This is a genomic window from Klebsiella sp. GB_Kp056 (assembly GCF_040064755.1).
Classification (GTDB): Bacteria; Pseudomonadota; Gammaproteobacteria; order Enterobacterales; family Enterobacteriaceae; genus Klebsiella; species Klebsiella quasipneumoniae.
The window spans coordinates 1-43,278 of record NZ_JBEAJA010000067.1 but is presented as its reverse complement, the minus strand read 5'-3'; the positions used below and the strand labels follow the sequence as shown (position 1 = coordinate 43,278).

At 59.2% G+C, this 43,278-nt stretch carries 42 protein-coding genes; 18 read left to right on the top strand and 24 right to left on the bottom strand.

Annotated features, from left to right (window positions below):
• Positions 1–216: 216 nt before the first annotated feature.
• Entirely contained in the window at positions 217–1,026 is an 810-nt protein-coding gene (iolB, locus tag ABLV52_RS23240) for a 5-deoxy-glucuronate isomerase (RefSeq protein WP_023291777.1), read from the bottom strand.
• Positions 1,027–1,044: 18 nt separating this feature from the next.
• Positions 1,045–2,550, bottom strand: coding sequence for a CoA-acylating methylmalonate-semialdehyde dehydrogenase (locus ABLV52_RS23235; RefSeq protein WP_023291776.1), 1,506 nt, complete (start codon positions 2,548–2,550; stop codon positions 1,045–1,047).
• Between the two features lie 351 nt (positions 2,551–2,901).
• Here ABLV52_RS23235 and ABLV52_RS23230 point away from each other — a divergent pair, with 351 nt between their 5' ends.
• Together ABLV52_RS23230 and ABLV52_RS23225 are read left to right on the top strand one after the other, a co-directional pair.
• Entirely contained in the window at positions 2,902–3,723 is an 822-nt protein-coding gene (locus tag ABLV52_RS23230; protein WP_044525212.1) for a TIM barrel protein, read from the top strand.
• 97 nt (positions 3,724–3,820) lie between these two features.
• Positions 3,821–5,323 (top strand): helicase HerA-like C-terminal domain-containing protein, encoded by a 1,503-nt coding sequence (locus ABLV52_RS23225; protein ID WP_032454666.1) that lies wholly within the window; start codon positions 3,821–3,823, stop codon positions 5,321–5,323.
• Between the two features lie 50 nt (positions 5,324–5,373).
• Here ABLV52_RS23225 and lptG read toward each other — a convergent pair whose 3' ends face one another.
• Positions 5,374–6,456: an LPS export ABC transporter permease LptG gene (gene lptG / locus ABLV52_RS23220; RefSeq protein ID WP_002886956.1), complete on the bottom strand. Its 1,083-nt coding sequence runs from the start codon at positions 6,454–6,456 to the stop codon at positions 5,374–5,376.
• On the bottom strand, positions 6,456–7,553 hold the full coding sequence (gene lptF / locus ABLV52_RS23215) for an LPS export ABC transporter permease LptF (RefSeq protein ID WP_023291773.1): 1,098 nt from the start codon (positions 7,551–7,553) through the stop codon (positions 6,456–6,458). Before lptF ends, lptG begins: the two co-directional genes overlap by 1 nt.
• Before the next feature lie 389 nt (positions 7,554–7,942).
• On the opposite strand from lptF, the gene pepA reads away from it, so the two are divergent.
• From pepA to ABLV52_RS23200, 3 genes are all read left to right on the top strand, one after another.
• Entirely contained in the window at positions 7,943–9,454 is a 1,512-nt protein-coding gene (gene pepA, locus ABLV52_RS23210; protein ID WP_004206531.1) for a leucyl aminopeptidase, read from the top strand.
• A 121-nt stretch (positions 9,455–9,575) separates the two neighbouring features.
• On the top strand, positions 9,576–10,019 hold the full coding sequence (gene holC, locus ABLV52_RS23205) for a DNA polymerase III subunit chi (RefSeq protein ID WP_048296514.1): 444 nt from the start codon (positions 9,576–9,578) through the stop codon (positions 10,017–10,019).
• The gene (locus tag ABLV52_RS23200) at positions 10,019–12,874 is read left to right on the top strand and encodes a valine--tRNA ligase (RefSeq protein WP_044525210.1); all 2,856 of its coding nucleotides are present in this window, start codon (positions 10,019–10,021) and stop codon (positions 12,872–12,874) included. Before holC ends, ABLV52_RS23200 begins: the two co-directional genes overlap by 1 nt.
• Positions 12,875–12,921: 47 nt before the next feature.
• Here the strand turns inward: ABLV52_RS23200 and ABLV52_RS23195 are convergent, their stop codons facing one another.
• Positions 12,922–14,115 (bottom strand): DUF898 family protein, encoded by a 1,194-nt coding sequence (locus ABLV52_RS23195; protein WP_072013443.1) that lies wholly within the window; start codon positions 14,113–14,115, stop codon positions 12,922–12,924.
• A 185-nt stretch (positions 14,116–14,300) separates the two neighbouring features.
• On the opposite strand from ABLV52_RS23195, the gene ABLV52_RS23190 reads away from it, so the two are divergent.
• Positions 14,301–14,804, top strand: a complete 504-nt coding sequence (locus tag ABLV52_RS23190) for a GNAT family N-acetyltransferase (RefSeq protein WP_032454663.1) — start codon at positions 14,301–14,303, stop codon at positions 14,802–14,804.
• 252 nt (positions 14,805–15,056) lie between these two features.
• On the opposite strand, the gene miaE is transcribed toward ABLV52_RS23190, so the two are convergent.
• Entirely contained in the window at positions 15,057–15,821 is a 765-nt protein-coding gene (gene miaE, locus ABLV52_RS23185; protein WP_023291769.1) for a tRNA isopentenyl-2-thiomethyl-A-37 hydroxylase MiaE, read from the bottom strand.
• 58 nt (positions 15,822–15,879) lie between these two features.
• Positions 15,880–16,302 carry a ribonuclease E inhibitor RraB gene (rraB, locus tag ABLV52_RS23180; protein WP_023291768.1) on the bottom strand — a complete coding sequence of 141 codons (423 nt, stop codon included), beginning with the start codon at positions 16,300–16,302 and terminating at the stop codon, positions 15,880–15,882.
• A 163-nt stretch (positions 16,303–16,465) separates the two neighbouring features.
• On the opposite strand from rraB, the gene argF reads away from it, so the two are divergent.
• On the top strand, positions 16,466–17,470 hold the full coding sequence (argF, locus tag ABLV52_RS23175) for an ornithine carbamoyltransferase (protein ID WP_348890976.1): 1,005 nt from the start codon (positions 16,466–16,468) through the stop codon (positions 17,468–17,470).
• Positions 17,471–17,539: 69 nt separating this feature from the next.
• On the opposite strand, the gene ABLV52_RS23170 is transcribed toward argF, so the two are convergent.
• Positions 17,540–17,992 (bottom strand): YhcH/YjgK/YiaL family protein, encoded by a 453-nt coding sequence (locus ABLV52_RS23170; RefSeq protein WP_065805914.1) that lies wholly within the window; start codon positions 17,990–17,992, stop codon positions 17,540–17,542.
• Positions 17,993–18,186: 194 nt separating this feature from the next.
• Here ABLV52_RS23170 and ABLV52_RS23165 point away from each other — a divergent pair, with 194 nt between their 5' ends.
• The 5 genes from ABLV52_RS23165 to ridA all read left to right on the top strand — a co-directional run bounded on the left by ABLV52_RS23165 (position 18,187) and on the right by ridA (position 20,278).
• Positions 18,187–18,291, top strand: a complete 105-nt coding sequence (locus tag ABLV52_RS23165) for a pyrBI operon leader peptide (protein ID WP_002886930.1) — start codon at positions 18,187–18,189, stop codon at positions 18,289–18,291.
• Positions 18,266–18,325, top strand: coding sequence for a pyrBI operon leader peptide (locus ABLV52_RS23160; RefSeq protein ID WP_227650304.1), 60 nt, complete (start codon positions 18,266–18,268; stop codon positions 18,323–18,325). Before ABLV52_RS23165 ends, ABLV52_RS23160 begins: the two co-directional genes overlap by 26 nt.
• Positions 18,326–18,327: 2 nt before the next feature.
• Positions 18,328–19,263 (top strand): aspartate carbamoyltransferase, encoded by a 936-nt coding sequence (pyrB, locus tag ABLV52_RS23155; RefSeq protein WP_004206522.1) that lies wholly within the window; start codon positions 18,328–18,330, stop codon positions 19,261–19,263.
• Between the two features lie 13 nt (positions 19,264–19,276).
• Positions 19,277–19,738, top strand: coding sequence for an aspartate carbamoyltransferase regulatory subunit (gene pyrI / locus ABLV52_RS23150; RefSeq protein WP_002886927.1), 462 nt, complete (start codon positions 19,277–19,279; stop codon positions 19,736–19,738).
• 153 nt (positions 19,739–19,891) lie between these two features.
• Complete coding sequence (gene ridA, locus ABLV52_RS23145; protein ID WP_002886926.1) at positions 19,892–20,278, top strand: 2-iminobutanoate/2-iminopropanoate deaminase; 387 nt, start codon at positions 19,892–19,894, stop codon at positions 20,276–20,278.
• Between the two features lie 73 nt (positions 20,279–20,351).
• Here the strand turns inward: ridA and mgtA are convergent, their stop codons facing one another.
• Positions 20,352–23,060, bottom strand: coding sequence for a magnesium-translocating P-type ATPase (gene mgtA / locus ABLV52_RS23140; protein ID WP_023291764.1), 2,709 nt, complete (start codon positions 23,058–23,060; stop codon positions 20,352–20,354).
• Positions 23,061–23,439: 379 nt separating this feature from the next.
• Between mgtA and treR the strand changes: the two genes are divergently transcribed.
• The 5 genes from treR to nrdG all read left to right on the top strand — a co-directional run bounded on the left by treR (position 23,440) and on the right by nrdG (position 31,027).
• On the top strand, positions 23,440–24,387 hold the full coding sequence (treR, locus tag ABLV52_RS23135) for a trehalose operon repressor TreR (protein WP_177335411.1): 948 nt from the start codon (positions 23,440–23,442) through the stop codon (positions 24,385–24,387).
• Between the two features lie 130 nt (positions 24,388–24,517).
• A complete protein-coding gene (gene treB, locus ABLV52_RS23130; protein WP_023291762.1) occupies positions 24,518–25,936 on the top strand; it encodes a PTS trehalose transporter subunit IIBC in 1,419 nt (472 codons plus the stop codon).
• A 51-nt stretch (positions 25,937–25,987) separates the two neighbouring features.
• On the top strand, positions 25,988–27,643 hold the full coding sequence (gene treC, locus ABLV52_RS23125; protein WP_044525203.1) for an alpha,alpha-phosphotrehalase: 1,656 nt from the start codon (positions 25,988–25,990) through the stop codon (positions 27,641–27,643).
• 385 nt (positions 27,644–28,028) lie between these two features.
• The gene (gene nrdD / locus ABLV52_RS23120; protein ID WP_004206513.1) at positions 28,029–30,167 is read left to right on the top strand and encodes an anaerobic ribonucleoside-triphosphate reductase; all 2,139 of its coding nucleotides are present in this window, start codon (positions 28,029–28,031) and stop codon (positions 30,165–30,167) included.
• 395 nt (positions 30,168–30,562) lie between these two features.
• The gene (gene nrdG, locus ABLV52_RS23115) at positions 30,563–31,027 is read left to right on the top strand and encodes an anaerobic ribonucleoside-triphosphate reductase-activating protein (RefSeq protein WP_012969085.1); all 465 of its coding nucleotides are present in this window, start codon (positions 30,563–30,565) and stop codon (positions 31,025–31,027) included.
• Positions 31,028–31,075: 48 nt separating this feature from the next.
• Here the strand turns inward: nrdG and ABLV52_RS23110 are convergent, their stop codons facing one another.
• From ABLV52_RS23110 to pmbA, 14 genes are all read right to left on the bottom strand, one after another.
• The gene (locus ABLV52_RS23110; protein ID WP_065805919.1) at positions 31,076–31,315 is read right to left on the bottom strand and encodes a type II toxin-antitoxin system RelE/ParE family toxin; all 240 of its coding nucleotides are present in this window, start codon (positions 31,313–31,315) and stop codon (positions 31,076–31,078) included.
• On the bottom strand, positions 31,305–31,547 hold the full coding sequence (locus tag ABLV52_RS23105) for a type II toxin-antitoxin system RelB/DinJ family antitoxin (protein ID WP_023291757.1): 243 nt from the start codon (positions 31,545–31,547) through the stop codon (positions 31,305–31,307). The genes ABLV52_RS23110 and ABLV52_RS23105 overlap by 11 nt, the downstream gene beginning before the upstream one ends.
• Positions 31,548–31,624: 77 nt before the next feature.
• A complete protein-coding gene (locus tag ABLV52_RS23100; RefSeq protein WP_032454658.1) occupies positions 31,625–33,535 on the bottom strand; it encodes a PRD domain-containing protein in 1,911 nt (636 codons plus the stop codon).
• A gap of 22 nt (positions 33,536–33,557) precedes the next feature.
• The gene (locus ABLV52_RS23095) at positions 33,558–34,712 is read right to left on the bottom strand and encodes a lactonase family protein (RefSeq protein ID WP_065805920.1); all 1,155 of its coding nucleotides are present in this window, start codon (positions 34,710–34,712) and stop codon (positions 33,558–33,560) included.
• Positions 34,713–34,778: 66 nt separating this feature from the next.
• Positions 34,779–35,519 (bottom strand): KDGP aldolase family protein, encoded by a 741-nt coding sequence (locus tag ABLV52_RS23090; protein ID WP_348890975.1) that lies wholly within the window; start codon positions 35,517–35,519, stop codon positions 34,779–34,781.
• Complete coding sequence (locus tag ABLV52_RS23085; protein WP_186978141.1) at positions 35,516–36,634, bottom strand: DgaE family pyridoxal phosphate-dependent ammonia lyase; 1,119 nt, start codon at positions 36,632–36,634, stop codon at positions 35,516–35,518. The genes ABLV52_RS23090 and ABLV52_RS23085 overlap by 4 nt, the downstream gene beginning before the upstream one ends.
• Complete coding sequence (locus ABLV52_RS23080; protein ID WP_348890974.1) at positions 36,618–37,751, bottom strand: amidohydrolase/deacetylase family metallohydrolase; 1,134 nt, start codon at positions 37,749–37,751, stop codon at positions 36,618–36,620. Before ABLV52_RS23080 ends, ABLV52_RS23085 begins: the two co-directional genes overlap by 17 nt.
• A gap of 112 nt (positions 37,752–37,863) precedes the next feature.
• The gene (locus ABLV52_RS23075; protein ID WP_004206504.1) at positions 37,864–38,508 is read right to left on the bottom strand and encodes a DUF4310 family protein; all 645 of its coding nucleotides are present in this window, start codon (positions 38,506–38,508) and stop codon (positions 37,864–37,866) included.
• A 13-nt stretch (positions 38,509–38,521) separates the two neighbouring features.
• The gene (locus tag ABLV52_RS23070; RefSeq protein WP_002886897.1) at positions 38,522–39,298 is read right to left on the bottom strand and encodes a DUF4311 domain-containing protein; all 777 of its coding nucleotides are present in this window, start codon (positions 39,296–39,298) and stop codon (positions 38,522–38,524) included.
• Positions 39,299–39,319: 21 nt separating this feature from the next.
• A complete protein-coding gene (locus ABLV52_RS23065) occupies positions 39,320–39,619 on the bottom strand; it encodes a DUF4312 family protein (protein ID WP_004206503.1) in 300 nt (99 codons plus the stop codon).
• 2 nt (positions 39,620–39,621) lie between these two features.
• Entirely contained in the window at positions 39,622–39,984 is a 363-nt protein-coding gene (locus ABLV52_RS23060; RefSeq protein WP_032454653.1) for an SFCGS family glycine-rich protein, read from the bottom strand.
• Between the two features lie 10 nt (positions 39,985–39,994).
• Positions 39,995–40,333, bottom strand: coding sequence for a glycine dehydrogenase (locus tag ABLV52_RS23055; RefSeq protein ID WP_348890973.1), 339 nt, complete (start codon positions 40,331–40,333; stop codon positions 39,995–39,997).
• Positions 40,334–40,621: 288 nt separating this feature from the next.
• Complete coding sequence (gene cybC / locus ABLV52_RS23050) at positions 40,622–41,008, bottom strand: cytochrome b562 (RefSeq protein ID WP_002886893.1); 387 nt, start codon at positions 41,006–41,008, stop codon at positions 40,622–40,624.
• 36 nt (positions 41,009–41,044) lie between these two features.
• A complete protein-coding gene (gene pmbA / locus ABLV52_RS23045) occupies positions 41,045–42,397 on the bottom strand; it encodes a metalloprotease PmbA (protein WP_032429082.1) in 1,353 nt (450 codons plus the stop codon).
• Between the two features lie 95 nt (positions 42,398–42,492).
• On the opposite strand from pmbA, the gene yjgA reads away from it, so the two are divergent.
• Positions 42,493–43,044, top strand: a complete 552-nt coding sequence (gene yjgA, locus ABLV52_RS23040; protein ID WP_004206498.1) for a ribosome biogenesis factor YjgA — start codon at positions 42,493–42,495, stop codon at positions 43,042–43,044.
• 39 nt (positions 43,045–43,083) lie between these two features.
• Here the strand turns inward: yjgA and ABLV52_RS23035 are convergent.
• On the bottom strand, positions 43,084–43,278 hold a 195-nt coding region (locus tag ABLV52_RS23035), incomplete at its 5' end, for a hypothetical protein (RefSeq protein WP_348890972.1).

Here is a 43,278-nt window from a genome sequence, read left to right as displayed (position 1 = left end):
GGTATGAGCCTGTGAGAGGACCCCGTAGGCCGGATAAGCGTAGCGCCATCCGGCACGGCCACGGGTACGGTGCCTGACTGCCCGGCGGCGCTGCGCTTGCCGGGCCTGGGAGTGGGATTCCGCGGAGCCTTTCGCGAAAAAACACTCGCAGCGCATTGACAAGAAGGCCGGTTAGCATCGCTAACCGGCCTTTTTTATCGGCGTCTGCGCGTCACGTTAGTCGTGGCGCGGATATTCCGGGGTGTTGATCCAGGCGTGGTCCTCTTCCCAGGTGAACAGCCATTTCCGATCCGGCCCGGCCATGACGTTCAGATAGTAGCTGTCGTAACCGGCAATCGCCGCCACCGGATGGTAACCGCGCGGCACCATCACCACATCGTGGTTATAGGGCGCCATGCAGGCGTCCAGGCTGCGGTCGTCGGTGTAGACCCGCTGGAAGGCAAAGCCCTGCGGCGGATCGAAGCGGTGATAGTAGGTCTCTTCCAGCTGCGTCTCTTTGCCCGGCTGGGCGGTATCGTGCTTATGCGACGGCCACGAGCTGGTGGCCCCTTCGTCGGTGTAGACCTCGACCACCAGCAGGCAATCCGCCTCGGCGCTGTCCGGCAGAATATTATGCACCCGGCGCTGGTTGCGCCCTTTCCCGCGGTGCTCCACGCCGACGTCTTCCGGCCGAATCAGGCGTGCCGGGAAGCTGCCTTTGCCCGGCGCGCTGCACACCGCCAGCTCCAGATCGGAATCGGCGGTCACCTCGACCCGATCCTGCGGCGGCACGTATACCGACCACGGCGGGGTACGTTCAAACGGCGACATCCGTTTACCGAGATTCGGGAAATCGGCCTGCTGCGTTTTCACCGACGCCAGGCCAGCGACCAGCACCAGGCACAGCTCGCGATCGCCGCTCTCCAGCGTCACGGTCTGCCCTTTTTTCAACATCCAGACATCAAAGCCGATATAGCGCCAACCGGCGCTTTGCGGCGTAATATGCTGGATCTGTCCCTCTTTTCGCGATTTAGCCAGTAACGACATGGCGCTCTCCTTCGCCGATTAACCTAACGTCGGCATGCTGAATTCAGATACGGTCTGCTGCCCTGCCGGCCAGCGTACGGTGGCGGTCTTCATGCGCGTGTAGAAGCGCACGCCGTCCGGCCCGTGGACATTCAGCGCGCCAAACACTGAGCGCTTCCAGCCGCCGAAGCTGTGGAACGCCATCGGCACCGGGACCGGCACGTTCACCCCGACCATCCCCGCCTGCACGTCGTGGACGAATTCACGCGCGGTGTGGCCGTTGCTGGTGAAGACGGCGCTGCCGTTGCCAAACTCGTGGCTGTTAACCAGTTCGAGGGCGCTGTCATAGTCCGCCGCGCGCACAATCCCCAGCACCGGGCCAAAGATCTCTTCGCGCCAGATGGTCATCTCCGGGGTGACGTGATCGAACAGGGTGCCGCCGATATAATAGCCCGCGTCGTAGCCCGGCACGCGCAGTTTGCGGCCATCGACCACCAGTTTTGCCCCTTCGCTTTCGCCTTTATCAATATAGCCGAGCACTTTTTTCTGATGAGTATCAGACACCACCGGCCCCATCTCGTTCTCTTCCTGGCCGCGCATGCAGCCCGGGCCCACTTTCAGCGCTTCCACCAGCGGCTTCAGGCGAGCGATCAGTTTGTCGGCGGTTTCATCTCCCACCGCCACCACCACCGGCAGCGCCATGCAGCGCTCTCCTGCGGAACCGAAGGCGCCGCCCATAATGGCGTTAACGGTGGCGTCGAGATCGGCATCCGGCATCACTATCGCGTGGTTCTTGGCGGCGCCGAAGGCCTGCACGCGCTTGCCGTGGGCACTGGCGGTCTTATAGATATACTCCGCCACGCCGGAGGAGCCGACGAAGCTCACCGCCGCAATGCGCGGGTCAGTGTACAGCTGCTCGGCATCTTCATTGCTGCAGTGCACGACGTTAAACACGCCGTCCGGCAGACCGGCCTCTTTCAGCAGCTCTGCCAGACGCACGGCGGCCGTCGGCGCCAGCGCCGGCGGCTTGAGGACGAAGCTGTTGCCGCAGGCCAGCGCCAGCGGGAACATCCACATCGGCACCATCGCCGGGAAGTTGAACGGGGTGATCCCGGCCACCACGCCCAGCGGCTGCATCAACGAGTAGCTGTCGACGCCGGTGCCGACGTCAGAGGAGTATTCGCCTTTAATCAGGTGCGGGATCCCGCAGGCGAATTCGACCACTTCCATGCCGCGGGTCAGCTCGCCCAGCGCATCCGACCACACTTTGCCGTGCTCGCTGACGATGATCCCCGCCAGCTCTTCCACGTGCTGCTCCAGCAACATTTTAAAGTTGAACAGCACGCGGGCGCGGCGCAGCGGCGTGGTGCGAGACCAGCTGTCAAACGCATCGCGAGCAACCTGAATCGCCTCAGAGACTTCCTGCGCGGTCGATACCGTGACTTCGCGCACCGCTTTGCCCGTCGCCGGATCGTAAACCGGCATCGTTTCGTTGCTGCTGCTGATAACGGTTTTCCCGCCAATAAAGTTTCCTGTGATCGTCATGTTCTCGCCTCATAGTGAAGAGGGCCAGCGCACGCCGGCCCGTCGCTGATTCTGCTGTGCTATAACCGTAGTAAAATGAAATTTATATTTCAACATTGTTGTGAAATGAAATTTCATTTTGGTGATAACAGTCGCATTTTGCGCTCACGCATCGCTTACGCGCTTCCCCCATCGAGCCGCGCCGCCTCGCGATACCTGGCTCCCGGTCCCGGTCGCTCCCGCCGCGGCAGCCGGGAATATTTTGCGAGGCAGCTCAAACAATCATCATTTTCATTCTTGCTTATTTTGGAATAAACGTTTTGACTGTTAGCCAATTGAACGAACCCAACCCTCTTCCGTCAGGAGTGTCCTATGGCCATCGCAATGCAACGTTTTTGTATTAACCGCAAAATCGCGCCAGCGCTCAGCATTGAAGCGTTTTTCCGTCTGGTGAACCGTCTGGGCCTGAATAAAGTCGAGCTGCGCAACGATTTACCCAGCGGGAAAGTGACCGACGATCTGAGCCATCAGCAGGTGCGCGAGCTGGCGGCGCGTTACCACATCGAGATCCTGACGATTAACGCGGTCTATCCCTTTAACCGCCGTAGCGAAGAGGTGCGGCAGCTGACCGAGTCGCTGCTGAAAGAGGCCCAGGCCATTGGCGCCAAATCGCTGGTGCTTTGCCCGCTCAACGACGGCAGCGAGGTGCCGGCCAGCGATACTCTGAGCGCCCTGCGCGACCTGGCGCCGCTGTTCGCCTTCTACGGCATCCACGGTCTGGTGGAGCCGCTGGGCTTCCCGCAAAGCTCGCTGCGATCGGCGCACCAGGCGCAGACGCTGATCCATGACGCCCGCGTGCCGTTTAAGCTGCTGATCGACACCTTCCATCACCATCTCTACCCGCAGGCGGCGGACGAGTTCAGCCAGGTGGAAGTAGCGGACATCGGTCTGGTGCACCTCTCCGGGGTGGACGATACCCGTCCGCGCGAGCAGCTCACCGATGCCGAGCGCATCATGCTGACGCCGCAGGATCGCCTCGGCACCTGCGAGCAGGTTAAAGCGCTGGAAGCCCGCGGCTATCAGGGGGTATACGCTTTTGAACCCTTCGCTCCCGAGCTGGCGCAGTGGAGCGAAGCGGATATCGAGCGCGAAATTGAGCAGAGCATTGCGCTTATCCAACGCCACTGCGCCTGAGGCCTCTCGCGACAGCGTGCGCGGCGCGTGACGATTTCCCCAACGCCGGACGACGAGGTTGCCTATAATCGTCGCAGGATAAATGGAGGAATCGATCATGAGCTCACCCCTGTTGATTGCGCGCACGCTGGATAACGCGCTCTATTTGTTGCCCGCGATGGCCAACCGCCATGGGCTGATCACCGGTGCGACCGGCACCGGTAAAACCGTCACCCTGCAAAAGCTGGCTGAGTCGTTCTCGGAAATTGGCGTGCCGGTATTTATGGCGGACGTCAAGGGCGACCTGACCGGCATTGCCGCCGCAGGGCAGAGCTCAGAGAAACTGCAGGCGCGGCTGGAGAAGATCGGCGTCAGCGACTGGGAGCCGCACGCCAACCCGGTGGTACTCTGGGATATCTTTGGCGAGAAGGGCCACCCGGTTCGGGCGACGGTCTCCGATCTTGGCCCCCTGCTGCTGGCGCGCCTGCTCAATCTCAATGAGGTTCAGAGCGGCGTGCTGAACATTATTTTCCGCATCGCGGACGACCGCGGTCTGCTGCTGCTCGACTTCAAAGACCTCCGCGCCATCACCCAGTTTATCGGCGACAACGCCAAATCTTTCCAGAACCAGTATGGCAATATCAGCAGCGCCTCGGTCGGCGCCATCCAGCGCGGACTGTTGACCCTGGAGCAACAGGGCGCCGGGCACTTCTTCGGCGAGCCGATGCTGGATATTGCCGACTGGATGCGCGTCGATGCCAGCGGCAAAGGGATAATCAATATCCTCAGCGCCGAAAAGCTCTACCAGATGCCGAAGCTCTACGCCGCCAGCCTGCTGTGGATGCTCTCCGAGCTGTACGAGCGTCTGCCGGAGGCGGGCGATCTCGACAAGCCCAAACTGGTGTTCTTCTTCGATGAGGCGCATCTGCTGTTCAACGACGCGCCGCAGGTGCTGCTGGATAAAATCGAACAGGTGATCCGTCTTATTCGCTCCAAGGGCGTCGGCGTCTATTTTGTCTCGCAGAACCCGGCGGATATACCCGACGCCGTGCTCGGCCAGTTGGGCAACCGCGTACAGCACGCGCTGCGCGCCTTTACGCCGAAGGATCAGAAAGCGGTGAAAACCGCCGCCCAGACCATGCGCGCCAACCCGGCCTTCAGTACCGAGCAGGCGATCCAGGAGCTGGGCACCGGCGAGGCGCTGATCTCCTTCCTCGATGAGAAAGGCAGCCCCTCGGTGGTCGAGCGGGCGATGGTTATCGCCCCCTGCTCGCGAATGGGGCCGGTCAGCGATGATGAGCGCAATGGCCTGCTGAATCACTCGCCGCTGTACGGCAAGTATGAAGAAGAGGTGGACCGCGAGTCGGCCTTCGAGATGCTGCAGCAAGGGGTGCAGGTCACTACCGAGCAGCAGTCGGCTCCGCCGGCGAAGGGTCAGCAGAGCGGGGAAGACGATGGGCTGCTCGGCGGCCTGAAAGATATCCTGTTCGGCAGCACCGGCCCGCGCGGCGGCAAACGCGACGGTATCGTGCAGACCGCGGCGAAAAGCGCGGTTCGCCAGGTCACCAATCAGATCGTCCGCGGCATGCTGGGCAGTCTGCTGGGCGGCCGCAAGCGCTAAAAAAAAGCCCCCTCATCGTTGAGGGGGCTTACGTTCCGTAGCCGAGTCCGCTAGGCCTTGCGCATCATCAGCCAGAGGCTTATCAGGAAGAAGCTGGCGCTTGGCAACAGGGCGCCGATGATCGGCGGTATGCCGTACACCAGGGTCAGCGGGCCGAAAATCTGATCCAGCACGTAGAAGATAAAGCCGAAGCTAATCCCGGTCACCACCCTGACGCCCATCGGCACGCTACGCAGCGGGCCAAAGATAAACGACAGCGCCATCAGCATCATCACCGCCACCGACAGCGGCTGGAAGATTTTGCTCCACATATTGAGCTGGTAGCGTCCCGGATCCTGGCCGCTGGACTTCAGGTATTTCACATAGTTGTGCAGCCCGCTGATCGACAGCGCGTCCGGATCCAGGGCTACCACGCCGAGCTTGTCCGGCGTCAGGTTGGTTTTCCAGGTGCCGCTCACCATCTGCGACCCGGTCACCTGCTTCGGATCGGTCAGATCGGATTCATCCACCTGCGACAGGCGCCACACTTTATTCTCGCTATCGAATTTTGCCGAGGCGGCATAGCGCACCGACTGTAAACGACGCTCCGGGTTGAAGGCATAAATGCTGACGCCCCCCAGCTCATCGTTACCTTTTACCCGTTCGATATAGACAAAGTTATGGCCATCTTTCGCCCACAGCCCCTGCTGGGTGGAAAGCAGCGAACCGCCGTACATCTGCTGGGCGCGGTAGTTGCGCGCCATCTGTTCGCCCTGCGGCGCCACCCACTCGCCGATCGCCATGGTCAACAGCACCAGCGGGATCGCGGTTTTCATCACCGCCAGCGCCACCTGCAGCCGGGTGAAACCGGACGCCTGCATCACCACCAGCTCGCTGCGCTGGGCCAGCATCCCCAGCCCCAGCAGCGCGCCAAGCAGCGCCGCCATCGGGAAGAAGATCTGGATGTCTTTCGGCACGCTGAGGATAGTGTAGAGGCCAGCGCCCAGCGCATCGTAACTGCCCTGCCCGGACTTTTTCAGCTGATCGACAAACTTGATAATGCCGGAGAGCGACACCAGCATGAACAGGGTCATCATGATGGTGTTGAAAATCGTCTTACCGATATAACGGTCAAGTACGCCAAACGCCTGCATCAGGCCGCTCCTTTATTAAAACGGGCGCGGAAGCGGCGCATCGGCACCGTGTCCCACAGGTTTAACAGCACCGCCAGCGCAAAATAGAGCAGGTTAATCGCCCACATCCAGATAGCCGGGTCCATTTTGCCTTTGCCGCCGTTCGACTTAATCGAGGTCTGCAGCAGGAAGAACACCAGGTAGAGCAGCATCGCCGGCAGCATCGACAGCACGCGGCCCTGGCGCGGGTTGACCACGCTGAGCGGCACCACCATCAGCGCCATAATGAAGACGGTCGCCACCAGCGTGAAGCGCCAGTGCAGTTCGGCGCGCGCACGATCGGTGTGGGTCTGCCACAGGGTGCGCATATCCATCTGTTCGGTGTCGTCCGGATCGGCGGCCACCGCCTGGTGGCCGATAATGGCCTGATAGTTATTGAAGTCGGTGATGCGGAAATCGCGCAGCATCGCGGTGCCTTCAAAGCGGGTGCCCTTATTGAGGGTCACCACCTGCGAACCGTCTTTCTGCTGCGACAGCTCGCCGGAATCCGCCACCACCACGGAGGGGCGCGCGTTGCCTTTCGGGCGCAGCTGGGCAAGGAAGACGTCATGGAAGCGGTTGCCGTTCACGCTCTCGATAAACATGACCGCGTTACCATCGCTGGCCTGCTGGAACTGGCCCTGGGCCAGCGCGGCCATGCCGGGGTTGGCCTTGGCTTCCGCCAGCACTTCATCCTGATGGCGCGACGACCACGGCCCCGCCCACATCACGTTGACCGCCGCCACCGCGCCGGTGAACAGCGCGAGGATCATCGCCGCCTTGATCAATACGGCTTTACTCAGGCCGCAGGCGTGCATCACCGTAATTTCGCTTTCGGTGTACAGCTTGCCGAGGGTCATCAGCAGGCCAAGGAACAGACTTAACGGCAGGATAAGCTGCGCCATCTCCGGGATGCCGAGCCCCAGCAGCGAGAGCACCAGATTGGTTGGGATATCGCCATCCACCGCAGCGCCGAGGATCCTGACTAATTTCTGGCAAAAGAAAATCAGTAACAGGATGAATAGGATCGCCAACTGGCTTTTCAGCGTCTCACGAACCAGATATCTTATGATTATCACTATAAATACGCCCGTAAAAACCCGTTTTAGTGCAGGAAAATTGCTTGTTTCATGGCTTAAACGTCATTTATTCTCTTTGGTCGTCGAAAACGTCGCTAAGATTAAATGACTCATCGGTTCTGCATGTCAGGATCTTTTCTGACGAACCCAGGCCTTATTAACGTTAAGATTAACACGAAGTCACCGCAACAGCGGACATGAGTTACGAAAGCTTGCAATTATATACTCAATGGATTTCGAGTTGTAAGAAGGCAGCAGGGCTGTGGCCCCTGGCGCGCACAATGTGCCACGTCAGGGTAAGCAGGCGCAGCCGGCGCATCTGCAACTTGAAAGGCGACGAGTATAGCCGTAGCCACCACTGTTGTCTTTAAGATTCAGGAGCATAGTGCATGGAGTTCAGTGTAAAAAGCGGTAGCCCGGAGAAGCAGCGGAGCGCCTGTATCGTGGTCGGCGTCTTTGAACCACGTCGCCTCTCCCCCATCGCCGAACAACTCGATAAAATCAGCGACGGCTACATCAGCGCCCTGCTGCGTCGCGGCGAGCTGGAAGGCAAACCTGGCCAGACGTTATTGCTGCACCATGTGCCGAACATTCTGTCTGAGCGCATTCTGCTGATTGGCTGCGGCAAAGAGCGCGAACTGGATGAGCGTCAGTACAAGCAGGTCATCCAGAAAACCATCAATACCCTGAATGATACCGGTTCAATGGAGGCAGTCTGCTTCCTGACCGAGCTGCACGTCAAGGGTCGTAACAACTACTGGAAAGTTCGCCAGGCGGTGGAAACCGCCAAAGAGACGCTGTACAGCTTCGATCAGCTGAAGACCAACAAAAGCGAGCCGCGTCGCCCGCTGCGTAAAATGGTCTTTAACGTGCCGACCCGTCGCGAGCTGACCAGCGGCGAACGCGCCATTCAGCACGGGCTGGCGATCGCCGCCGGCATCAAAGCGGCGAAAGATCTCGGCAACATGCCGCCGAACATCTGTAACGCCGCCTATCTGGCCTCCCAGGCGCGCCAGCTGGCCGATACCTATAGCAAAAATGTTATCACCCGGGTGATCGGCGAACAGCAGATGCGCGAGCTGGGAATGAACGCCTACCTCGCCGTCGGCAACGGTTCGCAGAACGAGTCGCTGATGTCGGTCATCGAGTATAAAGGCAACCCGTCGGAAGACGCGCGCCCTATCGTGCTGGTCGGTAAAGGCCTGACCTTCGATTCCGGCGGTATCTCCATCAAGCCGGCCGAAGGCATGGACGAGATGAAGTACGACATGTGCGGCGCCGCGGCGGTGTACGGCGTGATGCGGATGGTTGCTGAGCTGCAGCTGCCGCTGAACGTGATCGGCGTGCTGGCGGGCTGTGAAAACATGCCTGGCGGTCGCGCTTATCGCCCGGGCGATGTTCTGACCACCATGTCCGGCCAGACGGTGGAAGTGCTCAACACCGACGCCGAAGGCCGCCTGGTGCTGTGCGACGTGCTGACCTACGTTGAGCGCTTCGAGCCGGAAGCGGTTATCGATGTCGCGACGCTGACCGGCGCCTGCGTGATTGCCCTCGGCCATCACATCACCGGCCTGATGTCGAACCATAACCCGCTGGCCCATGAGCTGATCGGCGCCTCTGAACTGGCGGGCGACCGCGCATGGCGTCTGCCGCTGGCCGACGAGTTCCAGGATCAGCTGGAATCCAACTTTGCCGATATGGCGAATATTGGCGGCCGTCCTGGCGGCGCGATCACCGCCGGCTGCTTCCTGTCGCGCTTCACCCGCAAGTACAACTGGGCGCACCTCGACATCGCCGGCACCGCCTGGCGTTCCGGTAAGGCCAAAGGCGCCACCGGTCGTCCGGTCGCGCTGCTGTCGCAGTTCCTGCTCAATCGCGCGGGTTTTAACGGCGAAGAGTGATTGCCGTCTGATGCCCGGTGGCGCTACGCTTACCGGGCCTACGGAAAGATGCCGTTTGTAAGCCGGGTAAGCGTAGCGCCGCCCGGCTTTACATTTAAATCCACAACAAGAAGCCCCATATATGAAAAACGCAACGTTCTATCTTCTGGACAACGAAGACACCGTCGAAGGCCTGAGCGCCGTCGAGCAGTTGGTGTGTGACATTGCCGCAGAACGTTGGCGCAACGGCAAGCGCGTCCTGATCGCCTGTGAAGATGAGCAGCAGGCGATTCGTCTCGATGAGGCGCTGTGGTCGCGACCACCGGAGAGCTTTGTGCCGCACAATCTGGCGGGCGAAGGCCCGCGAGGCGGCGCGCCGGTAGAGATTGCCTGGCCGCAAAAGCGCAACAGCAGCCCGCGGGATATTCTGATCAGCCTGCGGCTTAACTTTGCAGATTTTGCCACCGCTTTCACAGAAGTGATAGACTTTGTCCCTTACGAAGAAAATCTGAAACAACTGGCGCGCGAACGCTATAAGGCGTACCGCATGGCTGGTTTCAACCTGAACACGGCAACCTGGAAATAATGGAAAAGACATACAACCCACAAGATATCGAACAGCCGCTTTACGAGCACTGGGAAAAGCAGGGCTATTTCAAACCGAATGGTGATGAAAGCCAGGAGAGCTTCTGCATCATGATCCCGCCGCCGAACGTCACCGGCAGTTTGCATATGGGTCATGCCTTCCAGCAAACCATCATGGATACCATGATTCGCTACCAGCGCATGCAGGGCAAAAACACCCTGTGGCAGGCGGGGACCGACCACGCGGGTATCGCTACCCAGATGGTGGTTGAGCGTAAGATTGCCGCTGAAGAAGGGAAAACCCGTCACGACTACGGCCGCGATGCCTTTATCGACAAAATCTGGCAGTGGAAAGCGGAATCCGGCGGCACCATTACCCGTCAGATGCGCCGTCTCGGCAACTCCGTTGACTGGGAGCGCGAGCGCTTCACCATGGACGAAGGCCTTTCCAATGCCGTGAAAGAAGTCTTCGTTCGCCTGTACAAGGAAGACCTGATCTACCGCGGCAAACGCCTGGTTAACTGGGACCCGAAACTGCGTACCGCCATCTCCGATCTGGAAGTGGAAAACCGCGAGTCTAAAGGCTCCATGTGGCATATCCGCTATCCGCTGGCCGATGGCGCGAAAACCGCTGACGGTAAAGACTACCTGGTGGTCGCCACCACCCGTCCGGAAACCCTGCTGGGCGATACCGGCGTGGCCGTTAACCCGGAAGATCCGCGTTACAAAGATCTGATTGGCAAATTCGTGGTGCTGCCGCTGGTTAACCGCCGCATCCCGATCGTGGGCGACGAACACGCCGACATGGAAAAAGGCACCGGCTGCGTGAAGATCACCCCGGCGCACGACTTTAACGACTACGAAGTGGGTCGTCGTCACCAGCTGCCGATGATCAACATCCTGACCTTTGACGGCGACATCCGCGAAAGCGCGGAAGTGTACGACACCAAAGGCAATGAATCCGACGTCTACTCCAGCGAGATCCCGGCGGAGTTCCAGAAACTGGAACGCTTCGCGGCGCGTAAAGCCGTCGTTGCGGCGGTTGACGCCCTCGGCCTGCTGGAAGAGATCAAACCGCACGACCTGACCGTGCCTTACGGCGACCGCGGCGGCGTGGTTATCGAACCGATGCTGACCGACCAGTGGTACGTGCGCGCGGACGTGCTGGCCAAGCCGGCGGTGGAAGCCGTTGAAAACGGCGACATTCAGTTCGTGCCGAAGCAGTACGAAAACATGTACTTCTCCTGGATGCGCGATATTCAGGACTGGTGTATCTCCCGTCAGCTGTGGTGGGGTCACCGCATCCCGGCATGGTACGACAACGACGGCAACGTTTACGTGGGCCGCACCGAAGACGAAGTGCGTCAGGAAAATAACCTCGGCGCCGACGTGGCGCTGCGCCAGGACGAAGACGTGCTGGATACCTGGTTCTCCTCCGCGCTGTGGACCTTCTCCACTCTCGGCTGGCCGGAAAACACCGACGCCCTGCGTCAGTTCCACCCGACCAGCGTGATGGTCTCCGGCTTCGACATCATCTTCTTCTGGATCGCCCGCATGATCATGATGACCATGCACTTCATCAAAGATGAAAACGGCAAACCGCAGGTGCCGTTTAAGACCGTCTACATGACCGGTCTGATCCGCGATGACGAAGGCCAGAAGATGTCCAAATCCAAGGGTAACGTTATCGACCCGCTGGATATGGTTGACGGCATCACCCTGCCGGAGCTGCTGGAGAAACGTACCGGCAACATGATGCAGCCGCAGCTGGCGGAGAAAATCCGTAAGCGCACCGAGAAACAGTTCCCGAACGGCATCGAGCCGCACGGCACCGACGCCCTGCGCTTCACCCTGGCGGCGCTGGCCTCTACCGGCCGCGACATCAACTGGGATATGAAGCGTCTGGAAGGTTACCGTAACTTCTGTAACAAGCTGTGGAACGCCAGCCGCTTCGTGCTGATGAACACCGAAGATCAGGATTGCGGCTTCAACGGCGGCGAGAGGGTGCTCTCCCTGGCCGACCGCTGGATCCTCGCGGAATTCAACCACACCGTCAAAGCGTATCGCGAAGCGCTGGATAACTTCCGCTTCGATATCGCCGCCGGCATCCTGTACGAGTTCACCTGGAACCAGTTCTGCGACTGGTACCTGGAACTGACCAAGCCGGTGATGAACGGCGGCAGCGAAGCGGAACTGCGCGGCACTCGCCATACGCTGGTGACCGTGCTGGAAGGTCTGCTGCGCCTGGCGCATCCGATCATTCCGTTCATCACCGAGACCATCTGGCAGCGCGTGAAGGTCATCTGCGGGATCACCGCCGACACCATCATGCTGCAGCCGTTCCCGCAGTATGATGCCTCTCAGGTGGATGACGCGGCGCTGGCCGACACCGAATGGCTGAAGCAGGCGATCGTCGCCGTACGTAACATCCGTGCGGAAATGAACATCGCCCCGGGCAAACCGCTGGAACTGCTGCTGCGCGGCTGCAGCAAAGAGGCCGAGCGTCGCGTGAACGACAACCGCAGCTTCCTGCTGAATCTGGCGCGTCTGGAAAGCATTACCGTGCTGCCTGCCGATGATAAAGGTCCGGTCTCCGTGACCAAGATCGTCGACGGCGCCGAGCTGCTGATCCCGATGGCGGGCCTCATCAACAAAGAAGATGAGCTGGCGCGTCTGGCGAAAGAAGTGGCCAAAATCGAAGGCGAAATTGGCCGCATCGAAAGCAAGCTGGCTAACGAAGGCTTTGTCGCCCGCGCGCCGGAAGCGGTGATCGCCAAAGAGCGCGAGAAGCTGGAAGGCTACGCGGAAGCGAAAGCGAAGCTGATTGAGCAGCAGGCGGTGATCGCCGCGCTGTAATTGCTCGCGATAGAAAAAAGGCCGGAGCTTGCTCCGGCCTTTTTACATTACAGGAACGGCAGCATCGGAAAAAAACCGCCGCATAGTTTGTCAGATACCGTCGGCTGCGGTGGTGCCGCCGGCTGCAGATCGAGCGAATCGAACTCACCGACCATCGTCGTGTTTTCAGCAATATAGCGTAGCAAATCAATCTTGAACCAGGGATAGGCCAGCCCCAGCGTCAGCGGCGTGAGAAACGTCAACGCCAGTAAACGCGGAGCAAGACCGAAAAACGTCAGGGTGGAACGAAAATGAACGCTGTCCCCCAGCACCAGGTTATTCATCGCGTGATTACGTAAAGCCACACGAAGGTATGCCATGGATAACACGATACCGATAGTGAGGAATATATATCCCCCTAATATCGCCCCAAGATGCCGCAATGCCATAAACAGTGCCGAACCTTCACTGCACAGACCAAACATACAGCCCGTCAGCAGTTGAGCGAATGCGGAAAATAAAAAGCCAATAAAAATGATGATAAACGGCAACAAAATCGCCGTTGCCCATAAAAAAATCACCACACAACGCTTAGTACTCACATAAATATTAAATTTATTTTTGCCTAAGGTTGCGCCTTTGCCGATGAGATCAAGCCAGTGGCTGTAAACCACACCGCTGGTTATTGCCATAATAACTAGCGCCAGCAAAAGCAGAACAACGATCCCCAGCAGCATGCTATTTAGGCCATTGTAAAAGAGCCGACTTCCCAGCATGGCGAACACCACCGCTGTTAGCACGTATATCAGCAAAGGTAAGCCGAGCATAATCCACCATCCGCGCAGCAGATGACACTGAACCCCAAAGCGAATATTCGCGAAAGAGGTCATCGTCGCATGGTAGCTTAACCCCTTAATTATCATTACCGGCAGCAGGATAAGAAATGCCAGCGTCTCCAGCCCTTCGCTACCGGGAGAGAAAATGGCAAGCGCTAAGCTGAGTAAAACCAGCACGACAAATATCAATAGCCAGCTGAGTAAAATCGTGATACCGCGCCCGTGATAGGCAAAGCGGGCGCCATTAACCTCCATATTCTCACAAAGATAACGGCGACTCCGTACCCATGCCCATGGAATAAATAACCCACAAGTTATTACAGAAAAAATAATATTAACCAGACAAATAATAAAATAGCGCCCGACCTGACCATGAAAAACAAAAGAATGGCCAGAACGCTGCAATTGCCCTGAAATCATACTCATAAAAAAGTCGTCCTTGTACTTTAAACCATATATAAAAATAATAAATAATGCGCATCGGCATTAAGCGAGCAGAATATATTATTTTGAATTTTCCCGGCAATACATTTCACGCGCACCTTGCGCCTGTAAACGAATAATGGTATTAAAGAAATATATGGTTATTTAAGCTAAAATTGAGTGATTCTATGAATCTTGCCGCGCCACAGACCTTTACTTTACGCCGTATCGCGGTACAGGATAACGCTGCGATAGCGGCCGTCATCCGCCAGGTATCCGCAGAATATGGCCTGACGGCCGATAAAGGCTATACGGTCGCCGACCCGAATCTCGATGAGCTGTATGAGCTGTACAGCCAGCCAGGCTCGGCCTATTGGGTGGTGGAGAAAGAGGGAGAAGTGGTTGGCGGCGGCGGCGTCGCGCCGCTCGCCTGCAGCGAGCCGGATATCTGCGAGCTGCAGAAAATGTATTTCATGACCAGCGCCCGCGGCCAGGGGCTGGCGAAGAAGCTGGCGCTGCTGGCGCTGGACTACGCCCGCGAGCAAGGGTTTAAACGCTGCTATCTGGAAACCACCGCCTTCCTGACGGAGGCGATCGGCTTATATGAGCATCTTGGCTTCGAACATATTGACGGTCCGCTGGGCTGCACCGGCCACGTGGACTGCGAAGTGCGGATGTTGAAAACGCTGTAACGCATCACTACCCTGGGCCTCCCCGGTACCCCGGCTAAGCGTAGCGCGAGCCGGGGTATGTCCCGGATGGCACCGCTTGCACCTTACCCGTGCTCGCGGTGCCGTTTTTTTGTCGGGTGGCGGCTAACGCCTTACCCGACCTACGGCCCGTACCATGGCGAGCTGAAGCTCTCAACGCTATCTCTCCCCCCATGGCTACTGAGACTGCCGGCGTGAGTGGCGACCGGGGCGACGGGAGCCGAACAGCGTGGGCTACGCCGCCGCCGGCACGCCGCTGTGAAAGCGGAACTCGGCCTCCGGACGGAGGATCAGCGCCGCTTCCGCCTCGCCGAGCTGGCGGACCCGTTCGCTGATATCTTCTCCGGCAATCTTCTGCGCCAGATCCAGGTAGTCCTGATAGTGACGCGCTTCCGAGCGCAGCAGCGACAGATAGAACTTCTGCAGATCGTCGTCCAGCCACGGCGCCAGCGCCGCAAAGCGCTCGCAGGAGCGGGCCTCGATATAGGCGCCGCAGATAAGCTTATCGATCAGCATCACCGGCTCATGTGAGCGCACCTCCCGTCGCATGCCGCGGGCATAGTTGCTGGCGGTGATTTTGACGTAGGGGATATCGCGCGCCAGCATCATCTCCCGCACCTGCCAGAAGTGATGCAGCTCCTCTTTAATCAGCAAAATCATGCTGTCCAGCAGCTGACGGCCCCACGGGTCGTCGGTCTGCGGCATGGCGCTTTTGTTGATCCGCTTATGCAGGGCGACAAAATCCGGCTCCGGCCCCCGGCGGTAGGTGAAGTCTTCATACGGCTTCAGGCAGGCCAGCAGCTCGTCGGCGTCGGCTTTATCCGCGACGTAGCGACGCACCAGCAGCATGGCGTTCTGCGCCGCTTTCAGTTCGCACACCATATGGTCGGTCAGCAGCAGCGGCAGGTTTTCCGGCTTGCGGGCTTCGTCAATCCACGCCTGCGGCGTCGGGCAGTGCAGGAAGTTGATAATCGGGGAGAGTATCTGCGGGTAATCCATGGAAGTTCCTTGCTATACGGCGGCTGGCGCCGCCGTATCCATCTACATCATCTGCGACTTAGTGACGAACACCATCGTCGTCTTCATCGACAAAATCTTCGTCATCCTCGCCGTCTTCTTCACCGTTCGGGTCCTCATAGTAGGTGCCCCAACCGTCATACTCGACGTCAAATTTTTCTGCCAGCGTCATCAGCTGTTCCACCTGGGCATCGATCAGTTCTGCGTTCAGGGCGCATTCGCTCAGAATATCGCAGCAGATGACCACTTCACCCTCTTCCACTTCCAGCTCTTCGGGCTCGGTCACTTCATAGCCCAGCTTAAACGCTTCCACCGCCACTTTCTCCAGGGTTTCGAAATCGTCTGCAGAGAGGTGATGCTCAATCGTGTACAGTGCGTCCGGATCGCTGCCATCTTCCAGCAGCTCTTCGATAATCAGACGCGTCTCTTCACGCTGTTCTTCCAGGTGTTCCGGGTTTGCCATGGCTCGTTCCTCATAATGTGCGGCAGTTATCCCTATTGTCACATACCGCCGTCATTGCCTCCACTTCTCAGTGAAAGATTTCGATCACAGACTTGCAAATGAATATTCATACATATAAATTGAATTTTAATTCAATTAGTGGCCTATGCCAGGTGAGGGAACCATGTCTGCGTTTTACCAGAAGCATTTTTTAAAGTTACTCGATTTTACGCCTGCAGAAATCACCGACCTGCTCGAGCTGGCGGCAAAGCTGAAAGCCGATAAGAAAAACGGTATCGAAGTCCAGAAACTGGCAGGGAAAAACATCGCGCTCATCTTCGAAAAAGACTCAACCCGTACACGATGCTCTTTCGAAGTTGCCGCATACGATCAGGGCGCCCGCGTGACCTACCTGGGGCCCAGCGGCAGCCAGATTGGCCATAAAGAGTCGATCAAGGACACTGCCCGCGTGCTCGGACGGATGTACGACGGCATTCAGTACCGCGGCCACGGCCAGGAAGTGGTGGAGACCCTGGCGCAATACGCCGGCGTGCCAGTGTGGAACGGCCTCACCAACGAGTTCCACCCTACCCAGCTGCTGGCGGACCTGCTGACCATAAAAGAGCACCTGCCGGGCAAAGCCTTTAACCAGATGACGCTGGTCTACGCCGGCGACGCGCGCAACAACATGGGTAATTCGATGCTGGAAGCCGCGGCGCTGACCGGTCTGGATCTGCGCCTGGTGGCGCCCTCGGCCTGCTGGCCGGAGGCCGCGCTGGTGGAAACCTGTACCGCGCTGGCGAAACAGCAGGGCGGTAACATCACCCTGACGGAAGATATCGCCGCGGGGGTGCAAGGCGCCGATTTTATCTATACCGACGTCTGGGTCTCAATGGGCGAGGCGAAGGAAAAATGGGCCGAACGTATCGCCCTGCTGCGCGACTATCAGGTTAACAGTGCGATGCTGGCGCTGACCGGCAACCCGCAGGTCAAATTCCTCCACTGCCTGCCGGCGTTCCACGACGACCAGACCACGCTGGGCAAACAGATGGCTGCCGATTACGGCCTGCACGGCGGCATGGAGGTGACTGACGAGGTGTTTGAGTCGGCGGCAAGCGTGGTCTTCGACCAGGCGGAAAACCGGATGCACACCATCAAAGCGGTGATGGTGGCGACGCTGAGCAAATAGTCCTTCGCTCGCCGTCAAATCCCGGATCGCTCGGCGCGTATCCGGGATACCGCTCGTCAGGACGCTTTGTCACGCCATCAGCATCTTCACCACCGCTTTGCGCACCTTCGCCGGGGCGCCCACGGCGCACAGCGGTTTATGCACTTCGCCGGGATAAAACACCACAAAGTCCCCTTCGTTAAGGATCACCGTTTGCTCCTGCGCCCCCTCCGCCAGGAAAGCGATGTCTTTCTCCGCCAGCCAGTCGGTCTGCGGCTCTCCAGCCGGCAGGGTGCTGAAGGTCATCCCCTCGCTGCCGCGGAGCACAATCTGGATATCGAGATAGCGGGCATGGTATTCCGCGCGGCGCACGGCCTGCGGCTCGGTGGTGTCTTCGGAAATCAGATAAAACAGGTTGTTGCCGTCGATATCATGTTTACCCAGCGGCGTCGCCTCGCTGACATGGGCGATAACGTGTTCGATAGCCTCGCGCAGCGCGGCAGGCAGCCATGGCTGCAGATGGTGGATATTGCCAATAATCATCGCTTACCTCAAATATAAAACAACATTTCATTTTTGCGTTTTATACCCCCATCGTCGCTGCCATACCAGTGCAGTTTCACGGTTCTTTGCGCTGGCGCACTTTTCTGCAGGCAAACGATTACCTGTTTGTGAATGAATCGCTTGATCGTCATAACGGTCTGCGTATAATGCCAGTCGTTTTGCCGGGAGGAAGCATGGCCAATTGCGTACGACATTCTGTCTTAGCGCGTCTCAATGCAGACGCTGGCCTGCCGTTTTTCTTTCCGTTGCTCATTGGATTCCCGAAGCCCCTTATTTAAGGGGCTTTTTTTTTGCCCAGGCGTCAGGAGATAAGCATGGCTAACCCGCTATATCAAAAACATATCATTTCCATAAACGATCTCAGCCGCGAAGACCTCGAACTGGTGCTGGCGACGGCGGCAAAGCTGAAAGCTAATCCACAACCCGAGCTGCTGAAGCATAAGGTTATCGCCAGCTGTTTCTTTGAAGCCTCGACCCGCACCCGCCTCTCTTTTGAAACCTCGATGCACCGCCTGGGGGCCAGCGTGGTCGGCTTCTCCGACAGCGCCAACACCTCGCTGGGCAAAAAAGGGGAAACGCTGGCGGATACCATCTCCGTCATCAGCACCTACGTGGACGCCATCGTGATGCGTCATCCGCAGGAGGGCGCCGCCCGTCTGGCGACCGAATTCTCCGGCGGCGTGCCGGTACTGAACGCCGGCGACGGCGCCAACCAGCACCCGACCCAGACCCTGCTCGACCTGTTCACCATTCAGGAGACCCAGGGCCGCCTCGAAAACCTCAACGTGGCGATGGTCGGCGATCTGAAGTATGGCCGTACCGTCCACTCCCTGACCCAGGCGCTGGCCAAATTCAGCGGCAACCGCTTCTACTTTATCGCCCCGGACGCGCTGGCCATGCCGCAGTACATCCTCGATATGCTGGATGAAAAAGGTATCGCCTGGAGCCTGCATAGCGCCATCGACGACGTGATGGCGGAAGTGGATATTCTCTACATGACCCGCGTGCAGAAAGAGCGTCTGGATCCGTCGGAATACGCCAACGTCAAAGCGCAGTTCGTCCTGCGCGCCGCCGACCTCGAAGGGGCGCGCGCCAATATGAAGGTGCTGCACCCGCTGCCGCGCATTGACGAAATCACCACCGATGTCGATAAAACGCCGCACGCCTGGTACTTCCAGCAGGCCGGTAACGGCATCTTCGCCCGCCAGGCGTTACTGGCACTGGTACTGAATAGCGAGCTGGCACTGTAAGGGGAAATGAGAGATGACACACGACAATAAACTGCAGGTAGAAGCGATCAAACGCGGCACCGTGATCGACCACATTCCGGCGCAGGTCGGCTTTAAGCTGCTCACCCTGTTCAAACTGACCGAAACCGACCAGCGCATCACCATCGGCCTGAACCTGCCCTCCGGCGAGATGGGCCGCAAAGATTTGATTAAAATCGAGAACACCTTCCTGACCGACGAGCAGGTTAACCAGCTGTCGCTGTACGCCCCGCAGGCGACGGTAAACCGCATTGATGATTACGAAGTGGTGGGCAAATCCCGCCCGAGCCTGCCGGATCGCATCGACAGCGTGCTGGTGTGCCCGAACAGCAACTGTATCAGCCACGCCGAACCGGTTTCTTCCAGTTTTGCAGTGAAAAAACGCGCTGATGACATCGCACTCAAATGTAAATACTGCGAAAAAGAGTTTTCTCATTATGTGGTACTGGCCAACTAAATGCGGTTGGTATTGGTGGTAGGCCTCCCTATAATGGCTACCACCCTACGCTTCGTCCTTCAGGCGGCGTCTGCGCCCGGCGGCACAGCGCTTACCGCCTGGCGGCCACCTGAATGATTTTGCGTAACATTACTCAGTTCATCTGGAGATAACATGAGCAAAACTATTGCGACGGAAAATGCACCAGCAGCGATTGGCCCCTACGTTCAGGGCGTTGACCTGGGCAGCATGATCATCACCTCTGGCCAGATCCCGGTCGACCCGAAAACCGGCAGCGTTCCGGAAGACGTGTCCGCGCAGGCGCGCCAGTCGCTGAACAACGTGAAAGCCATCGTTGAAGCCGCAGGCCTCACCGTCGGCGATATCGTCAAGACCACCGTTTTCGTCAAAGATCTCAACGATTTCGCTACCGTTAACGCCACATACGAAGCGTTCTTCACTGAGCACAACGCCACCTTCCCGGCGCGCTCCTGCGTTGAAGTGGCGCGTCTGCCGAAAGACGTGAAGATCGAGATCGAAGCCATCGCCGTACGCCGCTGATCGCGAACCCCGGCATGAAAAAAGGCAGCCCGCAGGCTGCCTTTTTTACGGGGGTCATCCGCAAACCTTCCCCTCACTGCCAGCCGTAGCGGCGGCTGTAGAAGCCTTTGACCGTTTGGGTCAGCACCATATAGCCCGCCAGGATCGCCACCAGCCATGGGAAGTAGCTCAGCGGCAGGGCCTGCAGCTGCAGATAGCCCGCCAGCGGCGAGAACGGCAGCGCGATCCCCACCGCCATCACCACCAGGGTCATGGCGAACAGCGGCCAGGCGGCGCGGCTCTGGACGAACGGAATGCGCCGGGTGCGGATCATGTGCACGATCAGCGTTTGCGACAGCAGCCCTTCAATAAACCAGCCGGACTGGAACAGGGTCTGCATCTCCACGGTATTGGCGTGGAACACCCACCACATCAGGCCGAAGGTGAGGATATCGAAAATCGAGCTGATCGGGCCGAAGAAGACCATAAAGCGTCCGAGGTCGGCCGGGTTCCAGCGCTGCGGCTTGCGGATCTGTTCATCGTCGACATTATCGAACGGGATCGCCACCTGGGAGACATCGTAAAGCAGGTTCTGAATCAACAGGTGCAGCGGCAGCATCGGCAGAAACGGCAGGAAGGCGCTGGCCACCAGCACGCTGAAGACATTGCCGAAGTTGGAGCTGGCGGTCATTTTGATGTACTTAAGCATGTTGGCGAAAGTGCGGCGGCCTTCGATCACCCCCTCCTCCAGCACCATCAGGCTTTTCTCCAGCAGAATAATATCCGCCGCCTCGCGGGCGATATCCACCGCGCCGTCGACCGAGATGCCGATGTCTGCCGCGCGCAGCGCCGGGGCGTCGTTGATGCCGTCCCCCATAAAGCCCACCACGTGGCCTTCGCGTTTGAGCAGCGTCACGATGCGCTCCTTATGCAGCGGCGCCAGGCGGGCGAAGAGCGTGGTGCGTTTCGCCAGCGCCGCCAGCTCGTCGTCGCTCATGGCTTCAATCTGGCTGCCAATCACCACTTCGCCGGCATCCAGCCCCACTTCATGGCACACCTTCGCCGCCACCAGCTCGCTGTCGCCGGTGAGGATCTTCACCGTGATGCCGCTGGCTTTTAACGCTTTCAGCGCCGGGGCGGTGGTCTCTTTCGGCGGATCGAGGAAGGCGATGTAGCCTTCAAGGATCAGGTCCGACTCATCGGCGCGCTGGTAGTCGCCTTCGCGGGCCGGCAGGTACTTGGTCGCCACCGCCACCACCCGCAGCCCTTGCCGGTTGAGGGTGTCAGTGACCCGGCGGATGCGGCGCAGCATGGTGTCGTCCAGCGGCACGATATCGCCGTTGTAGCGCACCTGGGTTGAGACGTTGAGGATCTCCTGCAGCGCCCCTTTGCAGATCAGCTGATGCGCGGCGTCCTCCTCTTTCACCACTACCGACATGCGGCGGCGTTCGAAATCGAAGGGGATCTCATCCACTTTCTGCCAGCGCGCCGCCAGCCCGCGGGCGGCCTCCAGCTCAACGCCCTCCAGCACCGCGGTGTCGAGCAGATTTTTCAACCCGGTCTGGTAGTGGCTGTTCAGCCAGGCGGCATGCAGTACGCGCTCGCTGACCTTGCCGGAGACGTCGGTATGGTTCTCCAGCACAATCTTATCCTGAGTCAGGGTGCCGGTTTTATCGGTGCAGAGGATGTCCATCGCGCCAAAGTTCTGAATGGCGTCGAGGTGCTTCACGATGACCTTTTGCTTCGACAGCTTTACCGCCCCGCGCGCCAGCGTCGAGGTGACGATCATCGGCAGCATCTCCGGCGTCAGGCCGACCGCCACCGACAGCGCAAACAGCGCCGCCTCCCACCAGTCGCCTTTGGTGTAGCCATTGATCAGCAGCACCACCGGGGCCATCACCAGCATAAAGCGGATCAGCAGCATACTCACCCGGCTGATGCCTTTCTGGAAGGCGTTCGGCTCGCTCTCCTGCTCGCTGACGCGGCCGGCCAGTTGACCAAACCAGGTGTGGCCGCCGGTGGCGAAGACGATGGCCTGCGCCGAGCCGCTCACCACGTTGGTGCCCATAAAGCACAGGGTGTCGCACTCCAGCGGGTTCTGCTGCAGCGGATCGCGGCTGCGGGCCACTTTCTCCACCGGTAGCGATTCGCCGGTCAGCGAGGCCTGGGCGACGAACAGATCCCGCGCCTGCAGGATACGCAGGTCCGCCGGGATCATGTCCCCCGCCGACAGCCGGATGATGTCGCCCGGCACCAGCTGGTCGATAGGCAGCTCCAGCCAGCGGCTCTCCCCCTGCTCGTTGACCACCCGCAGCACGGTGGCGGTATTGCTCACCATCGCCTTCAGCGCATCCGCCGCTTTGGTCGAGCGCGCCTCCTGGATGAAGTTGAGCAGCGTCGAGATCCCCACCATTAGGGCGATCACCCCGGCGGCGAACAGATCTTCGGTGGAATAGGAGACGATGCCGAGCACCGTCAGCAGCAGATTGAACGGGTTGCGGTAGCAGGTCCACAGATGCACCCACCACGGCGAGGGCTTCTGCGCCGGGATCTGGTTGTCGCCGTGTTTAAGGATTTTCGCCGCCACTTCGCCTTCATTGAGCCCTTCAGGGTGGCTGTCAAAGGCGCGCCAGATCTCCTGGTCGTCCATCGCCGCCACGTCCAGGCACTGTTTGCCCAGCGACTCAGGAATGGGGCCGCTCGCCAGATGGCGGGCGTCCGGCAGCGGATCGCGCTGGACTAAACGGCGTGGCAGATGGCGGCTAAGCTGTGCGAACAGCTGCCGGGTATAATTTTTCAGCATAAACAGTCCCTCCGCGCTCGCGCAAGCGAACGCAGCGTTGCCGACGGGCGTAGCAAAACCTACCTGTCAGGCATGTTATTTTTATGGCAGGGACATCAAGGACGTCACTGCTTTACGCTTTCCGGTAAAGCAGTGTTAAACAGGCTTACCGGAAAGAAAGGTTGCTCCATCGAGGATGAGGAGTGGGATCGGGGTCCATAACTATCTCCGGTAAGTGAATTTAAACGGCGCGGATTATAGCGCCCTCGTTGAGGATTGTGTGGCAATAATGGCGATGATAAACCCGCGCAACTAAACCGAACGTAAACCAGACTTTGCTCATTGCGGTTTGGTTGAGTAGCATTAGGCTCACTTCTACCCACCCTGACGAGAATTCCGCATGCAGAACCGGCTGACCATCAAAGATATCGCGCGCTTAAGCGGCGTAGGGAAATCAACGGTATCCCGCGTCCTCAACAACGAGAGCGGGGTCAGCGAACGGACCCGCGAGCGCGTCGAAGCGGTGATGCAGCAGCACGGTTTCTCGCCCTCCCGCTCCGCCCGCGCCATGCGCGGCCAGAGCGATAAAGTGGTGGCGATTATCGTCACCCGTCTCGATTCGCTGTCGGAAAACCTCGCCGTGCAGACCATGCTGCCCGCCTTTTATGAGCAGGGTTACGACCCGATTATGATGGAGAGTCAGTTCTCCCCTGAGCTGGTGGAGGAGCATCTCGGCATGCTCGCCCGGCGTAATATTGACGGCGTGGTGCTGTTCGGTTTTACCGGCATCGACGAGGCGATGCTCGCTCCCTGGCGCGACACCCTGGTGCTGATGGCCCGCGACGCCCCCGGCTTCGCCTCGGTGTGCTATGACGACGAGGGGGCCATCACGCTGCTGATGCAGCGGCTCTACGAGCGCGGGCATCGCCACATCAGCTTCCTTGGCGTACCGCACAGCGACGTCACCACCGGCGAACGCCGCCATCTCGCCTACCTCGCCTTCTGTAAAAAGCATCGCCTGACGCCCACCGCCGCCCTGCCAGGGCTGGGCATGAAGCAGGGGTATGACACCGTCGCCAGCGTGCTGACGGCCGAGACCAGCGCCCTGGTGTGCGCCACCGATACCCTCGCCCTCGGCGCCAGCAAATATCTCCAGCAGCAGGGCCGCGATGCGCTGCAGCTCGCCAGCGTCGGCAGCACGCCGCTGATGAAGTTTCTCCACCCGGAAATATTGACCGTCGATCCTGGCTATGCCGAGTCCGGACGCCGGGCCGCCCGGCAGCTGATCGAGCAGATCGCCGGCAGCGTCGATCCCCGCCAGATCGTGATTCCCGCCGCCCTCAATTAATCTCGTTCGGGCGATTTATGTGATCGTCGCCGGGTTTCGGGAACGTTCCCATTTTGCAAATCAAGCGGAACGGTTAGGATGCCCTCAAGGTAAAAACGGCATCTCTCCCCTCTGTTTTTGAGGCTTCATCATGAGCAAAGTAAACCAGCAGGACATCGATAAACTGATCGAACTGGTGGGCGGGCGCGGCAATATCGCCACCGTCAGCCACTGTATTACCCGTTTGCGCTTTGTGCTGAACGACCCGGCCATCGCCAGACCAAAAGAGATTGAGCAGCTGCGCATGGTGAAGGGATGCTTCACTAACGCCGGCCAGTTCCAGGTGGTCATCGGCACCGAGGTGGGTGATTACTACAAGGCCCTGCTGGCGACCACCGGTCAGACTTCCGCCGATAAAGAGCAGGTCAAACAGGCCGCGCGGCAAAATATGAAGTGGCATGAACAGCTGATCTCGCACTTCGCCGAGATCTTCTTCCCGCTGCTGCCGGCGCTGATCAGCGGCGGTCTGATCCTCGGTTTCCGCAACGTCATCGGCGACTTACCCATGAGCAACGGCCAGACGCTGGCCCAGATGCACCCGTCGCTGAAAACCATCTATGACTTCCTGTGGCTGATTGGCGAGGCGATCTTCTTCTATCTGCCGGTGGGGATCTGCTGGTCGGCGGTGAAGAAGATGGGCGGTACGCCGATCCTTGGGATCGTCCTGGGCGTGACCCTGGTGTCCCCGCAGCTGATGAACGCCTATCTCCTCGGCCAGCAGGTGCCGGAGGTGTGGAACTTCGGCCTGTTTACCATTGCTAAAGTCGGCTACCAGGCGCAGGTCATCCCGGCCCTGCTGGCGGGCCTGACCTTAGGCTTTATCGAGACGCGCCTCAAGCGCATTGTGCCTGACTACCTCTATCTGGTCATTGTGCCGGTCTGCTCGCTGATCCTCGCGGTATTCCTCGCGCACGCCATTATCGGTCCGTTCGGCCGCCTGATCGGCGACGGCGTGGCCTTCGCAGTGCGCCATCTGTTAACCGGCAGCTTCGCGCCGATCGGCGCCGCGCTGTTTGGCTTCCTCTACGCGCCGCTGGTGATTACCGGTGTCCATCAGACCACCCTCGCCATCGATATGCAGATGATCCAGAGCATGGGCGGAACCCCGGTGTGGCCGCTGATTGCGCTGTCCAACATTGCCCAGGCGTCGGCGGTGGTTGGTATCATCATCGCCAGCCGCAAGCAGAATGAACGTGAAATCTCGGTACCGGCGGCGATCTCCGCCTATCTCGGGGTCACCGAGCCGGCAATGTACGGTATCAACTTGAAGTACCGCTTCCCGATGCTGTGCGCAATGATCGGCTCCGGCCTCGCCGGCCTGCTGTGCGGCCTGAACGGCGTGCTGGCGAACGGCATCGGCGTCGGCGGCCTGCCGGGGATCCTCTCCATCCAGCCGAGCTACTGGCAGGTGTACGCCATGGCGATGGCCATCGCGGTGGTGGTGCCGATTATCCTCACCACCGTGGTGTATCAGCGCAAGTACCGTCAGGGCACCTTGCAGATTGTCTAACTTCTTCTTTCGGGGCGCCTTTAGCGCCCCTCGTTGCAGCAGGAAAGTACTATGAATCATCTCCCCCACTGGTGGCAAAACGGCGTTATTTATCAAATCTATCCGAAGAGTTTTCAGGATACCACCGGCAGCGGCACCGGCGACCTGCGCGGCGTCACCTCCCGCCTCGACTATCTGCAAAAGCTTGGGGTCGACGCCATCTGGCTGACGCCGTTCTACGTTTCACCGCAGGTGGATAACGGCTACGACGTGGCAAACTACACCGCCATCGATCCCTCCTACGGCACGATGGCCGATTTTGACGCCCTGGTGGCGGAAGCGAAGGCCCGCGGGATCCGCATCGTGCTGGATATGGTGCTGAACCATACCTCGACCGAACACGAGTGGTTCCGTCAGTCGCTGAATAAGGAGAGCCCCTACCGTCAGTTCTATATCTGGCGCGACGGCGAACCGGACGCCCTGCCGAACAACTGGCGCTCCAAGTTTGGCGGCAACGCCTGGCAGTGGCATGCCGACAGCGGTCAGTATTATCTGCACCTGTTCGCCATTGAGCAGGCGGATCTCAACTGGGAGAACCCGGCGGTGCGCGCCGAGCTGAAAAAGGTCTGCGAATTCTGGGCCGACCGCGGCGTCGACGGCCTGCGCCTCGACGTGGTCAACCTGATCTCGAAGGATCAGGCCTTTCCCTGCGATGCGGACGGGGATGGCCGCCGCTTCTACACCGACGGCCCGCGGGTGCATGAGTTCCTGCAGGAGATGAGCCGCGATGTCTTCACGCCGCGTCATCTGATGACCGTCGGCGAGATGTCTTCCACCTCGCTGGAACACTGCCAGCAGTACGCCGCGCTGGACGGCCGCGAGCTGTCGATGACCTTTAACTTCCACCATTTAAAAGTCGATTATCCCGGTGGGGAGAAGTGGACCCTCGCCCGCCCGGACTATGTGGCGCTGAAGGCGCTGTTCCGCCACTGGCAGCAGGGGATGCACAACCGGGCGTGGAACGCGCTGTTCTGGTGTAATCACGATCAGCCGCGCATCGTCTCGCGCTTTGGCGACGAAGGCGAGTACCGGGTGCCGGCGGCGAAGATGCTGGCGATGGTGCTGCACGGCATGCAGGGCACGCCCTATATTTATCAGGGCGAAGAGATCGGCATGACCAATCCGCACTTCAACAGCATCAGCGATTATCGCGACGTCGAGAGCCACAATATGTTTATCGAACGTGCGGCGCAGGGGCAAAGTCCGGACGAACTGCTGGCGATCCTTGCCAGCAAGTCGCGCGACAACAGCCGCACGCCGATGCCGTGGCATGGTGGCGAGAACGGTGGCTTTAGCGATGGCGAACCGTGGATCGGCCTTGGCGATAACTACCGGGAGATCAACGTCGAGGCGGCGCTGGCGGACCCTGATTCGGTGTTTTATGCCTATCAGCAGCTGATTACGCTGCGTAAAACCCTGCCGCTGCTGACCTGGGGCGATTATCAGGATCTCCTGCCTGACCATCCGTCGCTGTGGTGCTATCGCCGTCAGTGGCAGGGACAAACGCTGGTGGTCGCCGCCAACCTGAGCCGCGACCTGCAGGCCTGGCAGCCTGAGGACGCCCCGGGCGAGTGGAAGATGATCATCAGCAACTATGCCGAGACCACGCCCCGCCCAACCGGGCTGACGCTGCGGCCGTTCGAAGCGGTATGGTGGCTGCAGGCGTAAGGTGTCCCCTGCCCTCCCGAAATGAGAAGGTCATGCCTGGCGCCGGTGGCGAACGCTAGGCATTTTTGCTTATTTTCCAGCCAGATAAATTTACATTTATCGCCAGCGCCCATCATCCGTACTCTCACCTTTTTACCTTGTTCTGGGTCAATAAAATCGCAAACATCTTTGATGCAAATCACTACATATAGAACTTAAAATGCGTCCCGGCCCTACATGTTGTATTAATCGTCTATTATGTCACCATATCTTGTCGATGTTTGGCGGTGATGAGATGTGGATAAAACGGGCCGGATCTGAAGGCAAACAGCACGAGCCGTAGCGTACAGCGCCTTCGGGATAACCTCCGCCTCTGTGGATAACCTGTTCTATATATGGAGTGATCATGACACCGCATGTGATGAAACGTGATGGCTGTAAAGTGCCGTTCAAGTCAGAGCGCATTCAGGAAGCAATTCTGCGTGCAGCTAAAGCAGCGGGAGTCGATGACGCAGACTATTGCGCCACCGTCGCAGAAGTCGTTAGCCAACAAATGCAGGGCCGCGCCCAGGTCGACATCAACGAGATCCAGACCGCGGTGGAGAACCAGCTGATGTCCGGCCCCTATAAGCAGCTGGCGCGCGCCTACATTGAGTATCGCCATGACCGCGATAGCCAGCGTGAGAAGCGCGGCCGCCTCAATCAGGAGATCCGCGGCCTCGTCGAGCAGACCAACTCCGCGCTGCTCAACGAAAACGCCAACAAGGACAGTAAAGTCATCCCGACCCAGCGCGACCTGCTGGCCGGTATCGTCGCCAAGCACTACGCCCGACAGCACCTGCTGCCTCACGATGTGGTGATGGCCCACGAACGCGGCATGATCCACTATCATGACCTCGATTACTCGCCCTTCTTCCCGATGTTTAACTGCATGCTGATCGACCTGAAAGGCATGCTGACCCAGGGCTTTAAGATGGGCAACGCGGAGATCGAGCCGCCGAAATCTATCTCTACCGCCACGGCGGTGACCGCGCAGATCATCGCCCAGGTCGCCAGCCATATTTACGGCGGCACCACCATCAACCGTATCGATGAAGTGCTGGCGCCGTTCGTCAGCGAAAGCTTTAACAAGCATCGTAAAATCGCCGAAGAGTGGCAGATCCCGGATGCCGAAGGCTATGCCCGCGCCCGTACCGAAAAAGAGTGCTACGACGCCTTCCAGTCGCTGGAGTATGAGGTTAACACGCTGCATACCGCCAACGGCCAGACGCCGTTCGTCACCTTCGGGTTCGGTCTCGGCACCAGCTGGGAATCGCGGCTGATCCAGCAGTCGATTCTGCGCAACCGCATTGCCGGCCTCGGTAAAAACCGTAAGACCGCGGTGTTCCCGAAACTGGTGTTCGCGATCCGTGACGGCCTGAACCATAAGTTCGGCGACCCGAACTACGACATCAAACAGCTGGCGCTGGAGTGCGCCAGCAAGCGCATGTACCCGGATATCCTCAACTACGACCAGGTGGTGAAGGTTACCGGGTCGTTCAAAACGCCGATGGGCTGCCGCAGCTTCCTCGGGGTGTGGGAAAACGAGAACGGCGAGCAGGTGCACGATGGGCGCAATAACCTCGGCGTCATCAGCCTCAACCTGCCGCGCATCGCCCTGGAAGCGAAAGGCGATGAAGCCGCCTTCTGGGCGCTGCTGGACGAGCGCCTGCAGCTGGCGCGCAAAGCGCTGATGACCCGCATTGCCCGCCTGGAAGGGGTAAAAGCGCGCGTGGCGCCGATCCTCTATATGGAAGGGGCCTGCGGCGTGCGGCTGAAAGCCGACGACGACGTCTCCGAGATCTTTAAAAACGGCCGGGCGTCGATTTCGCTGGGCTATATCGGTATCCATGAAACTATCAATGCGCTGTACGGCAACCAGCATATGTACGACAGCGAGGCGCTGCGCGAGAAGGGTGTGGCCATCGTCCAGCGCCTGCGCGACGCCGTCGATTTGTGGAAAGAAGAGACCGGCTACGGTTTTAGCCTGTACAGCACGCCGAGCGAAAACCTGTGCGACCGCTTCTGCCGTCTCGACACCGCCGAGTTTGGCGTGGTGGAGGGCGTGACCGACAAAGGTTACTACACCAACAGCTTCCACCTCGACGTGGAGAAGAAGGTCAACCCGTACGACAAGATCGATTTTGAAGCGCCGTATCCGCCGCTGGCTAACGGGGGCTTCATTTGCTACGGCGAATACCCAAACATCCAGCACAACCTGAAGGCGCTGGAAGACGTATGGGATTACAGCTATCAGCATGTGCCGTACTACGGCACTAACACGCCGATCGATGAGTGCTACGAGTGCGGTTTCACCGGCGAGTTCGAGTGCACCAGCAAGGGCTTTACCTGCCCGAAATGCGGTAACCACGACGCCTCCCGCGTTTCCGTTACCCGTCGGGTGTGCGGCTACCTCGGCAGTCCGGACGCGCGTCCGTTCAACGCCGGCAAGCAGGAAGAAGTGAAGCGCCGCGTGAAGCACCTGGGCAACGGGCAGATCGGTTAATTCCAGCTGGTTTAGCCCCTCCCCCTCTCCCCAACGGGGAGAGGGAACCGGCCCCGTAGCCGTTTGGCCACTAAGGCGCCGTTCCCGGATCGCGGCGCAAAGCGCCTTATCCGGGCTACAACCGCGTATGCGGCTTTTCGTAGCCCGGGCGAGCGCAGCGACGCCGGGAGCCGTTCCCTTTACAAATGCACAGCACCTCCGTTTTCGCAAAGCCATTAGCGTCAGAGCAAGGCGGCAAACGAGGGAATCCCAAACAGCCAGGTGGGTTTCCTCAAATCAGTTGGCGTTGTAGCAAGGCGGCAAACGAGTAAGTCCCGGGGAGCTTACTGGAGTAAGTGACCCGGGCGAGCGAGCGCAGCCAACGCCGCTACATCGGCAAATGAGAAGAGGAAACAATGAATTACCATCAGTACTACCCGGTAGATATTGTCAACGGCCCCGGCACCCGCTGCACCCTGTTTGTCTCTGGCTGCGTCCATGAGTGCCCCGGCTGCTACAACAAAAGCACCTGGCGGGTGAACTCCGGCATGCCGTTTACCGCCGAGATGGCCGACCGCATCATTGCCGATCTCAACGATACACGCATCAAACGCCAGGGGATTTCACTCTCCGGCGGCGATCCGCTGCATCCGCAGAACGTCGCGGAGATCCTCAAACTGGTTCAGCGCGTGCGTGCCGAATGCCCCGGCAAAGATATCTGGGTCTGGACCGGCTATAAACTGGATGAGCTGAATGAGGCGCAGATGCAGGTGGTGAACCTGATCAACGTGCTGGTCGACGGTAAGTTTGTGCAGGATTTAAAAGACCCGGCGCTGATCTGGCGCGGCAGCAGCAACCAGGTGGTACATCATTTGCGATAGCGTTTAGAGCCGTTTATTAGCCTGATGATAAACGGCCGCTTTCTCTCTTTAGCCAATGGCAATAACGTAAACCACCACCAAACTATCCCGTACTTGATACACCAACCGATAACCTGACGCCTTAAGCTTGATTTTGTAGCAATCCGGTAAATCACTCAGACTGGCCGATGCAATTCGCGGATTCTGCACAACCTGCTGGAGCTTATTTTTGAACTGTTTTTTGATCGTCTCGCCAAGCTTCTGCCATTCGCGCCAGGCACGCGGATCAAACGCCAGTTCATAGGTCATCCAGACTCACCTTCACCTCCGGCTGCGGGTTTTCCAGCCGCTCGCGGACGGTGCGTAATAATGCCGCTTCGCTATCGCTGATAGTCATACTTTTCACTGGCATGCGGCCATTTTCCGCAATGTATTGAAACAGCAGGCGCACCGCCTCCGTTGGCGTCATATCGAGTTTCTCCAGCACGGCATAAGCCTCTTTTTTGAGTTTATCGTCCAGTCGAACGTTGAGCGTGGCCATTATGCCTCCAGAAAGGGATATTTTGTAATGCATTATAGCATTACATTTGCATTACACTCGAATCTGGAAAACGCCTCTCAAAACCGGCTGACGCACTCCATCGCCACCGTTTTAAACTCATCGAAGCTGCGGGTCGCGGCGAGGCGGCTCATGGCGCGCTCGCGCAGGAAAGTCACGAAAATATCGTAGATCGCCATCGCCTCTTCATACTCGCGCTTGCTGATAGCGAGCAGGAAGATGATATGAGCGGTTTCATCACCCCAGGCGATGCCCTGCGGGGCAATGACGGTATAGACCACCGTCTTTTTCGCCAGTAGCCCCAGGGAGTGCGGCAGCGCAATGCCATCGCCGAGCATGGTGCTGACAATCGCTTCACGCTCCACCACCGAAGCATGAAACTCGGCGTCAACAAAGCCTTCCTCCAGCAGCTGCTGGCACAGCTCGGCGAACAGCGTTTGCTGATCCATCGGCGTATCGACTACCCGGAAGTGGGCGGCATCGAAGTACTTATTCAGCATCCATGGACGGGTACGGTCCACCAGCACCAGCTTGCCGATCTGATCCAGTTGATAGTCAGTGGGGAACGGCGCGATGGTCACTACCGGCTTGTCTTTTTCGCTGATCCGCACCGTGGAGATAACAAAATCCGCCTCGATCGCGTCCCGCTGTTCGTATTCGCGCTGGGAAATGGTGGCGGCGATCTCCAGCTGCGGATATTTGCGCTGCAGGATCGCCTCGATCATCCGCACCATCGCATTGCTGGTATCGCACACCAGCAGCACCTGCGGCTGACGCTGGTAGCCGATGTTGTAGTGGCGCTCCAGCCCGACGCCGATATGCAGCACCAGAAAGCCGATTTCGTTTTCGCTGATGGTGTACGGAGTATATTTGCCCCAGCTGGAGACCGCGGCGAGGGTCATATCCCAGGCCATCGGGTAGTGCTGTTTGATGTTATCCAGCAGCGGATTGGGGATCATGATCTGGTAGCGCACGCGGGTGATCATGGTCTTTATGTGGGTCAGCAGATCGGCGTGCAGCTGGGCATCGTCCAGCAGGTTGTAGTTATACTGGCTGTTGATGTAGCGCAGGATGTAGTTGACCAGCGCTTCGTCATCGTCGGCGCTGATGGTTTCCGGGTCCACGTCCTGTACCTGACGGGCGGCGATATGCACGCACAGCCACTCTTCTTCCGCGGGCGATAAAGGTTTTCCGGCCAACCGCTGTAGCTCTCCCGCCAGATCGCGCGCGGCATCGCGGACGTTCTGCGCCACATCTTCAGCACTAAAATCCGCCAGCGGGTAGCCTTCGCTGACGCGACGCACCACCACCGCCCCGTACAGGCAGATAAAGCGCTCGCCGACGTCGGTGAGACGAATATGGTGGCGCGTGAGCGTCTCCTGCAGCACCGGCTCCAGCAGCGCAGGCACCTCCTCTGCAAAGGCCTCGGCGCCGATCGGCGGCGCGATACCGCCCTGCTGGGTTAGCTCCCACAGCAGGTCGGTGAGGCAGGCGCGAACCGATACCTCGCTACCGAACAGCTTCATGCCGTGGCGCGGGCGGGTTTCAAGGGTTAGCTGATAGCGCTGGAAGCGCTCGCGCACCTCGACCATATCGTTTTGCAGCGTGGCGCGGCTGACGAACCACTCATCCGCCAGGTCTTCCAGCTTGATCGAGAACGCCGACGTCAGAAAACGCACCAGCAGGAAAGTGATGCGATCCTGGGCGGTACGCGGGACATGCTGCGCCTTCGGCGCCGTCTCCTCCAGCGCCTGAAAGCTCGCCGGGTTATCAATTTTCAGCTGATAACCGCTGCCGCGGTTAAGGATAAACTGCGCGCCATACTGCGCCAGTAGCGCATTCAGGGCGGTAATATCGGCGCGCACGGTACGAGTGGAAACCGACAGGCGTTGCGCCAGCTCATCCTGCGGCAGCGTTTCATTCCGCAGCAGGGTGAAGAGTTGCGCTAAGCGTTGGTTGGGAAATCGCATGTCAGTTCCTTGTGGTTACGGCTCAGGGTTGGGCGGAAATCACCATCTGCGATGGACTGCCGACCGGCGTGTAGTCTGAGACAAAGGTCAATTTGCCATCCTTCGGCGCCACGCTGAAGCGGGTAATATTATCGCTACGCTGGTTCATGACGTACAGCCACTGCCCCTGATTATCCAGGGTCAGCGTGCGGGGGTAATCTCCGCGCGTCCAGATATCCTCCTGGTGGCGCAGGCGGCCGTCGGCCTGCACCGTAAAGTGGGCGATGCTGTTATGCAGACGATTGGCGACGTACAGCTGTTTGCCGTCGTTGCTCAGCGCCAGGCCGGCGGCAAAGCTGGTGCCCTTATACTCTTTCGGCAGCGCGGAGACGGTTTTGCCTTCGCGCAGCAGACCGCTTTGCTGATCCAGATGATAGAAGGTCAGCGTCGACGCTTCCTCGTTAATCAGCCACAGACCGTCGCCCTTTGGCGTGAAGACGAAGTGGCGCGGGCCGGCTCCCGGCGACGAGGCGGCGATAAACGGCGGATCGTTCGGCGTCAGCTTGCCGCTGGCGCTATCCAGCCGATACTGATAGATCCGATCCAGCCCCAGATCGGTGGAGTAAACAAATTTCCCGCTGGGATCGGCGGCGATCATATGGGCGTGCGGGCCATTGTGATCGCTGATGGCGAAGCTGCCCTCGACGGCCGCCGCCGGGCGTTCGGCCCCTGCCGGGCCTTCATCCTGATGCCTGTCCACCGCCTCGCCCAGGCTACCATCCTCTTTCACCGGTAGCACGGCGATGCTGCCGCTGACGTAGTTGGCCACCAGCAGCTGTTTACCGTTCGGCGTCAGGGAGAGATAAACCGGCCCGGCGCCGCCGGAGGCGACCTGATTGAGTGCGGTCAGCTCGCCGTTCTTCTCGATGCGCCACGCCTGCACCACGCCTTTCTCCACCTCGCTGGCGGCATACAGCGTTTTGCCATCGCGCGAGACGGTCAGCTGCGCGGCGTTCGGCAACGAGCTCACCAGCGTCCTGTCACGTAGCGCGCCGGTTTGGCTATCAACGGTAAAGCGGTACAGACCTTCGCCATTGGGATTATAGGTGCCTACCCAGGCATAGTGAGTTTGCGCGGCGCCGGCGGCGGCGGCAAACAGGGACAGTGAAGCGACAAGCAGATGACGAGCGACAGGCATAGCAACTCCTTGATGGTTCAGTGGGATAAGCTGCCCCTCACCCTTTGAGGGTGAGGGGCAAGGGCACTACTTCACTAACTGTTTGGTCATCTCCAGCAGCTGGCGAACATCGGCCGGGCGGGTGTTGCCGCTGGCCTTATCGATAATCGAGCTGTAGATATGCGGGATGATTTTGCTCACCCCGGCATCGAGGGCGATCTTCAGGATCTCGCTGTAGTTTTCCAGATCGATACCGCCGGTCGGCTCCAGCCAGAAATCGTGCGCGGCGCAGGCTTTGGCCACCGCCTCGAACTCGTCGCGGTGCTTCAGGCCGCCCATCGGGAAGTATTTGATGGAGCTGCCGCCCATATCTTTTAACAGCGCGATGGCGGTTTCCAGCGGCACAATCCCATCCGCCGCGCCGCTGCTCAGCGGGCCGGTGGAGATCTTCACCACACCCGGGGTGCCGGTGGGCGAGACCAGGCCGTTGACCACCGTTTCGTTCTGCCCGAGCAGCGCACGGCTGGTGGCCACGCCGGTGAAGACCTGATTGACGTGCTGCGGCTGCACCTGGCGCGAAATCTCGCTCACCATCGCCGACTGATTCGGATCCCCTGCGCCCAGCCCGACGGAGAGGGCGTTATCAATCAGCTTCGCGTAGTCGCGCATATCGGCCACCGCGCTGGCGACGTCCGGGTAGTTTTTGGAGAGCACGCCGACCAGGACATGACCTTCCGCCGCGTCGTAGATTTCCCGGGCGTTGTCTTTGCTACCCGCCAGGACGTTCAGGCACACGCGGTCACGGTAAAAGTTTGGGGTCAGTTTCATGCTTGTTTCTCCTTGTTCAGAACTTCCGCGATACGGCGGGCGACTACCGCCAGCTGCTGGGCGTCAACGCTGCGGACATCGGCTTCGATAATGCCTTCATTCGCTTTATAGCCGCGGAAGTAGATGGCGTATTCGCCCTGCTTCAGCGCGTTAACCAGATCGCCGGTCTTCACGCCGGTCACCGCTTCGTCGAATTTGATTTCGGCGCGGGCGATATCGCGGCCGGCGCTGTCCCATACCACGCGGGCAGTGACGCCGTTGAGGGTATTGAGCTGTTCGATAAACGGCGTCATCTTCGCCACCATCTCTTCACCGCTCTCTTTGCTTGCCGTCAGGTAGTGTTCAATGGCGCAGGTCAGGCCGAGGATCCCCTCTTTACCCACTTTCATCGCCCGGCCAATCCCCATCGACTGGCGTTTAACCCACTCGACGTACTGCGTTTTGCCGATCACCAGCCCGCTGGTCGGCCCTTCAATCGCTTTCGCGCCGCTGTAGATCACCAGGTCGGCGCCCATGCGGTAGTAGCCCTGCAGATCTTCCTCCGCCGCCGCGTCGACGATCAGCGGTAAATGATGCTGACGCGCCACTTCCGCGGCCTGCGCCACGTTGAGCATGCTTTTCTGCACGCAGTGGTGGGATTTGATGTAGAGGATCGCCGCGGTGCGCGGGGTGATCGCTGCCGCCAGCTGTTCAGCAGAGCATTCGTTGGCGTAGCCCGCTTCCACCAGCCTGCCGCCGCCCAGCGCCACCATGGTGCCGACCGGCGCGCCGAAGTTGACGTTGTGGCCCTTCGGCAGGACGATTTCGTTATGCTCTATCGGCGTGACGTGCAGGTTCTCCAGCAGCCAGTCGCTGTCCTTTACCAGCACCGCCGCCACCGACTGGGCAATCCCTGCCGAGGCGCAGGAGACCACGGTCGCCCCTTCCACGTCCAGCAGCCTGGCGATGTACTCGCCGGTTTTATTCACCAGATCTTTCATTTCAAAGTACTGGTTCATGCCGGCCATCGCGGCTTCCACCACTTCCGGACGCGGCGTGGAAACGCCCAGCGCCGTCATCCGGCCAGAAGTGTTAATAACTTGTTTTAAATGGTATTTTTCAAAAATCGAAGGCATGTTCCGCGCTCCCTTGTTCGGTCAGATAGCCTTTGCCCGCGCGGATCGCGGCCAGCGGCACCAAAATGTTGTCTGCCTGGAGGCTCTCTTTTTCGGCATCCACCAGCAGCGTTGGCTGGCGCTCCAGGCGAAATAGCGTGAGATCGGCGTCGAAACCCACTTCCAGCCGCCCTTTATGCGACAGGCGCAGCCCCTCGGCAGCGCTGACGGTCACGCAGGCAATCACCTGCGGCAGGGTCATGCCGATGGCGAGAAATTTCGACATCACCAGCGCCAGCGAACGCACAGGGCCGTCGATGCGGTTACGGCAGTAAATATCCGAGCTGATGGTGTGCGGCAGAATGCCCAGCGCAATCGCCCGGCGCGCCACTTCAAAGCTGAAGCTGGCGGTACCGTGGCCGACGTCGAGGCGCACGCCGCGCTGCAGGGCGCGAGTAATCGAACTGCGCAGTTCGCCGGCAGGATTCAGAATGCGGTTCGGTTTGCCGTTATAGCAGTGGGTAATGATGTCGCCGCGGCTCAGCAGATCGGCGATTTCATCGAGGTTCGGCGGATTGTTGCCAATGTGCACCATCAGCGGCAGGTCGCCGTTTTCCTGCTGAATCGCCTTGGCGCGCGCCAGCGGCGTAATGCCGTTTTCCCCCACCACGCTGCTGCTCATCCGCGCCTTCAGACCAACGATAAAATCGGGATGACGCTGCACCGCCTGCTTCACCGCCTCGGCGTCAATATTGGTCATATTGGCCAGTTCATTCTGGGCAATCAGCCCGACGCGGGAGATATTGAGCAGGGCATAGACTTCCGTCGCCGCTTTACGGGTCAGTTGATAGAACTCATCGACATCGTCGGCGCCGGTGCTGCCGGCATCAATCACGGTGGTGACGCCGGTGGCGATACCGACGCTGTCCGGCTCATCGTGATAAATTGGCGAATTCGGGTAGCAGTGAACGTGGGAGTCAATCCAGCCGGCGCTGACGTAGCTGTTGCCCTGCAGATCGAGGGTTTTGCGGGAGGGCGCGCTAATCTCGCCCAGCGCCGCGATTTTCCCGTCCTGAATGGCGATATCAGTCAGGGTATCGTCGACGAGGCGCGCGCGGCGCAGGAGTAAATCTAACATAGCTATCTCCTGATGAAAGAGTGTATCTGTTGCCGGATGGCGGCGTACCGCCTTATCCGGCCTACCAATCGCGCTGACGTGTAGGCCCGATAAGCGCCGCGCCATCGGGCGATTAGCTAATCGCCACCGGGAAAATGGAGCCGAGGATCATCGCGCCGAGGATAGCGCCGCCGGTGATCGGTTTCTGCCAGATGTAGAACAGCAGGGCGCCAACCAGCGAGCCGATCCCGATAGGAATCGAGGCGGTCATTGCGCTGAGGATGATCAAGGGGCCGAGGAAGCGGCCGGAGGCATTCCCGGCCCCCATCATCACGTCGGCGCCGTAGGTAGAGTCGCTCTGGTTGATGGTGAACTTACGCGCCAGAATGATGATGTAGCCCACCGCCAGGCCGAGGATCAGGCCGGTTGCCAGCGAGGCGGCGAAGTTCGCCACCGGGAAGACAAAGCCCGCGCCGAGCAGCAGCGCCGGGACGCCAAGACCGATCCCGGTCTGAATAGCGCCGCCGATATCGAGGATCCCCACCAGCGACCCTTCGATGATGCGGGCGAACAGGAAGCTGGCGCCAAACGCCGCCACCGCGCCGTAAACGCCGGTATCAATCCCCGACTTCAGCATCGCCACGAAGGCGACTTCGTTAAAGGCGCCGATGCCGTACAGGTAGTACATGTGGGTCCCGGCGAAGACGCCGGAGGAGAGCAGGCCAACGAAGATCGGGAACGACCAGTCGGCATACCAAAAACCTTTATTCTGTTCCATTATCAGGCTCCCGTTACTTGCCGCTGAGTGAGTTGTGGATCATGTCCAGCCAGTTCGGCACGGTCAGATGGAAGGATTCGATCATCTTCATGTCGAAGCCGCGGAAGAAGCCGCTGAGGACGAACAGGGCGACAATGGCCACCATCATCACTTTGGTGACCCGGTTCCAGCCGCTCTCTTCAACGCCTTTGCCGATCAGGATGCCCAGCACCAGCCCCGGTACGGCGTTGCCCATAATCAGCTGCGCCGCGCCGCCGAAGATGGTCGCCCAGAAGCCTGATTTTTTACCGGCGTCGATCGCCGCCAGCCAGAAGATCACCGGCATCACGGTGTTCACCAGCAGGTTTGCCGCCGGGACCAGTACCTTAACCGCGGTCACCTGCAGCGCTTCCGGTACGGACGAGGCGGTGAGGTTAAGGAAGGCGACGACGATCATGCCGATGATGCCGCAGGAGATAGCCATTTTTTTCGGATCGTGCAGCGTTTCGCCGACGTTACGATTTTTCAGCATCAGCGCCGCCGCGCCCCAGTTGGGGATAATGCGGTGGTCAACATCCTGGGTGAAGGAGCCTGCTGCAACGGAAGAGGCCCAGGCGTTAAAGAAGAAACCGAGGCCAAAGGAGAAGTGGGAAGCCGGATCGCCCTCACAGGAGTTCAGCTCGCCCAGGGTTCGAAACGCCCCCATCCCCTGGGTGGTAGGGGCATGAAACATGCGTGCCGCTCCGGCGCCCACGCCGACGCCGACCAGGCCGCCGATGATAAGCGATTTTATTAATATTATCAGGAACATAGTCAGACCCTTTGCTAACAATCAGGTTTGCGTGACGAAATCCACTTTATCGAGATCGATGGCGGTCACGTTGACGGTGACGTCCAGCTCCACGCTGTAGGTCCGTCGTTCACGGCGCAAAAAGAAAAACAGGAAGGCCTCTTTTCGTACCGCTTCGCGCGCATGAACAACCGTCACGTCCTGTGGCTCAATACGCAGCAGAATGTGCGATGACGTTTTCATCACCGCAGCCTGCACATGGTTCAGGGCATCGGCGAAGGCCCGTGATTTGCTTTCGCCTTTGCCGGCAACCCTCACCGTGGTGGTGAATTGCTCTTTCATACTTATGCGCCGTATTTCTTTTTCCAGGCCTCTACCAGCCGCTCGCCCAGCTCTTCTTTATCCATAAAGCCGAAGCCCAGCACGTTGCAGCCTTCGTTGATGGCGGTGACGCCCTCTTCCACGGAACGCATGCCGTATTTCGCTTTGTAGCCGTGTTTGGTCTGGGCGGTGATGGCGCCGGCGCCGCCGCTGCCGCAGAAGGAGATGCCGAAGGTGGCGTTTTCCGCTTTCATCATGTCGCCAAGCTTCATGTCGGCAGCAACGCCAGGGACGACCACTGCACGTGCGCCGGCTTTCTCTGCGCCTGCGGCGACTTTTTGGCCTTTACCCAGACGGTCGCCAATAACTACGGTGATTTGTTCCATGTTTTGCTCCTTACAGGTTTTCTTTTGCGACTTCGAAATGGACGGAGAGCAGCCAGGCCTCTTCATCAGGCAGGTTGCCGAACTGCGCGACCACTTCGCGGGCCAACGTCATTGAATCTGGTGAAATCTCTTCGAACAGGCTGGCATCCACTTCCGGCAGCGGTTCCCCGCTGATTGACCGGTGGGCCATCGCCCGCACGTGGGAGGTCAGCATTTGCTCCTGAACGTCGTTAGGGACGATGCCGTGACGGCTTAACAGGGCAAAAACCTGCTGCAGCACCTTGTCAGCCAGGCGTTCGGTCTGCGCTGCCTGCTCCCCTACGTCGTGTATTACCGCTCCGTTATTCACTTCTGATACCCCGCTGATGTCTCTGGGAATCAAAGTAGCGCCGGGGGATGGGAGTTTGTAGCGAGTTGTTTTCCACTTCGAAGTGGAAAGGGAGACGGCAGGCGTGATCGACCCCACACATTCACTGGAAAAATGAAAAAACAGCAATTATGGCGTGAGACGTATCACAACAATGCGCGTGAATGCGCAGCCCGCGGCTGCGGAAAGGCCGGAAAAAGAGATCGAAAAGTGTGATATCGGTAGGCTTTCAGGCGGGAGACATCGGCTGATGCCTCCCGAAAACGGCAGTTAGCGGTACTTCTTATGGTAGGTGTTGCGGGTGGTTTTAAACTCCTCCGCGGCGGCCTGCGCCTCTTTCACCTTGCCTTCATTCGCCAGCTTCAGCGCGCCGTCGATCTGGCCGATCAGAATATCCAGACCGTGACGGTAATCTTTCATCTCAGCGCTGTCGGCCGCTTTACCTTCCAGCTTCGGCGGCGTCTCTTTCTGGGCATCAACCGCGGCGGTACGCATCTTATTCAGCGCCGCTTTCAGCTCGCCGGCGTCGGAGGTTTTCTGTACCACTTGCAGATTTTCTGCCAGAGTGTCCATGTCTTCGCCCAGGTCGGCAAAGGCCGAGGCTGAACCGAGCGCAAAAGCAGAGACAGCCAGCATCGCTAACAGTTTTTTACGCATTGCTCACTTCCTTTTTATTATTTAAGCAAACAGGTGTTATTGCCCGGCGATTTTCATCTCCGGCAGCAGCACAGAACCGCACTGAATGTTGCTGCGCGTTTCAATATCATCGCCGATGGTCACGATATTACGCCACATTTCTTTCAGATTTCCTGCAATGGTGATCTCACTGACAGGATATTGAATTTCGCCATTTTCTACCCAGAAGCCGGATGCGCCGCGTGAGTAGTCGCCAGTGACGCCACTGACACCCTGCCCCATCAGTTCGGTAACCACAAGACCGGTGCCCATCTCTTTAAGCATCTTTGCAAAACTCAGGCCGCGGCCGTTGATGCGCCAGTTATGGATGCCGCCGGCGTGGCCGGTGCTTTTCATCCCCAGCTTGCGGGCGGAGTAGTTGGTCAGCAGCCACTGGGTCAGCACGCCGTCTTTGACGATATCGCGACGCTCGGTGCGCACGCCTTCGCTGTCGAACGGCGTGGAGGCCAGTCCTTTACGCAGGTGCGGATGCTCTTCAATGGTCAGCCACTCCGGCAAAATTTGTTTGCCCAGCGAATCGAGCAGGAAGGTGGATTTGCGGTATACCGAACCACCGGCAATCGCTCCGACCAGGTGGCCAAACAGCCCGGTCGCCACTTCATTGGCGAAAATCACCGGCGCCTTCATGGTCGACAGCTTACGCGGCGCGAGGCGCGACAGGGTGCGGCGGGCGCACTCTTCCCCGACCCATTCCGGGGACTGCAGATCCTCGATCGCCCGGCCAATGGTATAGGCGTAGTCGCGTTCCATGTCGCCGTCATCTTCCGCGATCACGCAGCTGGAAAGGGAGTGGCGAGTCGAACAGTAGCTCTGCAGCATGCCATGGCTGTTGCCGAACACTTTGATGCCGTAGTGGCTGTTAAAGCTGCCGCCTTCGGTGTTGGTGATGCGTTTATCGGCCTTCAGCGCCGCTTGCTCTGCGCGGGCGGCCAGTTCGATGGCCTCATCCGGGGAGACCTCCGCCGGGTGGAACAGGTCCAGATCCGGGGCGTCAAAGGCCAGCAGCTCTTTATCCGCCACGCCGGCGAAAGGATCCGGGGAGGTGTAGCGGGCGATATCCAGCGCCGCCTGCACGGTGCGGGCGATGGCGTCCGGGCTGAGATCGGTGGAAGAGGCGCTGCCCTTGCGGTTCTGATGGTAAACCGTGATGCCTAACGCCCCATCGCTATTGAATTCTACATTCTCCACTTCGCCATAGCGGGTGCTGACGCCGATGCCCGTCGTCTTGCTGACGGAGACTTCCGCGCCATCGGATTTACCTGCCGCCAGTTCCAGCGCCGTGGTCACGGCCTCTTCCAGCGTCTTACGTTGCTGGGCAACTTGAGAGATCACTTTCATTGCTAATGCCATAATGTAAGAAGGAGTTAACTGAAGTCTAACAGAGAACCGTTTTTCAGTGCGCGCCTTAACTGGTAACATTAGCCTCTTTTTTTAAGGAGCCTGAGATGACAAAGCAGCCCGAAGACTGGCTCGACGACGTTCCCGGTGATGATATCGAGGATGAAGACGATGAAATTATCTGGGTCAGTAAGAGTGAAATTAAGCGCGACGCGGAAGAACTGAAGCGTCTTGGCGCGGAACTCGTTGACCTGGGGAAAAACGCGCTGGATAAAATTCCGCTGGATACTGACCTGCGCGACGCCATCGAACTCGCCCAGCGAATCAAAAAAGAGGGTCGCCGCCGCCAACTGCAGCTTATCGGTAAGATGCTGCGCAATCGCGATGTCGATCCGATTCGTCAGGCGCTGGATAAGCTGAAAAACCGCCACAACCAGCAAGTTGCGCTGTTCCACAAGCTGGAGCAGATCCGTGACCGACTGATTGACGACGGGGATGACGCCGTAGCTGAAGTGCTGAACCTGTGGCCAGATGCTGACCGTCAGCAGCTGCGTTCCCTGATCCGCAATGCGAAGAAAGAGAAAGAAGGCAACAAACCGCCGAAATCCGCGCGCCTGATCTTCCAGTACCTGCGCGAACTGGCGGAAAACGAAGGCTAATTCCCGCCGCTTTTGCCGCACAAGTCACCCGGATGGCGGCTACGCCTTATCCGGCCTACGGAAGGCTGCTGAACCTGAGTTATCAAACAGTTGCTCAACTCTGTAGGCCCGCGCAAGCGCAGCGCCGCCGGGCAAGTTGTATCCAACGACGTTCCCGTCGATGTGCCGGATGGCGGCTAACGCCTTATCCGGCCTACGGAAGGCTGCTGAACCTGAGTTATCAAACAGTTGCTC

What these genes read in the sequence shown, in the direction of transcription:
- miaE (WP_023291769.1), bottom strand. Translation starts at nt 15,821, where the DNA reads ATGGATTACCCGCAGATACTCTCCCCGATTATCAACTTCCTGCACTGC.
- ABLV52_RS23065 (WP_004206503.1), bottom strand. Translation starts at nt 39,619, where the DNA reads ATGAAAGAGCAATTCACCACCACGGTGAGGGTTGCCGGCAAAGGCGAA.
- ABLV52_RS23235 (WP_023291776.1), bottom strand. Translation starts at nt 2,550, where the DNA reads ATGACGATCACAGGAAACTTTATTGGCGGGAAAACCGTTATCAGCAGC.
- pmbA (WP_032429082.1), bottom strand. Translation starts at nt 42,397, where the DNA reads ATGGCATTAGCAATGAAAGTGATCTCTCAAGTTGCCCAGCAACGTAAG.
- pepA (WP_004206531.1), top strand. Translation starts at nt 7,943, where the DNA reads ATGGAGTTCAGTGTAAAAAGCGGTAGCCCGGAGAAGCAGCGGAGCGCC.
- iolB (WP_023291777.1), bottom strand. Translation starts at nt 1,026, where the DNA reads ATGTCGTTACTGGCTAAATCGCGAAAAGAGGGACAGATCCAGCATATT.
- ABLV52_RS23070 (WP_002886897.1), bottom strand. Translation starts at nt 39,298, where the DNA reads ATGTTCCTGATAATATTAATAAAATCGCTTATCATCGGCGGCCTGGTC.
- ABLV52_RS23095 (WP_065805920.1), bottom strand. Translation starts at nt 34,712, where the DNA reads ATGCCTGTCGCTCGTCATCTGCTTGTCGCTTCACTGTCCCTGTTTGCC.
- argF (WP_348890976.1), top strand. Translation starts at nt 16,466, where the DNA reads ATGTCTGCGTTTTACCAGAAGCATTTTTTAAAGTTACTCGATTTTACG.
- nrdG (WP_012969085.1), top strand. Translation starts at nt 30,563, where the DNA reads ATGAATTACCATCAGTACTACCCGGTAGATATTGTCAACGGCCCCGGC.
- nrdD (WP_004206513.1), top strand. Translation starts at nt 28,029, where the DNA reads ATGACACCGCATGTGATGAAACGTGATGGCTGTAAAGTGCCGTTCAAG.
- ABLV52_RS23060 (WP_032454653.1), bottom strand. Translation starts at nt 39,984, where the DNA reads ATGGAACAAATCACCGTAGTTATTGGCGACCGTCTGGGTAAAGGCCAA.
- ABLV52_RS23230 (WP_044525212.1), top strand. Translation starts at nt 2,902, where the DNA reads ATGGCCATCGCAATGCAACGTTTTTGTATTAACCGCAAAATCGCGCCA.
- ABLV52_RS23200 (WP_044525210.1), top strand. Translation starts at nt 10,019, where the DNA reads ATGGAAAAGACATACAACCCACAAGATATCGAACAGCCGCTTTACGAG.
- ridA (WP_002886926.1), top strand. Translation starts at nt 19,892, where the DNA reads ATGAGCAAAACTATTGCGACGGAAAATGCACCAGCAGCGATTGGCCCC.
- yjgA (WP_004206498.1), top strand. Translation starts at nt 42,493, where the DNA reads ATGACAAAGCAGCCCGAAGACTGGCTCGACGACGTTCCCGGTGATGAT.
- lptG (WP_002886956.1), bottom strand. Translation starts at nt 6,456, where the DNA reads ATGCAGGCGTTTGGCGTACTTGACCGTTATATCGGTAAGACGATTTTC.
- treB (WP_023291762.1), top strand. Translation starts at nt 24,518, where the DNA reads ATGAGCAAAGTAAACCAGCAGGACATCGATAAACTGATCGAACTGGTG.
- ABLV52_RS23225 (WP_032454666.1), top strand. Translation starts at nt 3,821, where the DNA reads ATGAGCTCACCCCTGTTGATTGCGCGCACGCTGGATAACGCGCTCTAT.
- treR (WP_177335411.1), top strand. Translation starts at nt 23,440, where the DNA reads ATGCAGAACCGGCTGACCATCAAAGATATCGCGCGCTTAAGCGGCGTA.
- pyrI (WP_002886927.1), top strand. Translation starts at nt 19,277, where the DNA reads ATGACACACGACAATAAACTGCAGGTAGAAGCGATCAAACGCGGCACC.
- ABLV52_RS23110 (WP_065805919.1), bottom strand. Translation starts at nt 31,315, where the DNA reads ATGACCTATGAACTGGCGTTTGATCCGCGTGCCTGGCGCGAATGGCAG.
- ABLV52_RS23195 (WP_072013443.1), bottom strand. Translation starts at nt 14,115, where the DNA reads ATGAGTATGATTTCAGGGCAATTGCAGCGTTCTGGCCATTCTTTTGTT.
- treC (WP_044525203.1), top strand. Translation starts at nt 25,988, where the DNA reads ATGAATCATCTCCCCCACTGGTGGCAAAACGGCGTTATTTATCAAATC.
- ABLV52_RS23170 (WP_065805914.1), bottom strand. Translation starts at nt 17,992, where the DNA reads ATGATTATTGGCAATATCCACCATCTGCAGCCATGGCTGCCTGCCGCG.
- pyrB (WP_004206522.1), top strand. Translation starts at nt 18,328, where the DNA reads ATGGCTAACCCGCTATATCAAAAACATATCATTTCCATAAACGATCTC.
- rraB (WP_023291768.1), bottom strand. Translation starts at nt 16,302, where the DNA reads ATGGCAAACCCGGAACACCTGGAAGAACAGCGTGAAGAGACGCGTCTG.
- cybC (WP_002886893.1), bottom strand. Translation starts at nt 41,008, where the DNA reads ATGCGTAAAAAACTGTTAGCGATGCTGGCTGTCTCTGCTTTTGCGCTC.
- ABLV52_RS23190 (WP_032454663.1), top strand. Translation starts at nt 14,301, where the DNA reads ATGAATCTTGCCGCGCCACAGACCTTTACTTTACGCCGTATCGCGGTA.
- ABLV52_RS23090 (WP_348890975.1), bottom strand. Translation starts at nt 35,519, where the DNA reads ATGAAACTGACCCCAAACTTTTACCGTGACCGCGTGTGCCTGAACGTC.
- holC (WP_048296514.1), top strand. Translation starts at nt 9,576, where the DNA reads ATGAAAAACGCAACGTTCTATCTTCTGGACAACGAAGACACCGTCGAA.
- ABLV52_RS23105 (WP_023291757.1), bottom strand. Translation starts at nt 31,547, where the DNA reads ATGGCCACGCTCAACGTTCGACTGGACGATAAACTCAAAAAAGAGGCT.
- ABLV52_RS23085 (WP_186978141.1), bottom strand. Translation starts at nt 36,634, where the DNA reads ATGCCTTCGATTTTTGAAAAATACCATTTAAAACAAGTTATTAACACT.
- ABLV52_RS23075 (WP_004206504.1), bottom strand. Translation starts at nt 38,508, where the DNA reads ATGGAACAGAATAAAGGTTTTTGGTATGCCGACTGGTCGTTCCCGATC.
- ABLV52_RS23100 (WP_032454658.1), bottom strand. Translation starts at nt 33,535, where the DNA reads ATGCGATTTCCCAACCAACGCTTAGCGCAACTCTTCACCCTGCTGCGG.
- ABLV52_RS23080 (WP_348890974.1), bottom strand. Translation starts at nt 37,751, where the DNA reads ATGTTAGATTTACTCCTGCGCCGCGCGCGCCTCGTCGACGATACCCTG.
- ABLV52_RS23165 (WP_002886930.1), top strand. Translation starts at nt 18,187, where the DNA reads ATGGCCAATTGCGTACGACATTCTGTCTTAGCGCGTCTCAATGCAGAC.
- mgtA (WP_023291764.1), bottom strand. Translation starts at nt 23,060, where the DNA reads ATGCTGAAAAATTATACCCGGCAGCTGTTCGCACAGCTTAGCCGCCAT.